This window comes from Gynuella sp., from assembly GCF_050297175.1.
Classification (GTDB): Bacteria; Pseudomonadota; Gammaproteobacteria; order Pseudomonadales; family Natronospirillaceae; genus Gynuella.
In genome coordinates this window covers 1-53,564 of the sequence record NZ_JBNKSF010000058.1, presented here as the reverse complement: position 1 = coordinate 53,564, position 53,564 = coordinate 1, and the positions used below count along the sequence as shown (strand labels likewise).

The 53,564-nt window shown below is 45.5% G+C and carries 58 protein-coding genes and 2 tRNA genes; 24 read left to right on the top strand and 36 right to left on the bottom strand.

The window, feature by feature from the left end:
* Positions 1 to 701: transposase (locus tag ACQY6I_RS22205; protein WP_428243732.1), on the top strand; the 701-nt coding region annotated here is incomplete at its 5' end.
* A gap of 211 nt (positions 702 to 912) precedes the next feature.
* Complete coding sequence (locus ACQY6I_RS22200) at positions 913 to 1,632, top strand: YebC/PmpR family DNA-binding transcriptional regulator (protein WP_428243731.1); 720 nt, start codon at positions 913 to 915, stop codon at positions 1,630 to 1,632.
* A gap of 339 nt (positions 1,633 to 1,971) precedes the next feature.
* On the opposite strand, the gene ACQY6I_RS22195 is transcribed toward ACQY6I_RS22200, so the two are convergent.
* Positions 1,972 to 3,357, bottom strand: coding sequence for a formimidoylglutamate deiminase (locus tag ACQY6I_RS22195; RefSeq protein WP_428243730.1), 1,386 nt, complete (start codon positions 3,355 to 3,357; stop codon positions 1,972 to 1,974).
* 106 nt (positions 3,358 to 3,463) lie between these two features.
* Between ACQY6I_RS22195 and hutC the strand changes: the two genes are divergently transcribed.
* The 6 genes from hutC to ACQY6I_RS22165 all read left to right on the top strand — a co-directional run bounded on the left by hutC (position 3,464) and on the right by ACQY6I_RS22165 (position 9,954).
* On the top strand, positions 3,464 to 4,219 hold the full coding sequence (gene hutC, locus ACQY6I_RS22190) for a histidine utilization repressor (RefSeq protein WP_428243729.1): 756 nt from the start codon (positions 3,464 to 3,466) through the stop codon (positions 4,217 to 4,219).
* Positions 4,220 to 4,336: 117 nt separating this feature from the next.
* Positions 4,337 to 6,001 carry a urocanate hydratase gene (gene hutU / locus ACQY6I_RS22185; RefSeq protein ID WP_428243728.1) on the top strand — a complete coding sequence of 555 codons (1,665 nt, stop codon included), beginning with the start codon at positions 4,337 to 4,339 and terminating at the stop codon, positions 5,999 to 6,001.
* Positions 6,002 to 6,030: 29 nt separating this feature from the next.
* Positions 6,031 to 7,581, top strand: a complete 1,551-nt coding sequence (gene hutH / locus ACQY6I_RS22180) for a histidine ammonia-lyase (protein WP_428243727.1) — start codon at positions 6,031 to 6,033, stop codon at positions 7,579 to 7,581.
* Positions 7,582 to 7,664: 83 nt separating this feature from the next.
* Complete coding sequence (gene hutI, locus ACQY6I_RS22175; RefSeq protein ID WP_428243726.1) at positions 7,665 to 8,873, top strand: imidazolonepropionase; 1,209 nt, start codon at positions 7,665 to 7,667, stop codon at positions 8,871 to 8,873.
* A complete protein-coding gene (gene hutG, locus ACQY6I_RS22170) occupies positions 8,870 to 9,688 on the top strand; it encodes an N-formylglutamate deformylase (protein ID WP_428243725.1) in 819 nt (272 codons plus the stop codon). Before hutI ends, hutG begins: the two co-directional genes overlap by 4 nt.
* A 56-nt stretch (positions 9,689 to 9,744) precedes the next feature.
* Complete coding sequence (locus ACQY6I_RS22165) at positions 9,745 to 9,954, top strand: DUF2970 domain-containing protein (RefSeq protein ID WP_428243724.1); 210 nt, start codon at positions 9,745 to 9,747, stop codon at positions 9,952 to 9,954.
* A gap of 239 nt (positions 9,955 to 10,193) precedes the next feature.
* On the opposite strand, the gene ACQY6I_RS22160 is transcribed toward ACQY6I_RS22165, so the two are convergent.
* Complete coding sequence (locus ACQY6I_RS22160; RefSeq protein ID WP_428243723.1) at positions 10,194 to 11,321, bottom strand: alpha/beta fold hydrolase; 1,128 nt, start codon at positions 11,319 to 11,321, stop codon at positions 10,194 to 10,196.
* Between the two features lie 255 nt (positions 11,322 to 11,576).
* On the opposite strand from ACQY6I_RS22160, the gene ACQY6I_RS22155 reads away from it, so the two are divergent.
* Positions 11,577 to 13,244 carry a nitrite/sulfite reductase gene (locus ACQY6I_RS22155; protein ID WP_428243722.1) on the top strand — a complete coding sequence of 556 codons (1,668 nt, stop codon included), beginning with the start codon at positions 11,577 to 11,579 and terminating at the stop codon, positions 13,242 to 13,244.
* The gene (locus tag ACQY6I_RS22150) at positions 13,225 to 13,731 is read left to right on the top strand and encodes a DUF934 domain-containing protein (RefSeq protein ID WP_428243721.1); all 507 of its coding nucleotides are present in this window, start codon (positions 13,225 to 13,227) and stop codon (positions 13,729 to 13,731) included. The genes ACQY6I_RS22155 and ACQY6I_RS22150 overlap by 20 nt, the downstream gene beginning before the upstream one ends.
* Before the next feature lie 10 nt (positions 13,732 to 13,741).
* On the opposite strand, the gene ACQY6I_RS22145 is transcribed toward ACQY6I_RS22150, so the two are convergent.
* Genes ACQY6I_RS22145 through ACQY6I_RS22135 form a run of 3 tightly spaced genes read right to left on the bottom strand, consistent with a single transcriptional unit; the run spans position 13,742 to position 15,717 of the window.
* The gene (locus ACQY6I_RS22145) at positions 13,742 to 14,629 is read right to left on the bottom strand and encodes a DUF4097 family beta strand repeat-containing protein (RefSeq protein WP_428243720.1); all 888 of its coding nucleotides are present in this window, start codon (positions 14,627 to 14,629) and stop codon (positions 13,742 to 13,744) included.
* Positions 14,630 to 14,638: 9 nt separating this feature from the next.
* Positions 14,639 to 15,166: a hypothetical protein gene (locus ACQY6I_RS22140; protein WP_428243719.1), complete on the bottom strand. Its 528-nt coding sequence runs from the start codon at positions 15,164 to 15,166 to the stop codon at positions 14,639 to 14,641.
* Positions 15,163 to 15,717: an RNA polymerase sigma factor gene (locus ACQY6I_RS22135; protein WP_428243718.1), complete on the bottom strand. Its 555-nt coding sequence runs from the start codon at positions 15,715 to 15,717 to the stop codon at positions 15,163 to 15,165. The genes ACQY6I_RS22140 and ACQY6I_RS22135 overlap by 4 nt, the downstream gene beginning before the upstream one ends.
* Positions 15,718 to 15,861: 144 nt before the next feature.
* Here ACQY6I_RS22135 and ACQY6I_RS22130 point away from each other — a divergent pair, with 144 nt between their 5' ends.
* Positions 15,862 to 16,218 carry a hypothetical protein gene (locus tag ACQY6I_RS22130; protein ID WP_428243717.1) on the top strand — a complete coding sequence of 119 codons (357 nt, stop codon included), beginning with the start codon at positions 15,862 to 15,864 and terminating at the stop codon, positions 16,216 to 16,218.
* An 87-nt stretch (positions 16,219 to 16,305) separates the two neighbouring features.
* Here ACQY6I_RS22130 and ACQY6I_RS22125 read toward each other — a convergent pair.
* The 10 genes from ACQY6I_RS22125 to ACQY6I_RS22080 form a co-directional block, all read right to left on the bottom strand.
* A tRNA-Pro gene (locus ACQY6I_RS22125) sits at positions 16,306 to 16,382 on the bottom strand.
* Between the two features lie 53 nt (positions 16,383 to 16,435).
* Positions 16,436 to 16,795 carry a MerR family transcriptional regulator gene (locus tag ACQY6I_RS22120; RefSeq protein WP_428243716.1) on the bottom strand — a complete coding sequence of 120 codons (360 nt, stop codon included), beginning with the start codon at positions 16,793 to 16,795 and terminating at the stop codon, positions 16,436 to 16,438.
* A complete protein-coding gene (gene ihfA, locus ACQY6I_RS22115) occupies positions 16,773 to 17,075 on the bottom strand; it encodes an integration host factor subunit alpha (protein WP_044617556.1) in 303 nt (100 codons plus the stop codon). Before ihfA ends, ACQY6I_RS22120 begins: the two co-directional genes overlap by 23 nt.
* A 1-nt stretch (position 17,076) precedes the next feature.
* Positions 17,077 to 19,452, bottom strand: coding sequence for a phenylalanine--tRNA ligase subunit beta (pheT, locus tag ACQY6I_RS22110; protein ID WP_428243715.1), 2,376 nt, complete (start codon positions 19,450 to 19,452; stop codon positions 17,077 to 17,079).
* A 40-nt stretch (positions 19,453 to 19,492) separates the two neighbouring features.
* On the bottom strand, positions 19,493 to 20,509 hold the full coding sequence (gene pheS, locus ACQY6I_RS22105) for a phenylalanine--tRNA ligase subunit alpha (RefSeq protein ID WP_428243714.1): 1,017 nt from the start codon (positions 20,507 to 20,509) through the stop codon (positions 19,493 to 19,495).
* A gap of 228 nt (positions 20,510 to 20,737) precedes the next feature.
* On the bottom strand, positions 20,738 to 21,097 hold the full coding sequence (gene rplT, locus ACQY6I_RS22100) for a 50S ribosomal protein L20 (protein WP_044617553.1): 360 nt from the start codon (positions 21,095 to 21,097) through the stop codon (positions 20,738 to 20,740).
* Between the two features lie 18 nt (positions 21,098 to 21,115).
* Positions 21,116 to 21,310 (bottom strand): 50S ribosomal protein L35, encoded by a 195-nt coding sequence (gene rpmI / locus ACQY6I_RS22095; RefSeq protein ID WP_428243713.1) that lies wholly within the window; start codon positions 21,308 to 21,310, stop codon positions 21,116 to 21,118.
* Between the two features lie 196 nt (positions 21,311 to 21,506).
* The gene (infC, locus tag ACQY6I_RS22090) at positions 21,507 to 22,052 is read right to left on the bottom strand and encodes a translation initiation factor IF-3 (protein WP_428243734.1); all 546 of its coding nucleotides are present in this window, start codon (positions 22,050 to 22,052) and stop codon (positions 21,507 to 21,509) included.
* Positions 22,053 to 22,055: 3 nt separating this feature from the next.
* The gene (gene thrS / locus ACQY6I_RS22085) at positions 22,056 to 23,996 is read right to left on the bottom strand and encodes a threonine--tRNA ligase (protein ID WP_428243712.1); all 1,941 of its coding nucleotides are present in this window, start codon (positions 23,994 to 23,996) and stop codon (positions 22,056 to 22,058) included.
* A 131-nt stretch (positions 23,997 to 24,127) separates the two neighbouring features.
* Positions 24,128 to 24,203 (bottom strand) — tRNA-Arg (locus ACQY6I_RS22080).
* Between the two features lie 126 nt (positions 24,204 to 24,329).
* On the opposite strand from ACQY6I_RS22080, the gene ACQY6I_RS22075 reads away from it, so the two are divergent.
* Positions 24,330 to 24,881: a UPF0149 family protein gene (locus tag ACQY6I_RS22075; protein ID WP_428243711.1), complete on the top strand. Its 552-nt coding sequence runs from the start codon at positions 24,330 to 24,332 to the stop codon at positions 24,879 to 24,881.
* Here the strand turns inward: ACQY6I_RS22075 and ACQY6I_RS22070 are convergent.
* Together ACQY6I_RS22070 and ACQY6I_RS22065 are read right to left on the bottom strand one after the other, a co-directional pair.
* On the bottom strand, positions 24,873 to 25,184 hold the full coding sequence (locus ACQY6I_RS22070; RefSeq protein ID WP_428243710.1) for a BolA family protein: 312 nt from the start codon (positions 25,182 to 25,184) through the stop codon (positions 24,873 to 24,875). The two genes, ACQY6I_RS22075 and ACQY6I_RS22070, sit on opposite strands and share 9 nt — an antisense overlap.
* Before the next feature lie 95 nt (positions 25,185 to 25,279).
* Entirely contained in the window at positions 25,280 to 25,768 is a 489-nt protein-coding gene (locus ACQY6I_RS22065; RefSeq protein WP_428243709.1) for a hypothetical protein, read from the bottom strand.
* Positions 25,769 to 26,661: 893 nt separating this feature from the next.
* Here ACQY6I_RS22065 and ACQY6I_RS22060 point away from each other — a divergent pair.
* A complete protein-coding gene (locus tag ACQY6I_RS22060; protein ID WP_428243708.1) occupies positions 26,662 to 28,023 on the top strand; it encodes a hypothetical protein in 1,362 nt (453 codons plus the stop codon).
* 14 nt (positions 28,024 to 28,037) lie between these two features.
* A complete protein-coding gene (locus tag ACQY6I_RS22055) occupies positions 28,038 to 29,636 on the top strand; it encodes a hypothetical protein (protein WP_428243707.1) in 1,599 nt (532 codons plus the stop codon).
* 511 nt (positions 29,637 to 30,147) lie between these two features.
* Here the strand turns inward: ACQY6I_RS22055 and ACQY6I_RS22050 are convergent.
* Together ACQY6I_RS22050 and ACQY6I_RS22045 are read right to left on the bottom strand one after the other, a co-directional pair.
* Positions 30,148 to 31,398 (bottom strand): DUF3570 domain-containing protein, encoded by a 1,251-nt coding sequence (locus ACQY6I_RS22050; RefSeq protein WP_428243705.1) that lies wholly within the window; start codon positions 31,396 to 31,398, stop codon positions 30,148 to 30,150.
* Positions 31,385 to 31,630 carry a DUF4266 domain-containing protein gene (locus ACQY6I_RS22045; protein ID WP_428243704.1) on the bottom strand — a complete coding sequence of 82 codons (246 nt, stop codon included), beginning with the start codon at positions 31,628 to 31,630 and terminating at the stop codon, positions 31,385 to 31,387. The genes ACQY6I_RS22050 and ACQY6I_RS22045 overlap by 14 nt, the downstream gene beginning before the upstream one ends.
* Positions 31,631 to 32,151: 521 nt before the next feature.
* Between ACQY6I_RS22045 and ACQY6I_RS22040 the strand changes: the two genes are divergently transcribed.
* Positions 32,152 to 33,360 (top strand): DesA family fatty acid desaturase, encoded by a 1,209-nt coding sequence (locus ACQY6I_RS22040; protein ID WP_428243702.1) that lies wholly within the window; start codon positions 32,152 to 32,154, stop codon positions 33,358 to 33,360.
* On the opposite strand, the gene ACQY6I_RS22035 is transcribed toward ACQY6I_RS22040, so the two are convergent.
* Positions 33,350 to 33,901, bottom strand: coding sequence for a sugar O-acetyltransferase (locus ACQY6I_RS22035; RefSeq protein ID WP_428243700.1), 552 nt, complete (start codon positions 33,899 to 33,901; stop codon positions 33,350 to 33,352). The two genes, ACQY6I_RS22040 and ACQY6I_RS22035, sit on opposite strands and share 11 nt — an antisense overlap.
* Positions 33,891 to 35,009 carry a YihY/virulence factor BrkB family protein gene (locus ACQY6I_RS22030; protein ID WP_428243699.1) on the bottom strand — a complete coding sequence of 373 codons (1,119 nt, stop codon included), beginning with the start codon at positions 35,007 to 35,009 and terminating at the stop codon, positions 33,891 to 33,893. Before ACQY6I_RS22030 ends, ACQY6I_RS22035 begins: the two co-directional genes overlap by 11 nt.
* Positions 35,010 to 35,068: 59 nt before the next feature.
* Between ACQY6I_RS22030 and arsC the strand changes: the two genes are divergently transcribed.
* Genes arsC through ACQY6I_RS22015 form a run of 3 tightly spaced genes read left to right on the top strand, consistent with a single transcriptional unit; the run spans position 35,069 to position 36,413 of the window.
* Entirely contained in the window at positions 35,069 to 35,422 is a 354-nt protein-coding gene (gene arsC, locus ACQY6I_RS22025) for an arsenate reductase (glutaredoxin) (RefSeq protein WP_428243698.1), read from the top strand.
* The gene (wrbA, locus tag ACQY6I_RS22020; protein ID WP_428243697.1) at positions 35,419 to 36,024 is read left to right on the top strand and encodes an NAD(P)H:quinone oxidoreductase; all 606 of its coding nucleotides are present in this window, start codon (positions 35,419 to 35,421) and stop codon (positions 36,022 to 36,024) included. Before arsC ends, wrbA begins: the two co-directional genes overlap by 4 nt.
* Complete coding sequence (locus ACQY6I_RS22015) at positions 36,021 to 36,413, top strand: hypothetical protein (protein WP_428243695.1); 393 nt, start codon at positions 36,021 to 36,023, stop codon at positions 36,411 to 36,413. The genes wrbA and ACQY6I_RS22015 overlap by 4 nt, the downstream gene beginning before the upstream one ends.
* Here the strand turns inward: ACQY6I_RS22015 and ACQY6I_RS22010 are convergent.
* Positions 36,400 to 37,383: a GlxA family transcriptional regulator gene (locus ACQY6I_RS22010; RefSeq protein ID WP_428243694.1), complete on the bottom strand. Its 984-nt coding sequence runs from the start codon at positions 37,381 to 37,383 to the stop codon at positions 36,400 to 36,402. The two genes, ACQY6I_RS22015 and ACQY6I_RS22010, sit on opposite strands and share 14 nt — an antisense overlap.
* A 223-nt stretch (positions 37,384 to 37,606) precedes the next feature.
* Between ACQY6I_RS22010 and ACQY6I_RS22005 the strand changes: the two genes are divergently transcribed.
* The 3 genes from ACQY6I_RS22005 to ACQY6I_RS21995 are packed head-to-tail and all read left to right on the top strand — an operon-like array spanning position 37,607 to position 41,323.
* Positions 37,607 to 39,466: a beta-ketoacyl synthase gene (locus tag ACQY6I_RS22005; protein WP_428243693.1), complete on the top strand. Its 1,860-nt coding sequence runs from the start codon at positions 37,607 to 37,609 to the stop codon at positions 39,464 to 39,466.
* Positions 39,467 to 39,483: 17 nt separating this feature from the next.
* Entirely contained in the window at positions 39,484 to 40,206 is a 723-nt protein-coding gene (gene trmH / locus ACQY6I_RS22000) for a tRNA (guanosine(18)-2'-O)-methyltransferase TrmH (RefSeq protein WP_428243691.1), read from the top strand.
* Positions 40,178 to 41,323 (top strand): cation diffusion facilitator family transporter, encoded by a 1,146-nt coding sequence (locus ACQY6I_RS21995; protein WP_428243690.1) that lies wholly within the window; start codon positions 40,178 to 40,180, stop codon positions 41,321 to 41,323. The genes trmH and ACQY6I_RS21995 overlap by 29 nt, the downstream gene beginning before the upstream one ends.
* Here ACQY6I_RS21995 and ACQY6I_RS21990 read toward each other — a convergent pair.
* On the bottom strand, positions 41,311 to 41,691 hold the full coding sequence (locus ACQY6I_RS21990; protein ID WP_428243689.1) for a DUF2914 domain-containing protein: 381 nt from the start codon (positions 41,689 to 41,691) through the stop codon (positions 41,311 to 41,313). The two genes, ACQY6I_RS21995 and ACQY6I_RS21990, sit on opposite strands and share 13 nt — an antisense overlap.
* 100 nt (positions 41,692 to 41,791) lie before the next feature.
* Between ACQY6I_RS21990 and ACQY6I_RS21985 the strand changes: the two genes are divergently transcribed.
* Both ACQY6I_RS21985 and ACQY6I_RS21980 read left to right on the top strand, forming a co-directional pair.
* Positions 41,792 to 42,454: a MaoC family dehydratase gene (locus ACQY6I_RS21985; protein WP_428243688.1), complete on the top strand. Its 663-nt coding sequence runs from the start codon at positions 41,792 to 41,794 to the stop codon at positions 42,452 to 42,454.
* Positions 42,454 to 42,762 carry an MGMT family protein gene (locus tag ACQY6I_RS21980; protein WP_428243687.1) on the top strand — a complete coding sequence of 103 codons (309 nt, stop codon included), beginning with the start codon at positions 42,454 to 42,456 and terminating at the stop codon, positions 42,760 to 42,762. Before ACQY6I_RS21985 ends, ACQY6I_RS21980 begins: the two co-directional genes overlap by 1 nt.
* A 22-nt stretch (positions 42,763 to 42,784) precedes the next feature.
* Here ACQY6I_RS21980 and aroC read toward each other — a convergent pair whose 3' ends face one another.
* The 9 genes from aroC to ACQY6I_RS21935 all read right to left on the bottom strand — a co-directional run bounded on the left by aroC (position 42,785) and on the right by ACQY6I_RS21935 (position 50,102).
* Entirely contained in the window at positions 42,785 to 43,873 is a 1,089-nt protein-coding gene (gene aroC / locus ACQY6I_RS21975) for a chorismate synthase (RefSeq protein ID WP_428243686.1), read from the bottom strand.
* Positions 43,874 to 43,936: 63 nt separating this feature from the next.
* On the bottom strand, positions 43,937 to 44,836 hold the full coding sequence (gene prmB / locus ACQY6I_RS21970; protein ID WP_428243685.1) for a 50S ribosomal protein L3 N(5)-glutamine methyltransferase: 900 nt from the start codon (positions 44,834 to 44,836) through the stop codon (positions 43,937 to 43,939).
* Entirely contained in the window at positions 44,836 to 45,711 is an 876-nt protein-coding gene (locus ACQY6I_RS21965; RefSeq protein ID WP_428243684.1) for a DUF4892 domain-containing protein, read from the bottom strand. The genes prmB and ACQY6I_RS21965 overlap by 1 nt, the downstream gene beginning before the upstream one ends.
* A 2-nt stretch (positions 45,712 to 45,713) precedes the next feature.
* The gene (locus tag ACQY6I_RS21960) at positions 45,714 to 46,571 is read right to left on the bottom strand and encodes an alpha/beta fold hydrolase (RefSeq protein WP_428243683.1); all 858 of its coding nucleotides are present in this window, start codon (positions 46,569 to 46,571) and stop codon (positions 45,714 to 45,716) included.
* Between the two features lie 45 nt (positions 46,572 to 46,616).
* A complete protein-coding gene (gene sixA / locus ACQY6I_RS21955) occupies positions 46,617 to 47,051 on the bottom strand; it encodes a phosphohistidine phosphatase SixA (protein ID WP_428243682.1) in 435 nt (144 codons plus the stop codon).
* A complete protein-coding gene (locus tag ACQY6I_RS21950) occupies positions 47,048 to 47,359 on the bottom strand; it encodes a DUF4389 domain-containing protein (protein WP_428243733.1) in 312 nt (103 codons plus the stop codon). The genes sixA and ACQY6I_RS21950 overlap by 4 nt, the downstream gene beginning before the upstream one ends.
* Before the next feature lie 41 nt (positions 47,360 to 47,400).
* Positions 47,401 to 48,420, bottom strand: a complete 1,020-nt coding sequence (locus tag ACQY6I_RS21945) for an NAD(P)H-dependent glycerol-3-phosphate dehydrogenase (RefSeq protein ID WP_428243681.1) — start codon at positions 48,418 to 48,420, stop codon at positions 47,401 to 47,403.
* A gap of 33 nt (positions 48,421 to 48,453) precedes the next feature.
* On the bottom strand, positions 48,454 to 48,942 hold the full coding sequence (locus ACQY6I_RS21940; protein ID WP_428243680.1) for an STAS domain-containing protein: 489 nt from the start codon (positions 48,940 to 48,942) through the stop codon (positions 48,454 to 48,456).
* Positions 48,942 to 50,102, bottom strand: a complete 1,161-nt coding sequence (locus tag ACQY6I_RS21935) for a SpoIIE family protein phosphatase (RefSeq protein WP_428243679.1) — start codon at positions 50,100 to 50,102, stop codon at positions 48,942 to 48,944. Before ACQY6I_RS21935 ends, ACQY6I_RS21940 begins: the two co-directional genes overlap by 1 nt.
* Before the next feature lie 266 nt (positions 50,103 to 50,368).
* Between ACQY6I_RS21935 and ACQY6I_RS21930 the strand changes: the two genes are divergently transcribed.
* Complete coding sequence (locus ACQY6I_RS21930) at positions 50,369 to 50,674, top strand: PilZ domain-containing protein (RefSeq protein ID WP_428243678.1); 306 nt, start codon at positions 50,369 to 50,371, stop codon at positions 50,672 to 50,674.
* A gap of 69 nt (positions 50,675 to 50,743) precedes the next feature.
* On the opposite strand, the gene ACQY6I_RS21925 is transcribed toward ACQY6I_RS21930, so the two are convergent.
* The 4 genes from ACQY6I_RS21925 to ACQY6I_RS21910 form a co-directional block, all read right to left on the bottom strand.
* Positions 50,744 to 51,493, bottom strand: a complete 750-nt coding sequence (locus ACQY6I_RS21925; RefSeq protein ID WP_428243677.1) for an MlaA family lipoprotein — start codon at positions 51,491 to 51,493, stop codon at positions 50,744 to 50,746.
* A 180-nt stretch (positions 51,494 to 51,673) separates the two neighbouring features.
* Positions 51,674 to 52,078 (bottom strand): hypothetical protein, encoded by a 405-nt coding sequence (locus ACQY6I_RS21920; RefSeq protein WP_428243675.1) that lies wholly within the window; start codon positions 52,076 to 52,078, stop codon positions 51,674 to 51,676.
* Positions 52,079 to 52,282: 204 nt separating this feature from the next.
* Positions 52,283 to 52,774, bottom strand: coding sequence for a chemotaxis protein CheW (locus ACQY6I_RS21915; protein WP_428243674.1), 492 nt, complete (start codon positions 52,772 to 52,774; stop codon positions 52,283 to 52,285).
* A 73-nt stretch (positions 52,775 to 52,847) separates the two neighbouring features.
* On the bottom strand, positions 52,848 to 53,564 hold a 717-nt coding region (locus ACQY6I_RS21910), incomplete at its 5' end, for a chemotaxis protein CheW (protein WP_428243673.1).

Here is a 53,564-nt window from a genome sequence, read left to right as displayed (position 1 = left end):
AAGAAGTCATTACCCGCTGGCACCGTCTCTACAAAGGTGTTCCCCTGAGTCAGCGTTACCTTAACGGTGATCGTTTCTCTCCGGCTGAAGAGAAAATGTTAATGACATTGGTCGAACAATGGCGTGAAACCTTAACATCCATCAGTCGTTTCATGGCGGTGTTGAATGAAGGTATTGCCCGGCGAGCCAATCAGGAAGATCAATGTACTGGCCGTTTTTGGGAAGGCCGGTTTAAATCCCAGGCGTTATTGGACGAAAAAGCCCTAATAGCCTGTATGGCCTATGTTGATCTGAACCCCATTCGTGCCAACATCGCATCCACGCCTGAAACCTCAGATCACACCTCGATTCAAAAACGTATCCAATCCATACAGACACACAATCAACAACCGAGTGAGCTTATGCCGTTGGGCGGCCACATGAAGCAGAATATGCCGGAAAGTTTACCTTTTCCGCTGGAGGACTATTTGGAGCTGGTGGATTGGACAGGGCGAGCTATACGGGAAGACAAACCCGGTTATATCGCAGCAGAGCAACCATCGATACTCGAACGTATCAATCTCTCAGACACACAATGGCATCGTCTCACCCGAAAATTTGAAAAACAGTTCAAATGTTTTGCCGGTCAGAAGTCATCGTTTGAAAAAATCAAAGACTGTTTCAGGTTGAATCGAATGCCGCCTAACTTGTTGGCAGGTTAATAATTAAACTCCATTATCAGCGCCAATTACTTATCAGTTGGCTGGTTCATATTGCCGAATCTAAATGCATAAGGGCTTTTCTGTCTCGAGTTTTATACAAACAATAGCTTTGCCTATTAGGTGGCTGTTTGCTTTCATGCCCTTTTCTCTTTTCATTATTCAACGCTTGTCAGTAAAATCGCGCCTTCTTTTTTTATGGAGCATCCACTGTATGGGTCGCGCGTATCAAAATCGCAAAGAGTCAATGGCAAAAACATCAGATATGAAGGCAAAGCTATACAGCCGCTATGGTCGGGAACTATATGTCTGTGCCAAGGCAGGGGGTATCGACCCCGCCGGAAACCTCGCACTTCGAAGCCTGATTGACCGAGCTAAGAAAGAACAAGTACCAGCACATGTCATCGAGAAGGCAATCGACAAGGCCAAAGGTGGTGGTGGTGAAGATTATTCATCTGCACGGTATGAGGGTTATGGCCCGGGCGGTTCAATGGCAATCATCGAATGTCTGACTGACAATCCCAACCGCACTTTTGGAGATGTTCGCCAAGCATTTACTAAAACCAAATGTAAGATCGGAACTCAGGGAAGCGTCAGCCACATGTTTGACCACTTGGCCATCTTTGTATTCAGTTATGAAGATGAAGAAGCAGCACTGGAAGCCCTGATGGAAGCTGATGTAGACGTTACCGATATCGAAAATGAAGAAGGCAAGCTCTCAGTATTTGCTCCCAACACAGAGTACTTCAAAGCCAAACAGGCCTTGCAGGATCTTATTCCTGATGTGGACTTTGAAGTGGATGAAATCCAGTTTGTGCCACAAACTTATACAACCATCAGCGGTGATGATGTGGCTTTGTTCGAAAGGTTTCTGGCCATTCTCAATGAACTGGATGATGTCCAGCAAGTTTATCACAATGTTGAAAATGCCTAAGTCACCATTTCTACAAATTACGGCAGCAAGGATATTCCTGTGCTGTCAATTTTCTGCTTAAGTCACTGACTTAATCTATCGCCATAAATCGAGAAACCATAATAACTTACAAAGTAGAATATCCACCGGTCAATAGCACCTTAAATGGACACCCACCTAAGCATGGACACCCACCTAACCAGCCATTTAAACCCATAATGCTTAAGATGGGTGTCCAACAGGTTCAGAGTACGTCTATTTCATACCCATCGAACCAGACAAAGAGACATTGATCTTCAAGTCAACGAACACAGACTCCCCCCTCACAAAAGTTGAAGAGTGCATCCGTACACGAAAAATCTAAAAAAAACGCCCCACCAATTCTCCAAACTGCAGTTTAATTTCCTCTTCCAGTTGATGCCGCCCATCTTGAATCCGACACTTACCGGCTACATACACATCACGAATAGGTGAATCATTCATGGCAAACAACCATCGATTCAAAAGATCCTCCGACCGGCTGCAACGCACAAAGGGCTGTCTCTCATCCCAAACCATGAAATCGGCCCGACTGCCAACACTCAATCCAAGCTGGACACCACAAGCCCGATTGCCGCCGGCCAATGCTCTCTGCAACAGGTGATCTCCCACCCGCGGTTCCGCCAATGACCATAGACGATTGCGTTTCTGCTGTTGCAAACGCTGACCATATTCAAACCACCGCAATTCCTCTTGCAGTGACGTACTGACATGACTGTCTGAACCGACTCCCCACAACCCACCAGCCTGCTCAAACTCAGTCGCCGGAAAAATGCCATCTCCCAGATTAGCCTCGGTAGTAGGGCAAACTCCCACTACCGCACCACTGCATGCCAGATCACTCACCTCCTGAGACGTCAGATGGGTTGCATGAATCAGACTCCAGCATGAATTGATCGGGAAACGTTCCAACAATAACTCTACTGGTCGCTTTCCACACCAGTTCAAACAATCATCAACTTCTTTTTGCTGTTCAGCGATATGAATATGTATCGGTTGGTTACTATGAAGCTGAGTCAGAACCTGATCGATTGCATCTAAAGAAACGGCCCGCAGGGAATGAAAACAAATACCCAACCGATGCAACAAATGCCCCTGCAACTGCAACTGATACTGCTGATACTGAACCAGATACTCCGATGTCGACTGTATAAATCGCTGCTGTTCACGGCTTGGTGGTTGCTCAGCAAAGCCACCGTATTGATACAACGCTGGCAGTAGCGTAAGGCCGATACCTATCTGATCCGCGGCCTTTATCAGGCACTCTCCCATCCGCGTACCTGACTCTCTTGATGGCCCTAATGAAGGGTGATGAAGGTAATGAAATTCGGCAACTTGCGAATAACCTCCTTTAAGTAGCTCGATATAAAGCCAACTGGCAATGACTTCCAAATCGCCATCAGAGACATTCGCTACCAGCCGATACATCGCTTCACGCCAGCTCCAGAAACTGTCCTGTGGCTGGATAGCCACCTCAGCCATGCCAGCCATCAGGCGCTGAAAAGCATGAGAGTGCAAGTTGGCCACGGTCGGCAACACCGGCCCAGACAAGACTGTCACCGGTTGGTCAAAGTGGGTGTCCACTATATGTGAAAGATGGGTGTCTGGTTGTAGGCGAGTAAATACACCGTCTTCCACTTCCATCAAAACGTGGTTGGCCCAGCCATCGGGCAGCAGAGCTCTAGGGGCAAAAAAATGATGAGACATAATCAACTCGTGTTTTTACAAAACAAAATTGTATATACAAGTTATGATTGTTTTAGACAAGTAACAAGCGCTACAATCTTTTTTTTCATGCCATCAGGAAGTGTCGGTGTCATCCTCCATCAATCCCTTGCTATACGATCTTTTTGCCGGTCTGCCAGACACCCCCCAACCGATCTACGCCAAAGTCAAACAGGCCATTCATCATAAAATCAGCAGCGGCCAATGGCAGCCACATCAACGTATTCCTTCTGAAGCGGAAATGGTGCAAGCGCTCGGCGTCAGTCGGATGACGGTTAATCGAGCACTCCGCGAGCTGACAGCCGAAGGCGTTTTGACCCGACAACAAGGCCTGGGCACCTTTGTAGCACAAAAAAAAGCACACTCCGCATTGTTTGAAGTACATAACATTGCAGAAGAAGTGGCATCTCGTGGTGGCACATATCACGCCGAACCTGTGCTACTGGAGAGAGGCCGTGCTAGTGTAGAAGAAGCCATGAGCCTGGGCGTCAGGACCGGACACGCCATTTTTCGTTCCCGGCTACTGCATTTTGAGAACGAACTGCCAATTCAGATTGAGGAACGAGTGGTTAATGCCGCACTAGCCCCCGAATATGATCAGCAGGATTTCACCCATATCACGCCTTACGCCTATCTTATGAAGGTAGCACCAATGAGCGAAGGAGAACATCTGGTGGAAGCCGTTCTGGGTACTGAACAGGAGTGTAGACAACTGCATATCGATCTGTCCGAACCTTGTTTGCAAATCCGCCGTCGCACATGGTGCGGAGAACAAATTGTCACCACTGCCCGGTTGCTGCACCCCGGCTCACGATTCCAGTTATTCGGTCATTTCGGACGTTAGCATTTCGGTACTAAATCTCGTTCCTAAAGAAAAAAGTCACTTGCGAACAACTATAAATCCATCTATGTTATTCAAACTTGTATATACATGACCATTCAAATACATGAGGACGTTAGCATGAATTCACGCCACCGCGATATTGAAATACGCGCCCCAAGAGGCACCCGCCTAAATACCAAGAGCTGGTTGACCGAGGCTCCTCTACGCATGCTGATGAATAACCTCGACCCGGAAGTGGCAGAAAATCCACAAGAATTGGTGGTTTACGGTGGAATCGGTCGAGCTGCACGCAATTGGGAATGTTTTGACCGGATAGTTGAAACCCTCAAAACCCTGGAAGCAGACGAAACCCTGCTGATACAGTCCGGCAAGCCAGTCGGCGTGTTCAAGACACATACCAACGCACCACGGGTTTTAATTGCCAATTCCAATCTGGTCCCACATTGGGCCAGCTGGGAACATTTCAACGAACTCGACGCCAAAGGGCTGGCAATGTATGGACAAATGACTGCTGGCTCATGGATTTACATCGGCAGCCAGGGCATTGTCCAAGGAACCTACGAAACTTTTGTCGAAGCCGGTCGTCAGCACTATCAGGGTAACCTGAATGGTCGTTGGATTCTGACTGCGGGTCTCGGTGGAATGGGAGGCGCCCAGCCGTTAGCTGCGACGCTCGCAGGTGCCAGCTCGCTGAACATCGAATGTCAACAAAGCCGGATCGATTTTCGCCTGCGCACCGGCTATCTGGACGAACAAGCCAACGACCTCGATGATGCGCTGAGCCGTATCCAACGCTACACCTCCGAAGGCCAAACCATTTCCATCGGCTTATGTGCAAATGCCGCCGAGATATTGCCAGAACTAGTGCGGCGCGGAATTCAGCCTGACATGGTGACGGATCAAACCTCAGCTCACGACCCGCTTAACGGCTACCTGCCCCTTGGTATGGATTGGGAGTCTTATCGCCTGGCAGCGCAACAAAACCCGACAGCTACCGTCAAAGCTGCCAAACAAGCCATGGCCCATCACGTAAAAGCCATGCTTGCTTTCAAACAGATGGGTGTCCCAACTTTCGACTACGGCAACAATATCCGCCAAATGGCATTTGAAGAGGGGGTCGAAAACGCATTCGACTTCCCCGGCTTTGTTCCAGCCTATATTCGTCCACTGTTCTGCCGGGGCATCGGTCCATTTCGTTGGGCAGCACTGTCCGGAGATCCAGAAGATATCTATAAAACTGATGCCAAAGTCAAAGCACTCATTGAAGACAATAGCCATCTGCATCACTGGCTTGATATGGCCCGCGAACGCATCCGCTTTCAGGGGCTACCAGCACGTATCTGCTGGGTGGGACTCGGCCAGCGAGCTAAACTGGGACTGGCATTCAATGAGATGGTCCGAAATGGCGAGCTATCTGCTCCAATTGTTATCGGTCGTGACCATCTCGATTCTGGCTCGGTTGCAAGTCCCAATCGGGAAACCGAGGCCATGCGTGATGGTTCAGACGCAGTATCAGACTGGCCGCTATTAAATGCATTATTAAATACCGCTTCCGGCGCCACGTGGGTGTCCCTTCATCACGGAGGTGGCGTAGGCATGGGGTTCTCCCAGCATGCTGGCGTGGTCATTGTCTGTGATGGCAGCCACGAAGCGGACGAGCGCATCGCCAGAGTACTGACCAATGACCCTGCCACTGGCGTCATGCGCCATGCTGATGCAGGCTATGACAGCGCCATTGCCTGTGCTCATTTACATGACCTCAAGCTGCCGATGATCCCTTAATTACCAGATGATTGTGAGAGAAACCGAACATGTACGAATTCACCTTAATGCCCGGACAACTCAGCCTTCCTCAGCTGCGCCAAATCAGTCGCCGCCGAATTAAACTCAGTCTGGCTGACAGCGCCAACACTGCCATTCAGGCCAGTACCGACCTGGTCGCAGAAGTCATATCTCAGGGCCGCACAGTCTACGGCATCAACACTGGGTTCGGTTTACTGGCGAACACCCGTATCGCAACAAAAGACCTGGAGCAACTTCAACGCAGCATTGTCCTGTCTCATGCAGCGGGAACTGGTAACCTCATGAATGACGATACCGTCAAACTGATTATGATCCTGAAAGCCAATAGTCTGGCGCGAGGGTTTTCCGGTATTCGATTGGAAGTCATTGAAGCTTTGTTGCAGCTGGTCAATCATGAAATCTATCCCTGTATTCCTCAAAAAGGCTCCGTGGGAGCTTCCGGTGACTTAGCACCTCTGGCACATATGAGCGCCGTGTTACTGGGCGAAAGTCACGCGCGGTATCGCGGCGAAATCATTTCAGGCAAAGAAGCCCTGAGAGTGGCAGGCCTGGAACCAATCATGCTGGCACCTAAAGAAGGGCTGGCACTGCTCAATGGTACTCAGGCGTCCACGGCTTTTGCGCTGGAAGGACTGTTTGAGGCAGAAGACCTGTTTGCCACTGCTGTAACCTGTGGCGCGATGTCTGTTGAGGCTGCGTTGGGCAGTCGCAAGCCATTCGATGAACGTATCCACCTCGCCCGAGGCCATGAAAGTCAAATTGATGTTGCCGCCAGTTACCGCCATCTGCTGAGTGATAACAGTGAAATCGGACTATCACATGCAGGCTGTGAAAAAGTTCAGGATCCCTATTCTTTACGCTGTCAGCCACAGGTCATGGGTGCCTGCCTGGAACAACTGCGTAATGCAGCCCGCACTTTATGCGTAGAGGCCAACGCAGTGTCTGACAACCCATTGGTATTTGTGGGTGAAGACGACATCATTTCCGGCGGCAATTTTCACGCTGAACCGGTAGCCATGGCAGCCGATAACATCGCCCTGGCATTGGCAGAAACAGGTGCTCTTTCGGAACGACGAATGGCGTTATTAATCGACAGCAACCTAAGCAAACTACCACCATTTCTGGTAGAAAATGGTGGCGTCAACTCCGGCTTCATGATTGCTCAAGTTACGGCTGCTGCGCTGGCAAGTGAAAACAAAACTTATGCTCACCCGGCTTCAATTGATAGTCTGCCGACATCCGCCAACCAGGAAGACCATGTTTCCATGGCAACATTCGCAGCCCGGCGCCTGAAAGATATGGCCGAAAATACCCGAGGCATCCTCGCTGTAGAATACCTTGCAGCCGCCCAGGGACTTGACTTCCGCGCCCCACTAAAAACCACTGAGCTGCTGGAACAAGCCAAAGCCATACTGCGGACAGAAGTCCCGTTCTATGATCGCGACCGTTACTTCGCTGCAGACATAGAACAAGCCACGGCACTGATTAAAGCAGCACGGCATAACAAACTGATGCCATCGCAACTACTGCCGAGTGTCCAGGACGATGCATACAACTAACGGGACACCCATATCACAATTAATGGGACACCCACTCTTTTTTGGGTTTTAAAAGACATACATTTCCAAAACAGGGGAACGCAATGCACTTCGACAGCCTGTGGCACAACTTCCATTTGGTCACGATGGAAAGTGGCCAATATCACCCTATTTATGATGCAGCCATTGCCGTCTGTGATGGCAGAATTGCCTGGATCGGTCCAGCGGCTGAATCGCCAAAAAGCCAGAGCGCAGAAATTTATGACCTGGGCGGCGGTTGGGTCAGTCCTGGTCTGATTGATTGCCATACCCACCTTGTGTTCGCAGGAAGCCGGGCCTCTGAATTTGAGCAACGTTTAAATGGTGTCAGTTACGAACAAATCGCTTATCAAGGAGGGGGCATAGTTGCTACGGTGAAAGCCACTCGTGGTGCCGCCATAGAAGAGCTGGTGTCCTCTGGAAATCGAAGACTGCAACATTTACTACAGGACGGAGTAACAACCGTTGAAATCAAGTCCGGTTATGGCCTGGATTTGAGTACGGAAAAAACCATGCTGAAAGCCGCCCGGCTTCTAGGGCAAACTCTGCCGGTACGGGTAGTCACTACATGCTTGGCAGCCCATGCACTGCCACCAGAATTTTCGCAGCAAGCCGATGAGTATATCGATTATTTGTGTACTGAAGTGTTGCCTGCCCTTGCAGCAGAACAGCTTGTTGATGCGGTGGACGGTTTTTGTGAAGGTATTGGTTTTTCTACAGCCCAGATCCAGCGCTACTTTGATGCAGCCAAATTGCTGGGTTTGCCAGTCAAACTGCATGCTGAGCAGCTATCATCACTTGGCGGCAGCCGACTGGCGGCAACCTATCGGGCATTGTCAGCGGATCACTTGGAATACGTTTGCGAAGATGACGTACGAGCCATGGCCAATGCAGGCACAGTAGCAGTTTTACTGCCAGGTGCATTCTATACTCTGAGAGAGCAACAGCAGCCAGCTATCGAGCTCTTCCGACACTACAGGGTCCCGATGGCTATAGCGACTGATTTGAATCCAGGCACATCCCCTGTCTTGTCTTTAAGGTTGATGATGAATATGGCCTGCACGTTATTTGATCTGACTCCAGAAGAAGCTTTGGCGGGTGTTACCATTCACGCTGCAAAAGCGTTAGGACTTTCCTCCTCAACAGGCACACTGGAAGTTGGCAAATCTGCCGACTTCGTCTGTTGGGATGTAGACAGCCCGGGAGAGCTGAGTTATTGGGTCGGAGGTCAGCTAATGAAACAGCACATTTATCAAGGGTCTCTCTCACGATGACACTACCTTACCCACCATTCCGATTTCATCCTGGTCGCACAGGCCTGTTGGTCAGCATCCCTCATTCAGGCCTGCAACTAACACCGGAAGTACAGATGGCTTTAACATCACAGGCGCAAAAGCTGCCGGACACTGACTGGTATCTGCCACAACTTTACGACTTCCTCAACGACCTTGGCGTGGGTGTCATTGAAGCCAACTATTCGCGCTATGTAATCGACTTAAACCGGCCCCTGGATGACCAGGCCCTATATAGCAGCAAAACCACTGGACTGTTTCCCTCCATTCTATTTGACGAGTCACCGGTTTTTGAAACAGGGCATGAGCCAGGAGAGACACTGAAGCAAGAATATAAAGATCTAATATGGAAACCCTATCACGCCAAAATTACTCAAGAACTATCGCACCTGAAAGCGCAATTTGGCCAGGCCATACTGTTTGATGCACACAGTATTGCCGCCAAAGTTCCGATGCTATTTGATGGCCGACTGCATGATTTTAACTGGGGTAGCAACGATGGTCGTTCATGTACAACGACACTCGCTGAAACGGTTACAGGCATAGTTAACACAAAGTATAGCCAAGTGCTCAACGGCCGTTTCAAGGGCGGCTATATTACCCGCGAATTTGGTCAACCTGCCGAAGGAATTCAGGCCATACAACTTGAACTCTCCCAGGACACCTATCTTGATCAGTCAGCACTGCATCAGGGAGAATACCGACTCTGTAGTATCCAGGCTCCTATTGTTCAACAACAGCTCTATCAAATAATTGAGAACCTGTTGAAACTATTACCAATAAAAAGTACTACTTGAGAGGCTATAGGTTTCTGCTTTAGGGTATCAGGTTTCAGACAGCAAATAGGCCAAGCATGAATGATAAAAATAACAAAGTCGGCTTTTGGGGAATGGCAGGTAGTATTTTAGCAGCAGCCTTCGGTGTACAGTCAGACAAAAACCGACAACGTGATTTCAACAAAGGCAATATCTGGGCATTTGTAATTGGAGGGGCGGTTTTTACGGTGATCTTTGTATTTCTAATCATCCTGGCCGTAAAGCTGTCTCTCAGCCAGGTGAATTAATCTTTTAACCGACGGTTGCCACCCAGAAAATTGCACCTGCGGCCAACGTTAACACTACCACAACGGTTACAATAGCATCTGCTTGAGAATCGGTTAATTTGCTTTTTGCCGCCATAATTGGTTCTCCTGTTATTTATTGTTGTTTTTTTAACTTAACCATTGTGGACTACCTTGCTATAGAGCTCAAGAAACCTATGGCAGACACCAAAAGGACCTGATTATCAGGTCCTTTTTTAAGCTTATTCTGCCAGGAACTTCAATGTTTCATTCAGAGCATTATCCCTGATTTCATCCGCTTCCATGAAGATTTCATGTTTCGATTGACTAAACAAAACTGACTCACAGGCCTTGGCTTTATCACAAAACTTTTCTTCATATTTTGGCAATACAACCTGATCGTTATTGCTGTACAACATTAGAATTGGCGTAGAGACTTTTCTGTATTTGAAAACAAATCCATAGCTCTTGGATATCACAGAGTACAGCCAGTTGACAGTTACCCCACCCAGTTTGAATTCAGGAGTACTTTCAAAGACGTCGTTTTTCATATCAAACCGCGCCTTGCTGGATGTCAATGTGTTACCTGCAAACTCAGACAGAGCATAGCCACTTTCTCCAGGAGCATATTCTTCGGCTTTACCCACCAACTTCAGCACAGCCATGAGAGAAACTGCAATTGGTGCTGGATATTTCCCGGTATTGGGCATCATCATGGGTGATGATAAAACGGCTTTATTAAATATGTCTGGTCGTTTTTCCATCAGCATCGCACCAATAGAAGCTCCCATGGACTGAGCCAACAGATACGTTTTCTCCATTGATAACTCACCAACGATTGAGTCAACAAACTGCTCTAGATCATCAACATAATAATCGTAGTCTTCGACATATCCCTTCTCGGGATCGTTCAGTATCCTCTCCGATCCCCCCTGCCCCCTGTGATCAATTAGAGCAATACTATAACCGTACTGATAGAGGTCATACGCCAACTCTGAGTATTTGTAAAATGGCTCTTTTCGACCAGGTACAATCACCACAATCCGATGATTACTATTAATAGTGGTATTCTGCATCAACCCATAATAAATATATAAGTCATTATGTTTTGAGTAGAAGTAATTGGTCTGTGTGTGTTTCAGAAAAAATGGATTTACTTTATTTGCCCAGTCTTCTTGATAATTATCATCTGATATAGCTAACCCTCTAATACTCAATAGAGAGGACATCACAGCAATCAGTGCTATCGATAAAAGTTTCAAGATCAGTTCTCCTTTGATTATAAAAATGATGAAATACCCAGTTTCCTTTCCTGTTTCGGGATACATAAAGAACCCGCCACCGCTGGTTTGAACAGCCTGCAACGACATACTGCCTGCTCACATATCACGATTGATGACAAAAATACTAACGAGCAAAATTGCATTGCAACAGGAATTGGGTCTGCAAACACTAGCACCAGTTACCAACGATTTCATTAATGGTTCATGATCATTCAGTCACCCGACAGCCTCCGATAAATAATGCCGCAAGGTTATTAATATATGAATAATTAATACTTGGTGGAATAAAGCCGCTACGGTATCCTGCGGCGCTCATCCTGGAGGAGTTTGGGTTAGCAAAATATGTATGTTTATGACCAGCATGACCACGCCATAATCAAGCAGCGGGTCCAGCAATTTCGCCATCAGACCGACCGGTTTTTAAACGGTGGACTGACAGAAGGAGAGTTCTTACCTCTGCGTTTGCAGAATGGTCTGTATGTTCAGCGTCATGCCCCTATGCTGCGTATTGCCATTCCCTACGGTATGTTGAATACCCGACAATTGCGAAAACTCGCAGATATCGCAGACAACTACGATAAAGGCTATGGCCACATCAGTACCCGCCAGAATATGCAATTAAACTGGCCTCAACTCGAACAAGTGCCCGATATTCTGGCAGAACTCGCTGACGTTGAAATGCATGCAGTACAAACCAGTGGCAACTGTATCCGCAATACCACCACTGATCAGTTTGCCGGCGTTGCTCGTGACGAACTCGATGACTCGCGGCCTTGGTGCGAGATTATTCGCCAATGGTCCACTTTTCACCCTGAGTATGCGTTTCTGCCACGGAAATTCAAAATCGCCGTTAACGCCAATACACATACTGACCGCGCGGCGATCAAGTTTCATGATATTGGTTTGCAGATCGTGAAAAATGACGCAGGTGAAATTGGTTTTGAAGTCTGGGTTGGTGGCGGACTGGGTCGCACCCCTGTCATTGCTGAATTAATCAATCCGTTTTTGCCCTGGCAGCACCTGCTATCCTATTTGGAATCAATTTTAAGGGTGTATAACCTGAATGGTCGTCGGGACAACAAATATAAGGCACGCATAAAAATCCTGGTCAAAGCCATGGGCATTGATGCGTTCCGGGAAAAAGTTGAGCAGGTTTGGAGCAGACTCAAGGACAGCGAAATTACACTAACCCAGACTGAAGTAGATCGAATAAAAGCTCACTTTACCGCACCTGCTTATAAGACATTTGCCGAACCGTCACTGCAACTGGCTAACCAGCTAGACCTGAACCCTGCCTTTAATGCCTGGTACGAGCACAACGTTACAGCTCACAGGAAAACCGGTTATGCCGCTGTTACCCTATCCTTGAAAAAGCTGGGCATTGCCCCTGGGGATATCAGTTCCGATCAAATGCGAAAACTTTCAGATCTGGCAGACAAATATTCGTTTTCAGAGCTACGTACCAGTCATCAGCAAAATATCATTCTGGCGGATGTGGAAGAACAACAACTGTTCGATCTTTGGCAAGAACTACTTCCGCTCGGCCTGGCGACTGCCAATATAGACACTTTAACTGACATGATCTGCTGCCCAGGTGGCGATTTCTGTGCTCTGGCCAACGCGAAATCCATTCCCATTGCCGAAGCTATTCAGGAGCGCTTTGAGGATATGGATTACATATACGATCTGGGCAACCTCGATTTGAATATTTCAGGCTGCATGAATGCCTGCGGACACCACCATATTGGCAACATTGGCATCCTTGGCGTCGACAAAAAAGGCGAGGAGTTTTATCAAGTGTCATTAGGAGGTAATTCTACCTCCGAGAGAGCTTCAATCGGTAAAATTCTCGGCCCATCATTTAAAGCCGACGAAATGCCTAGTGTGATTGAAAAAATTATCAACGTATATCTTGAGAACAGACAACCAGAAGAAAGTTTCTTCACAACTGTTCACAGAATCGGGCTGGATCCTTTCAAGGAGCGTGTATATGAACCCAAAGTTGCTTAACAAAGATTTACAGCTGGTTACTAATGGGTGGCAGATTTTCAGCGAAATCGAACCGGCTTTTGGCACTGAGTCCAAACAGATCATTATTCCAATCACATTATGGGATGAGTGCTCTGACCAGCTTTTGTCACAAAACAAAGAAGTAGGATTACTCATTCACAACGACACTGATGTCGCTAACTTAAGTAATCCAAAACCCGGGTACGCATTTATTGGCATAGAATTTCCCAAATTTATGGATGGCAGGGGTTTTTCAATCGCCAGATACCTAAGAGAAGATCTGGGCCTTGATTGCGATATCCGGGCAACTGGGGAAATTCTCGAAGATCAATTGCTATATCTGAAGCGCTGTGGATTTACCAGCTTTGAATTGAGTGAACGAGTCACCGCAGAAACCGTCACGACCTGTCTGAACAGCCTAACAGAGGCTTATCAGGCAGATGCTATTGAATCACGCCCACTATTCAGACGAATACAAATCGCCTGATAATCGAAGTCTACCGTTCATTGACAGAAATATCTCCTTGAACGGTAGACAACAGAATTCTCCCCACACCATTGCCAATATTATGGGAAAACTGCTTCGCAGTAAGGGACAGATCCGTCAACCCAGATTGAGGCAGATTGACTCTCACATTCGTGTTCGTTATGGCAGAAACTTTCAGCTGAGTATCCACCATGCCGGATAATTGCAGATGGATATTACCGCTGACCGTTTTGACAGATACATCCGGATAACCGACAAACTCCCCAGTCAAAGAAAGGTCACCCGAAACGGAAGAAATTGTCGCCGCCCCACCCTCTTGGAATGATAGATCTATATTTCCTGACACCGTTTTTAGCTGTATTGACTGAGAAGAGATATCCCCCATCAAATCACCACTAATGGATTCATATGACACATCGCCCTGTACTTGATGAAGCTTGGTGTCCGCATCAACCGTTTCGATAGACAATGACGCCGACGACAAATCAGAAACTGACAGATCACCACTGACAGTTTTGACAGTCACATCGCCATGTATCGAAGCAATATTAATGTCGCTGCTGACACCCTGAACCCGCAAACGACTACTATAAGGAATCATGATTACCAGATGAGTGGGCTGACCAAGTTTTTTGCCTTTTTCCACAGGCACTTCGATCAATGCTTCGGAAGCATCCACATCAAATGTGAAACTGTCCAGTGCCGCCCCTGACTCTGCTTTGACAGAAATTCTGGAACCATCCCAACCCGTTACTGCTACAGATCCCCTGTCGTTACGCACAGTTACCAACCCGGAAGAAACAAAATCTTTTTGATAACCGGCTACCTGATCAGCATAAGAAAATGAAGTAATACAGCCAGACCAAAGCAAAAGAAGAGAAATAAACGTCCTGACCATTAAAAATACCTAAAGACTCAGCATATCTGCTGTTTCGAGCAATCTATGCTTCTGTTCCAATGTTTCCTGCAATATTTCGTTTAAATCGTGATTATCAGGATCCTGTGCAAGAGCTGCGTAAATCTCATTAAGAGCCTGCTGAATAACCTCCATATTAGCTTCGACGACAGCACGAGCTTCCGGACTTACGTGCCGAAAACGATCAGTCAAATTAATCGGTGATATCAATTGTGATGTAACCGCCAGACCTCCACGATCTGCAGAGGCAATCTGACGGATGAGCGTGGTAGCATTAAATTGTCCCCATACAGTCACCCCCAAGGCCAAAAAAGCAAACGCAAAGGAAGCCGCTACCCCATAAAACAACCACCGAGTATTCTGTCTCCCCTCTTGCTGCATATCTGACGGAACAGGAGTCTGCAACTGTGACTGAATCCGATCCCACAGATAATCCGGAGGCTCTATAGACTCAGTTAGATTGGCAAGTTCCTTTTTTAACTTTTTTTCCGCTTCAAGATCGAAAATATCATCACTCATGCGGATAACCATTGTTTGAGTAATTTCTTGGCACGATGCAGCTGTGCTTTACTGGTACCAGTTGCAATCCCGAGACTTTCAGCAATGTATTCGTGACTGTGGCCTTCAATCTCATAAAGCACCAATACTGTCCTGGCACCATCTGGTAATCGTTGGATAGCTGACTCTATGTCCCTGACGTTGTCGAGGTCCACGTGATGAGCAGGAAAACTTTCATCCAGCTCAGCAGTATTACTTTCAAACGCATGCTTTTTCAGTCGCAAACGATCAAGTGCCAGATTGGTCGTCAATCGATATAACCAAGTACTAAACTTACTTTCTCCTCGAAATTGTTCGATTTTCCTCCATGCGAGTACAAACACCTCCTGGGTCAGTTCTTCAGCAAGCGCTCTAACGCCCATCAACCGCAGAGCCAAGGCAAATACTCTGCCCGACTCTCTCTTGTAAAGCAGCTCAAAAGCTTTCATATCACCCTGGCAAACACGGCCTAGAAGCTCCTGCTCTACTGTGTCAACTGCTTCCTTCAAAATATTTATCGCTTGCACTGTCATATTTCTTTGATTCTATCGAACATGACACTCTGACGAAACGAAATATAAATAGGTTTAAATGATTGCATTCAACAATTATTACTGTATATTTATACAAATACTGTATATACAAACAGCTTCGACTAAAAATCAGTGGAGTGTTTTATGAAAACCTCAGCAAAACGCCATACCGATATATTTCAGCAAGCCAGTCTTTTCCCAATGGAAGCAAATGAACAACATTGGCTGGAAAAATACAGAAAAGAAATCAAGGCAGCCCTCGATTATTCTTCACTATTATTGGTGTTTAACCCTAAAAGCGGCATTAGCACGATACAGCTATTAGGACTGGGAATTTTGCCCAAACAAGTCAGAGTCGTATATTGCGCACCTGAAAAAGTCTCCTCCTATGCTTGGCAAGCATTGGCAAATGACAATATAGGTTTTATTGTTTCCGAACAGGAAGGGATTTTTGAAAACAGACAGAGGGCTCAGTTGCAAAATTTTAAACTGGTCGCATGAACATAACAGGTAAGCACAAGCTTAAGCTACTGGCACCATTCTTAAAGACATAAAAAAGGACTCAATATGAGTCCTTTTTTATAAAATTGGTCGGGCATAGAGGATTTGAACCTCTGACCCTCGCCACCCCATGACGATGCGCTACCAGACTGCGCTAATGCCCGAAAGGCCGCTATCATACGATAACTATTTGAAAATACAAGCTTTTTACTATTTTTTAAATCGATTTCAAAACATCAAGTACTTGCTCAAGCTCATCGATCATTTCTTTAAGCATGAGCTTATGGCTATCATTAAAGCCCGATTCATTTTCACTAGACAGTTTTTGTCTCGCCCCACCAATGGTGTACCCATCCTCATATAACAGATGACGAATCTGACGCACCAAAACAACGTCTTCACGCTGATAATATCGACGATTGCCACGTCTTTTGACAGGGCTCAGCTGCGGAAACTCCTGCTCCCAATAACGCAGAACGTGAGGCTTGACTGCACACAGCTCACTGACTTCTCCGATCGTAAAATAACGCTTACCAGGAATTACTGGTAATTCGTCATTCTGGCTCGCTTCCAGCATAGGCTTCTACTTTAACCTTTAATTTTTGACCAGGTCGAAATGTCACCACTCTTCTTGCAGAAATAGGTATCTCTTCACCGGTTTTAGGGTTTCTTCCTGGCCTTTGGCGCTTGTCTCTCAGATCAAAATTACCAAAACCAGAAAGCTTAACCTGTTTATTTTCTATTAAAGAGTCCCTGATTTCCTCGAAGAACATCTCAACCATTTCCTTGGCTTCACGCTTATTCAAGCCAAGCTCTTCATAGAGCTTTTCCGCCATATCTGCTTTAGTAAGAGCCATATCAGCCCCTCAATTTTGCTTCAAACCGTTTTGATAGGATGTCTATAACAGCATTCATCCAGCCGTTAATCTCTTCGTCGTTAAGGGTGCGTGAAGGATGCTGCCAGGTCAAGCCTAACGCTACACTTTTTCTTTGTAGATCAATACCCTTACCTTTATAAACATCAAAGACGAACTTGTCTTTCAAATAGACTCCTGCTGCTTCATCAACAGCTTTTAGCAGCTCACCAACAGGTAAATCATCCCTTACGATCACCGCAATATCACGACTGGTTTCAGGATACCTGGATAATTCAGAAAATTCTGGGATGCGTGTACTATTAAAGAAGGACATGTCCAGCTCAAAGACAAATACACCCTTTTTCAATCCTAAAGTCTTACGAATACTTGGATGCACAAGCCCGAGATATCCAATGACCTGATCGTCATGACAACGAATAATGGCTGTTTGCCCTGGATGGAGAAATTCTATTCGACCCGGTTGAAATACAAATTGCTTTCCTGGAGCCAAAGCCAATACTGTCTCAACAATGGACTTAAGATCATAAAAATCCACTTCTTCACTGGCCAACCAGTTCTTTGGATATCGATCACCGTAAATCAAACCCGCCAGCTTTTGATTTTGCAGTAAACCATCATTGGTGTTAACGAAACTTAATCCTGTTTCAAACAGTCTGATACGTTCCTGTTGCCTGTTGATATTGTAGGAGAGCGTTTTGACAAGATTGGGAATCAACGAAGTCCGCATAACGGCCAGATCTTCAGATATAGGATTTGCCAAGGCTACCGGCTCAAGTTCTGGCTCAAACAAGGACTGAGTCTTTCTATCCAGAAAGCTGTATGTCACTATTTCTTGCATCCCCATTGAAACGAGGGAGTTTTTTATGACTCTGTGACTGACATCCGCTTCTTTTAAAGCAGGCATTTCAAGACCGGATACAGGATAGGTTACCGGAATATTATTATATCCGTGAACCCGGGCAATTTCTTCAATCAGATCTTCTGCAATCGTAATATCAAACCGAAAACTGGGAGCTTTCAAAGTTAACACCCGATCTTTTTTTTCAATCACCTCAATACCCAAGCCGATCAAAATCTGCTCAACCTGATCATCAGGCAACTGAATTCCCAGTACCTGTTCCACTTTCACCAAAGGTAAAATGATAAGGTCTTTATCCGGAAGAGATTCGATATTTTCAATCACAGAAACAGGACCGGCCTGCCCGCCACATATACTTACGAGCAATTCCGTGGCCCGCTCCATAGCCTGGAAACCGAGTTTGTAGTCAACGCCTCGTTCAAATCTATGAGATGCATCAGTGTGCAGGCCATATGAACGGGCCTTGCCCGCAATTCTTATAGGATCAAAAAAAGCGGCTTCCAGAAAAACATTTTGGGTAGCGGTAGTTACACCAGACTGCGCTCCTCCCATAACCCCAGCAATCGCCAGAGGACCGGAAGCATCTGCTATCAACAAGGTTCCTTCAGACAACTGAACTTTTGTCCCATCCAATAAAACAATCTCTTCACCTACCTTGGACTGCCTGACGATAATCCTGTCTTTAAGGACATCAAGATCAAAACCATGCATTGGCTGACCCAGTTCAAGCATAACGTAGTTAGTAACATCCACCACAGGATCAATAGTACGCACACCTGAACGTCGTAGACGCTCCTGCATCCATAATGGAGTTTCTGCAGCTACATTAACCCCCCTGACTACTCGCCCCAAGTAACGAGGACATCCATTCCAGTCCTCTACTACAATGGGGAACTCATCATCAATCTTGGGTTTCACCTGCTCAATTGCGGGCGAAGTCACCTTAACATTATTGAGCGCACCAACTTCTCTGGCCAAACCGGCAATACTCAAGCAATCTGCACGATTAGGAGTCAAGTCAACTTCGATGGAAATATCATCTAACCCTAATGCCTGCTTAACAGACTTTCCAAGCTCCAAAGACTCACTCAGCTCCATGATTCCATCATGGTTATCTGACAACTCCAGTTCTTTTTCAGAACATAACATGCCAAGAGACTCAACCTGACGCAGCTTGGCTTTCTTTATCTTAAAATCGCCCGGCAAGACCGCCCCGACCTTGGCAAAAGCGACTTTAATACCCGCTCTGGCGTTAGGAGCCCCACATACCACTTGAAACTGATCAACCCCATCTGTTACCTGACAAACTCTCAGTTTATCTGCATTAGGATGTTGTTCAGCGGACATAATTTGACCAACAACCACCCCTTCAAAACGACCTGCAACTGGCTCAAACCCATCTACTTCCAATCCAGCCATGGTAATTTGATCCATCAGTTCCTGTGAACTCAACTCAGGGTTCACCCACTCACGCAGCCACTTTTCACTAAATTTCATACTGTTTCCTATTTATCGCAGACTGTTGCCGGTAGACTGATTAGCTGAATTGACGCAGAAAATTCAGGTCATTCTCGAAGAAGATACGTAAATCATTGACACCATAACGGAGCATGGCCAAACGCTCGACCCCCATGCCAAACGCAAACCCCTGGTACCTGCTGGAATCAACACCACTGGCTTCAAGCACGTTAGGATGAACCATCCCACACCCCATTACCTCTAGCCAGCCGGTATGACTGCACACCCGACACCCCTTGCCATTACACATCACACATTCCATATCCACTTCGGCAGATGGTTCAGTAAATGGAAAAAATGACGGTCTGAACCGCACACCAAGATCTTTTTCAAAAAAGACCTGTAGAAAACGCTGAATCGTTCCTTTCAAATCAGAAAAAGATACTTTTTCATCAACCAACAGACCTTCCACCTGATGAAACATAGGAGTGTGGGTTATATCGGAATCACAACGATACACCCTACCAGGACAAATAATTCGAATAGGCAGTTTACCTTTTTCCATCTCCCGAACCTGGACAGGTGAGGTGTGAGTTCTCAACAGAGTATTAGCGTCAAAATAAAACGTGTCATGCATAGCACGTGCGGGATGATGGCCAGGAATGTTTAACGCTTCAAAGTTATGATAGTCATCTTCGATTTCAGGGCCTTCAGCAACTTTGTAACCAATACTGCCGAAGAAGTCCTCCATCCGCTGAATAGTGCGTGTTACCGGATGCAGACCACCAAGATTTTGCCCTCTTCCAGGTAGCGTAACATCCAATGCTTCCTGACTTAGCTGAGCATTTAAAACCTGACTCTCAAGCTCATCGCGCCGGGTATTAATGAGATTGCTGACTTTTTCTTTTGCTTCATTGATTCTGGCACCCGCTGCTGGTCGTTCTTCTGGAGGAAGCTTACCGAGGGTTTTAAGCAAAGAAGTGACCTCTCCCTTCTTGCCAAGATATTGGACTCTCAATTGTTCAAGTACGGAAACTTCATTGGACTCGCTAATCTCGAATTCTGCTCGTGAGACCAATTTTTCTAAATTTTCCATTGATAACGACTCCGGCGAGTGCAAGGCAAATAATTAACGGGGATATAGCAGATTATGCATGATATTTAAGGGCTTGTACTATAGAGTCTGTCAGAATTTTAGCAACCAAAAACCACTGAATTTCAGCAACTTAGACTCATCTGACTCACAATACCAGGAAGAAATGGACAGTTTTTTCGGCCATAAAAAAAGGCGACCAATGTCGCCTTTTTATTCTCGATGCTAGATTTAGGCTGCCAGGGCAGTTTTGGCCTTTTCTGCCAACGCTGCAAATGCTGCTTTCTCATAAACAGCAAGATCTGCCAGTACTTTACGATCGATTTCAATGCTTGATTTTTTCAAGCCATCAATCATACGGCTATATGACAGACCATTTACCCGCGCTTCAGCATTGATACGGGCAATCCAGAGTGCCCTGAACTGACGTTTGCGCTGGCGGCGGTCACGATACGCATATTGTCCTGCTTTAATAACCGCCTGCTTGGCTACACGAAATACCCGACTACGGGCACCATAGTAACCTTTTGCAGCCTTTAAAATTTTATTGTGACGACGACGTGCAATAACGCCACGTTTAACTCTTGCCATAGCTCTACACCTCTACTATCAAATATAAGGAAGCATACGTTCGATCAAAGGCTGATCTGCCGCTGCAACCTGTTGCATACCACGCAGCTGACGCTTACGTTTGGTGCTTTTTTTGGTCAGAATGTGGCTACGGAAAGACTGTTTGTGCTTAAAGCCATTCGCCGTTCTCTTGAAACGCTTTGCAGCGCCAGAATTGGATTTCATTTTTGGCATGTAATACTCCAAATAATAAAATTATCAGATCATAAGACCCATTGATTACCCATCCGGCATGAAATCCTCGGCCGGGTAGAGTGTTGTATCCTGATAAATCAGGAAGGCGGGCATTCTATCCAAATAAATAAAAAATAAAAGCCCCTGATGCAAAAAAGCCCCGGTGCAACCGAGGCTTTCCATATTTGGAGTGCAATTATTTCTTTTTACCGGGAGCAATAACCATGGTTAACTGACGACCTTCCATTTTAGGCCTCTGTTCAACCACTCCATACTCTCCAAGATCTTTTTCCACTCGACCCAGCAACTCCAAACCCAACTCCTGATGAGCCATCTCCCTACCTCGAAACCGCAAAGTGACTTTAGCCTTATCACCATGCTCCAGGAAACGAATCAGGTTCTTTAACTTAACCTGATAATCACCTATATCCGTATTGGGCCTGAATTTAACTTCTTTTATCTGCACCTGAACCTGCTTTTTCTTAGCAGCATTTTTGGCTTTTTTCTCTTCATAGAGCTTTTTGCCAAAATCCATGATCTTACAGACAACCGGATCTGCATTGGAAATCTGAACCAGATCCAAACCTGCTTCCTGAGCAGCCTGCAGGGCCTGAGCTATTGGAACAACTCCAACCTGCTCTCCAACGGCGTCAATTAATCGAACTTCGCGGGCTTCGATATTTTCATTGACAGCCGAACGACCATCACCTTTTTTGTTGCTTGCTGAGCCTCGTTGTTTCAGAGTTTATGCCTCCACATTTTCATTAACATCAACCCTACCTTTGTTTTGCAGGTCATTGTTAAGAATTTGAATAAAAGCATCCAAAGACATAACTCCCAAATCTTGACCAGACCTGGTTCTCACTGCAACGGTATGATTGTCCACTTCCTTATCACCACACACGAGTAGATAAGGTATTTTCTGAAGCGTATGTTCACGGATTTTAAAGCCGATCTTTTCGTTTCTCAAGTCAGCTTCAACCCGGAATCCAGCCTCAGAGAGGTGTTTTTTAATTTCCTGGCAGTATTCTGCCTGACTATCGGTAATATTCATTACCATAACCTGTTGTGGGGATAGCCACAAAGGCATTGCACCGGCATGCTGCTCTATCAGAATACCGACAAAACGTTCGAAAGAGCCGAGTATTGCCCGATGCAACATAACAGGAGTCTTCCGTTCTCCATGCTCGTCAACATATTGAGCCCCCAAACGACCAGGCATCGAAAAGTCAACCTGGATGGTACCACATTGCCATAAGCGTCCCAGACTGTCTTTTAGAGTAAACTCAATCTTAGGTCCATAGAACGCCCCTTCCCCTGGCAATATATCCCATGGCTTGCCCGTAGCATCAAGCGCAGATGCAAGAGCCTGTTCAGCCTTATCCCACACATCATCATCCCCCACCCGCTGTTCCGGCCGGGTGGACAACTTCAATATGATGTCAGTATACCCGAAGTCATAATACACTGACTCCAGCATATCTATGAATTCTGCGACCTCAGACTGAATCTGATCCTCTGTACAGAAGATATGAGCATCATCCTGAGTAAAGCCACGAACCCGCATAATACCATGCAAAGCACCAGAAGCCTCATTACGATGACAACTGCCAAACTCGGCAAGCCTAAGCGGAAGATCACGGTAACTTTTCAGCCCTTGGTTAAAAACCTGGATATGGCAAGGGCAGTTCATCGGCTTAATTGCGTTATCCCTTGACTCAGAATGAGTCGTAAACATGTCATCTTTAAACTTATCCCAGTGACCGGATTTCTCCCACAGAGACCGATCCACAATTTGCGGGGTTTTAATTTCCTGATAACCACGCTCGCGCTGCACCCCTCTCATATACTGCTCCAGAACCTGGTACATGGTCCAGCCTTTTGGATGCCAGAACACCATTCCAGGCGCATCTTCCTGCAAATGAAAAAGATCCAGCTGCTTGCCAAGCTTACGGTGATCACGCTTGGCAGCCTCTTCCAGAAACAAAAGATATTGCTTCAGTTGCTTTTTATCGGCCCAGGCGGTTCCATAAATACGCTGCAACATTTTGTTTTCAGACTTACCACGCCAATAAGCACCCGATATCCGCATCAATTTAAAATGATGACAGAAGCTCATATTAGGAACATGGGGCCCACGACACATATCAACATATTCTTCATGATGATATAACCCGGGACGATCAGATTTCGCAATATCTTCGCTCAGAATGGTTTGCTTATATTCCTCTCCCCGTTCACCAAATACCGCATATGCCTCATCCCAACTCACCTTTTTCTTGACAACAGAGTAGTTGGTTTTCGCAAGCTCCATCATCCGTTTTTCAAGTTTGGCCAGATCTTCCTCGGTAATAGCATGGTCCAAATCAACATCATAATAAAAGCCATTTTCAATAACCGGCCCTATCGCCATTTTAGTTTGTGGCCATAATTGCTTAATAGCATGCCCCAGCAAATGAGCACAGGAATGACGGATAATTTCAAGCCCCAGATCATCTCTGGCAGTTACGATTTTTAAGGTCGCATCTTGCTCAATCAGATCACAGGCATCTGCATTGGAACCATTGATCACTCCTGCAATGGTTGCTTTGGCAAGCCCTGGACCAATATCTTCGGCTACCTGCATAACAGTAACAGGGGTTTCATATTGACGCTGGGATCCGTCAGGAAGGGTAATGACCGGCATTGGATATTTCCTCTACAGTGGTGACCTCTACCAAAGGCCACATGACTTTATTTTCAATCACTTGGAAGCGGTCAACGGCATCTACTACCTCAACCATAGGTAGCCTGAGACCATTGGCACAAACGTATATCTGGCCTCCCCACCAGGACTCGAACCTGGATCGGTCGCTTAGGAGGCGACTGCTCTATCCTGTTGAGCTATGGGGAGAGGGCGCGGATTCTAGCCTGATTCCATAAAAAGATTCAAATTTTGGAACAATATTTTAAGCCACTACATACTATGAAGTGACTCCGATACAATTCACGCCCTTAAATAGTTGCAGGTTAACAAACATTGAATCACATTACCCAAACAGAACTGGACTGGCTCTATGATTACCTGGATGCCGACGGGCATTCGGATGAGGTCCTGGAGTTTTATGGATATCACGGTCTGCTGACAGCTACAGCTCTACTGCCTATCCCTCCTGACTGGACTACAATACACAGCTGGATCTTTGACACCGAAGATCAGCCTAACAATACTGACCAAACTGCCCGCTTCAAGACACTCACATTACTGTTGATCGACAATATTCAGGACGAAATTACTGCTGATGAGCAGGTTGCCTTACCTTTTGACATCCTGCCCGGGGAAATCACTGAAGAAATGGAAGCTTGGTGTTCCGGCTTTATGCAGGTTATTTTCGAGTCGGACAGTCAACTGGAAAAATTTGATCAAGAAGCACTCTCCGTACTGTTATTTCCATTTGAACTTGGTTCACGACTTTTTGAAGATGAAACTGAGTTCAAGCAAATCTCGAAAAACACCAAACTGAAGATACAGGTTCTCAACCAGATACCAGAAGCTTTGGTTGACCTGTATCTGCTGACGCATTCAGCCTGATTTCGACCCGCCCATACATTGAGGAGAGTCTGGGGTGGCCGCCACTTCCCACTCTTCCTTGGTGTAGAGATGCATTGCCAATGCATGAACAGGACCTGCCAGCATGTCAGCCAGCACTTGATAAACCAACTGATGTCGCTTTACTTTTGACAAACCGTGGAATAAGTCGGATACCAGCACCAGTTTGAAATGGCTTTCGGAACCATCCGGCACACTATGCATATGACTTTCATTAATCAGTTCAAGAGTGTCAGGAAAAAACTCCGCTTCCAACATAGTGCGCATCTGCTGTTGAATTGACATATCGATACCTATTAGATTTTTATTAGATCAGCTGCCAGATAGTATCAGTTGTTAACAAACAACTCTCTGCCAGCGCAACACCCCAAGTTGATTTACTATGAAACCGCTTCCAGTGTTCTTATATAAGTTTCCTGCAAAACTCTTGCATCAATCGGTGCACGATGCAGCTCTACTCCCCACTCCTGCAAGACTGCCTGGCGCGTACGATCCCAAATATTCATTTGTGGTTCGGATAAAATTCTCGTCAGAGTTTCCAAACGAAACGTCATCTTCATTCCTGCACAATAGAACAATAGCGACAACCAGCTGCTATCAAACCCCCATCCATCGCTATATACCATCATTCCCTCCAGTAACTCATTCATTTCACGACAGATTTCTTTAACCTCTCTCCCTTCTCGATCCAACAACTCGCGAGTAATCCCATGAACCCTCTCAGCTTGTTTATCCCAATGAAGCCAAGTTTCCAAAGGCCTGACCAAATAATTCTTTACTGTCCTGTCAGTCAGGGCTATTCCCAACTCAATGGGATAACTTCCCTTTCCAAAACCAGATGCCTCAATATCCAATATAATCGGAATCATCAACTTCCCTTACCAAAACACATGTCATTAAATACCCCATACCGTCACTGTCTGACAATTCACGGCAACATACTTGAACCAAAAAAGTCAACAAGCATAATTTTGTAAGCTTTAAGGAAATATAGCTTTCAAACTATGAAAAAGAGAAAGAATTCTAGCAGAAAAATTTTCCTTGTCCGGGGACGGGACATAATAAGGATAAAACCGGTCATTTACAGGACTACCCCCCATTTCTTCACAAAACATCAGCCTTTCAGCAATTCCACCAAAGAAAAATTGCCCCTAAAAAGCATCAACAACGCAATGATTTTCAACCAAAACCATCTTTAAAAAAGCCCAAAAAAAAGACTGATAAAAAATATGATTTGAATCATCTGAAATTAAATTAACACCGTACATAAAAATATTTTTTTTCATATTTGTGCACTACTGCTCACAGTATCATCTCACCCCTAACTGCCTGTCATCGAAAATTAGTTTAACCTTGAACTAACCAGCGTCAAAAAACTGAGATTTTACCAATGTCTAATTTCATATTATCTCCGAAAAAAACATATTTTTTTTTAGTAAGCATACTTGCTATATATGGTTGCGACACAACGCTTCCTGAAGACAAAGCAAACCATTCAAATAAAGGACCGTCTTTTGAATTGAGTCAATCCGAGTTGAACTCTCTCTCAAAGGAAAACCAATATGCAGTCATCAACAAACTGCTTGCCCCAATGGGAAGAGGAATAGCTCTGGATGAATTTGCAGATACGACTCAAGGGCTGAATAACCTGAAAATAAGGGACACAAACTCGCTGAACACCATCAGGTCAAACTTGAAACGCCAACTTTCTTATACACAAACTAACCTGCTCGATACAAAAATTAACGGAGCGGACGCGATTATGGATCCGGATACCGGAGAGGAAATCGCTCCCAGAATTAATGCCATGTTCAGGTTTGACGGTAGAAGCGAACACCAAAAATACATGGCTAAAATATTGACTTATCCATTAAGCAAGAATCAATTTGACTACTGGATGGCATATTTCCTTGCCAACACCATTATGTTTAGCCCGGCCAGAGAAATGGAAAGCACCGATGACCAGGATATTTCCCGAACATTGGCATACCTTCATTCAAATATTGCCGCAGACACACCTGTTCGACAAATCATTCGTGGCTGGTTGGGCGGCTTAAGTCGCTGGAGGGTTTCACGATCAGCAGAAAACCATGCACTTGAAATGTTTGAGCTATATCTCGGGAAATTTAATGACAGTACCGAAGATCAACTCAACACTTATAACGGTGGCCAAGCGTGTAAACAGTGGTACCTGACCGATGGTGATGAAGATTATCAGCTTCATTTCAATGTAGATCAACCATCCCTCGCCGCACCGGTTTTGGTTTTGAAAAACTACATTCAAAGCTGTGAAGATTTATATGACCTTGTATCCGGACATGCACTGCTCCTACCTCGAGTAACAGAAGTCATCGTCAACTATTTTCTGGATGGTATGAGCGAAGACACTCGTCTTAAATTAATCGGTGAAATTGTTGCAACCAATCCAACAACATTCCGGGATATATTCACACACATCTTGTTTTCCGAATCTTACTTGCTCGATACCAAACGAGTAAAATCTTTCGAAGAATCCGCTTTTTCCATTATGGACAGAATGAACTGGAATCCCAGATCTGCAGATGCTGGAAGCACAGGAAGAGACTTCTTCAGATCTGTCACCGCTACCGGAGTCGGTAGTTCAATGTCTATGGAGAACATGGGCTGGGCATCCATGGAATATAAAATCGGCAGAACGCCTTATGTACCACTGGACGTACTGAGTTTTGCCAACTATCACCAGGCCTTGCGACAAGGCTTTTTAATGCATAACCGTGCATACGACGGTGCGAGATTCCCTACTGATGACGACGATGACACCAGCAACAACTTATTCGAATATACCGATGGCACCTTTTATAAGGCAGGCACAGAAGACCTGAAACCGTCTCTTGAAAATCTCACTGCAAATGAATTCATTGACTACGTGTTTCTGACAGCCATGGGTAGACGGGCGACACCCAAGGAGAAAAACGCGTTAATCACGGAAGGCGAGAGACGCGACCATGTCATCAATGACAACGGAACTTACAAACTGTATACCGATCGTAACGACCATGAAAACCGAGCCGATGATTTTGCTTTGGTCATGCTTGATTATATTTCCCGGTTACCGGAATTCTATTATTTTAAAAGTTATCGTTAAGAGGGGATGAACCAATGAAACGTAGAAGCTTTTTAAAAACTGCTGCTCTGAGCTCTTCAAGTGTGGCATTACCAGTCAGTTTCAGCTTGCCCTTCTTGGCTAACAAGGCTTATGCATATAGCCCAACTTATGCCAATGCTAACATAAGTGCTCCTGCCGTAATGCCTCAGGTAATTAATATATTTCTCTATGGAGGAGCCTCTGAACTCGCTGGCAATCTTACCAATATGGCAGAAAATGGGATGGGAGATGCTGGAACCAACAACAGCATCAATGCAAATTCCAAAAACAGTTATTCTGACGGCAATGCGTTTGGTGGAAATATTCTGCTTAAGAGAGCTGATAATCCCAACGGCGAGATTACTGCCAACGGCTGTTGGCATTCGGCCGGCGGAGCATTTATGGAAAGCATGTTAAGTGGTGCTGATATGAATCTCTACCGCACTATTTACAAACAGAAATCACCGACACAATCTCACCGTGAAAGTATTTTTATGTCTCACAAAGGTGCGCTGGACATAGAAAATTCTCCTGGAGTTGGCACTCGCTTGGCATTGATGATTAACAGCAACTTCAGTTCCTATACAAGCACTACCTTCGCCGATGGCAGCTCTATGCCAAAAGACGCAAATGGATTTATTCTGCCTTTTGTTTCATTTGAGGGTAACTCCACGTCCTATGCTCTCGACCCGGAAAACACCATGCCACTGAATCTACGCGGCATAACCATGGACAACCAATTCAACAACCCCTATACCCGAGGCGATCTCACCAGCTCTGAAAATGCAATCAACGAGATGACTAAGAATGTGATAGCGAGTCAGCAATCACAATATAATGGAGTATGGAGTGCATTTAATAAGAGAGCCGAACTGGCAGGCAGAATGAGCAGCCTGAATGCACTTTTGAGTGACAATAATCTGCCTGTAGTACCAGGTGGTGTAAATACAAGCAATGACGTCACCCTACACTCAGACTTCGGTCATAACCTGCTAAATACCGATAGTCGCCTGCAATACCCCAATACAGGATTTGCGCGGCGCTTGAAAGCAGCAGTTACGCTCATGTTACACAACCCTCAAACGCTATATGCAACAGTGGGTACTGACGGACTTGGCGGCTGGGATGACCACAATAACGGAGTAGACAGAAACGGTTACAGACGAAGAATGCTACAAGTCATGCAGGCCATTGACGTTGCCATGAAACATATCAAATGGGCTGGCCAAAACGGTATCACTACTCTTAATGGTAATACCCGGACAAATACCAACAACATCATTATTAATGTTATGGGCGACTTTGGTCGACGGGTCAACCTTAACGATTCCGGTGGCTGGGATCACGGCAACAATCAGAACCTTTATACCTTTGGGGGTTCCGGAATAACTGGCAGGCGAGCTCTTGGCAATGTGATTGGTGAGACAATCCGTGCAGGACGAACTGGCACGAACAATCAATATACAGTTCCGGACAGTGGCTCAAAAACCTGGGAACCCATGTCTGTGGCAGCTTCCACTTACCGCTATTTTGGCGCCACCAACCCACAGATCATGACTGCCGACCCCACTTACAACCCACAAGGGGATAAAACCCTCGAAGACGAAAGCTGATACAGCCTCGCCCTTTCGCCCGGCAGCATCTGTTGTCGGGCCTCTCAATAATTCAAAAAAACAGCAAATTTCCTTATATAACCTTAGTTAGTATTGAGGTATTGGAAGCACGCACACCTTGTTTCAGACTGAATTCGACATGAACGCTGCCTTCGAATCTATAGAAATATAATCTGGGACTGACATGCACTCTTATTTCTTTCCCATCAGCCATATTCGACAACTACTAATCAAGCCTCTTTTTTGGGTATTACAAGAAACTCACATTCATCCTCAGCTATGTTCCAGCCAGAGTCAGGCTGCTGATCATGCTATTACTCAACCCCCACTTTAAAACCATTGACCTCATTACTGCAAAAGCCAATCTTTGTTGATGCACTTCTGCTATGAATTGGCCTACTATTCATTTCATATTAATCATAAAAAACCCTCGCCCACAAAAAAGCCCGACATCCATAAAGAATATCGGGCCTTTAAAAAGCCTGAGATATAATTTTAGAATCTCACGACATCATTCAAAGTCCTGTCCAAATGAAATCGACACAAAAAATGCTTTGTTTTCATCGAAGACAGCGTTATAGAAACTCTGGTCCATATAGCCTACCCGTAAATTAAGCGTTCCATACCTTTGAGTCTGATAGGACATTTTAGCGCCTAATGTATAGGCAAACATTTCTGCCAGTCGCAAATCTGCCGACACATAGTCAGGTTCGACGTAATATTTACTGTCTACGGTTTCATCATACTCTATCGTACGCTGATAAAAATCAGCTGCATTTTGATAGTACAACCGGACAAATGGCTGCATCACAAAAGCATCGGACTTCACGTTAAATGCATATGACGATTCCACAGTATGGGAACGAATGCCCCAGTCATCGAGATAGTAACGATAACTAGCCATCAAATGATTACCGGACTGAGGCAACTCATGATTAATTTTGGAATAGAGAATATGACGGGTTCTTTCGTCAGGTCGCTTTTCATAGATATTTTTATAAAAGTTATCGTCACTATCCGCGACAGAAATTACTTTATAAGGGTCAGTATGATAACCAACAGACTTACTAAAACTGTAATTCATCTGCGCAATGGTATATTTATTCAGCACTTGGCTGAACCCAATCAGGCCATCAAATGTATTTTTGCGCCCGGGTCCATACATTTCCGCATCATTTACATCTACCAATGGTTCAGGCGTTTCTTCACCAGTACGAGATATTTCATCGGATGCAAATCCCAGCGCCACGGAAAATGTAGTGTTACGCGAAGCAGTATCGTACTCTCCGCCCAAACTACCACCAATGGCAGTGTAATCACTCTCTACTGATGTATAAACACCGGCATTGGTTCTGATTTGACGTTTAAATTCGTGCGTCCAAGTGCTATCCAGAGCCAACCTAGTATCATCGAACGGCGCTAAAGCACCGTTGCTGGTGCCTGCGCTGACACTACCACCGGATACTCCGGTGATCGTCACAGAATCCTCTCCAGGAATTGCACCTGTAGGCGTAGAACCGGTCATCGTATCGTAAACAATACCAACCTGAATATTATCAGAGTTACTTAAATTACCTCCCAAGTCTGCAATATAAGAATCTACACTGACACGATCTGCTTCCTGGTAACGCAGATAACCAAGTTCAACCTGCCAATCATTATAAAACTCTTCAGCTTTCGCCGTGGCTGCGGTCCCTGCGAGTAATCCCGCGGTCGCAGCCGTCAGAGACTTTCGAAAATTTTTACGATCAGTTACAGCCACAACCGCCACCTCCTACACTGGTTCCCCCAGTAGAGGCTTCCTTACTGAAATAAATATGACCATCGACGTATGAGTCTAACGGATCGCCACTAAGAGCCATGGAGTCCTTTGCCAGGATACCTTTTTCCCATGGTTTAACATTTTCATAGGTAAACGCGCTGTGAAATGTGGAACAGCCAGTCAGACCGGCACCTATCAGAGTTACCACCAGCACCTTTTTCAATTGGCACATAAATTCTTACTTCCGGTTTTAAGAGTGATCAGAGCTAATTAGTTTTCTAGACAATTACATTTTTATAGCTCACACACTAACAAAAAACACCTTAAAAGGGAGTCATTCCCGACCTGTTTGTGAATGCTCTCACAGCAAAAATAAGCTCTTTTTAAATATGCAACTGATGAGTTACCCAAACTGTCAGTTTATGTCCATATAAGTCATCAAACAGCGTTAAAAACGACTATATTAAAGAGCGGAGTCAGCAATCATTGCCTCATCTCGACAATCATTCTGACCACCGCTACCCTAATTATTGATCAACAACCGGGAAATCTCTGAAAAATGATGTATTTGTGTACTGAGTGTCTGCACCTCTTGAAGATACAGGCTGTATCAGTTATCAATAATTCCATAACGATTAAGAGAATACTCTGTCAGCAGATCTGCAGACGGAGCACCTCTATCCATATGGAACTATTTCCGTTTTTCAAAGGTTCCCGTTCCCCAAGATTTTCAGACAACCAAAAGAGTTTATTATGATTTATACCGGCCTCTTCGACTGGTCTCTGTCTCAGATTGTTTTATACGCGTTGGTTTTTACTCATATCACCATAGTCAGCGTTACTATTTATCTACATCGGCATTCTGCCCACAGGGCCCTGGACCTTCATCCTATCCTGGCCCACTTTTTCAGGTTCTGGCTATGGTTCACAACCAGCATGGTGACCAAAGAGTGGACGGCGATTCACCGCAAACATCATGCAAAATGTGAAACTGCAGAAGACCCACACAGCCCTCAGGTTTTGGGATTACAGAAGGTACTGAAAGAAGGTGCAGAACTGTATCAGTCCGCGGCTAACAACACTGAAATGCTGGAAAGATATGGCCGCGGTACGCCTGATGACTGGTTGGAGCGCAATCTTTATGGCAATAAGAAATGGGCAGCCAATATTTGGGGTGTCACACTGCTGGCGATTATCAATCTAATCCTCATGGGTCCCCTGGGAATTTCAGTCTGGGCTATCCAGATGATCTGGATTCCATTCTGGGCGGCAGGAGTGGTAAATGGTATTGGACATTTTGTCGGTTACCGAAACTTTGAATGCGCCGATGCCTCCAGAAACATTTCCCCAATCGGGCTCATCATTGGCGGCGAGGAATTGCACAACAATCATCATACCTACCCCAACTCCGCCAAACTTTCGTCAAAATGGTATGAATTCGATATAGGTTGGTTTTACATTCAGATCTTTGCCCGTCTTGGGTTGGTGACCAACATTCGTAGAGGGCCCATTGCCCATCAAATCAAGAACAAAACGCAGTTTGACCTGGATACTGCACTGGCACTGGCCAATGATCGTTTTCGCATCATGGCCTTGTTCAAAAAACAGGTGATCCATCCAATCATCCGCAGCGAATCGGCCAATAATACAGGTCTCAACAGAAAGTACTTCAAGCAAGCCAAGGTACTGCTGACAAGACACAATGCACTAATCCCTAGTCATCAGCAGGAACAGTTACGGCAACTGCTGCAAGACAGCTCTATGATGAAGACCATCTACCAACTGCACAACGAGTTGATTGATGCATGGGGCAAGCGATCTGCGAGCGCCGAAGAGTTACTGCATAGCCTGAAAAACTGGATAGAACAGGCCGAGTCATCCGGTATACAGGTCCTTGAAGAATTTGCCTTACAACTGCGCAGATACTCCACCAAGCCCCAACCAGTCCCGGTTACAATATAACGGTTTTCTTCATAACCGCAGGAACTCCAGCAACCAGAGTTCCTGCAGATACATCCTGGGTTACTACCGCCCCTGCTGCAACAACTGCATTATCCTCAATACATACTCCAGGAAGAATCACCGCATTTGCACCAATCCAAACGTTATTACCGATGTTGATAGGTAAAGAGCTCTGTTCGCCTGATAAACGGGATAATGGCTGCAAAGGATGAGAACTGGTGATGAGCTGCACACCTGGCCCCAACAACACGTCATTGCCAATATGTATGGGTGCCGAATCCAACAGAATACAATTAAAATTGGCATAGAAACGATCACCGATATGGATGTGGCATCCATAATCAAGCTGAATACCGGGCTCCAGGTAACATTGAGATCCAAAGGCCGCCATTAGTTGCAACACATGCTGCAAATGCCCCTGACTGTATTGTGATTGATAGCGACCACATACCTCACGTGCTTTTTTCCGCAACTTGATCAGCTCTCCATCCCGCGAATCATACGGCTGCCCGGATAGCATTTTTTCTCGCTCAGTTAACATCAAGAGACTCCAGTAACTGTTCAATGGAAGTCTGCGACAATGGGAGTAACACCCGGTATCCAGGATCGCTTTCCTGTAGATACCGATGACAAATCAGTGGCAAACAAATACTGAAGGGTTGCTGCAAACCATCTGCTCGCAACACCATATTCTGTTGCTCTGAATTCGTAGCAAGCCGGTTGGAAACCAGGAACTCGGAAATGGTTTCCCAGTTTTTCGGGTTGATATCCAGAGCGATAGCATCATTCAAAGACATCTCTCGATGACGACGAAGAAAGCACAACAAATCAATCAGTTGGTCAAAACTCAGTACATTTAACGGAGTTAACTGCCCTATCTGCCAATGCCTTAAAATCAAAGCTCCAAGCAACAAAAAAATGGCCAGCCAGTAAATCCACAACATAATCAATGGCAGTGTCGAGAGTATCCCTGTCATTAGCTCCAGATTGGGCATCAAACGAACAAGCTGCATTAGCGACTGACTTAGTAACGACATCGCCAACATCGTAATGACTGCGACAACAAGGGATTTACGATTGTCAACTTTAACCGCCGGAACACGGGAGTAAATCAACCACAACGACAATACTCCAATCAGCGGACCCGCCCAAAACTTCAGATTATGACTGACCTGAATCCCACCCAGCTGGTTTAACCATTGCACCGACTGACTGTACGTTTCCAAGAACACGATAACCGCCAGCCCCATAGGCACCATCAATAGTGACAACCATACCCGGAAAACCCTGACAGCGCTGAACGGAACCTCCCATATCTGATTAATCGCATTCACCAGACCACTCATAAAAAACAGCGTGGACGCTGCAAAGATACCGATACCCAGTACAGATACCTGGCGCAAACCTGAAAGCCATTCGACGATTTTGAATCTCCACGTCGCCAATCCTTCAGGTATAATGCGTTCAATAATCAGCGCCACCACTTGGTCGGTATATTGAGATAATACCGGCAACAGCAGCAACACCTGAAGAGACAATGCAAATAAAGGCACCAGGGCAAACAAGCTGGAAAAAGCCAGCTGCGCAGCTGTGCGCTGTAGCCCAAGACGATTAAAATCATTAAAAATATGTATGACAAACTTCAACATGCCGGATACAACACCATATCGGGTAGAACAGTAAACAATGCTAAGCTAATGGACGCACTATGACCAAGGCAATCATTTATCATAATCCACGCTGCTCAAAATCCAGAGAAACACTGAAGCTGCTTGAACAGCACAACATCAAACATGACATACATCTGTATCTCAACAATCCTCTAAACAAACAATCACTGAAACAGCTGCTGGCAGAGCTTAAGCTGCCGGTCAGGGATATTATCCGCTCCGGTGAAAATGAATATAAAGACCTGGGCTTGGATAGTGAAAACCTCACCGACGACCAATTGCTGGACGCAATCGTTGCCACGCCCAAACTGATGCAAAGACCTATTGTTTCATATCAGGGAAAAGCCCGTATCGGTCGCCCACCCGAACAGGTACTGGATCTGTTTAAATGAACAACATCCTGATTCTGTATTATTCCCGCAACGGTAGTACCGAACAAATGGCAAGGCAGATCGCCTTTGGTGTTGACAGTGTTGAGGGCTGTGAAGCCATGTTACGTACGGTCCCTTCCGTCACATCAGAAAATATCCATACCCCTAAAACCATCCCTGACCAGGGGGCGCCCTATTGCACCAAGCACGAGCTGAAAAGCTGCACGGGGTTAATCCTGGGCAGCCCAACCCGATTTGGCAACATGGCATCTGCCATGAAATATTTCTGGGACAACACCAGTGAAGAGTGGCTGAATGGAGAGCTGGCAGGTAAACCTGCCGCTTTTTTTACTGCGACATCCACACTGCACGGTGGGCAGGAAAGTACACTACTGAGCATGATGATTCCCCTGCTGCATCATGGCATGCTGATCAGCGGAATCCCATTTACTGAAGCAGCACTGCATGATGCTCAATCATCTGCCTCACCTTATGGTGCCAGCGGACATTTTCATCAAACGAAACACGAACTGTCAAAACAGGAAATCAGTCTGTGCCGGGCGCTTGGTAAACGAGTGGCTACCCTCAGTCTGGCATTGTTTCAATCATCAGGACCCGCATGAATACCCAACACGAATATCGTTTAATTCATATCGCCACTACCATCATTTTACTTTTGTATTGGACTCAACACTGGTGGGGTAAAACACTTCCAGAAAATGCCGACACAGCTCAATGGTTGATTGCCGGACTATTCATAATGATCGTTAAAACCGTTCCGTTATTGATTTTTGTGGTCTGGCTCTTTCGCCCTTCCATCAAAGCAATCAGTTATCTGGACTTCGCTTTAATTTTTTATTTTCTGGTATCACTGATGTCTCTACTCGGCACCCGGAGCCCATTTGCACTGGCGCAACTGGTATTGATCAGCTATGCACTATGGCATTGTGTCAAGGTTGGCAGAGTCGCCAAAAAGGCCTTTAAAGCAAAGCAAAAATCTACTCAGCCATAAATAATTTACTGCGTACGATCTTACGATATTCAGCTGGTGAAACACCGGATATTTTTTTAAACAACCGGGTAAAATATCCGGAATCACGGTAACCACTCAGCTCAGAAACCTCAGTCACATTCAAATTACTATCGCGTAGAATATCCATGGCCATGCGGATACGCATGGCCTGCAAATATTCAATAGGAGTCATCCCGGTTGCCTTTAGAAAGCGACGATTAAATGTTCTGACCGGCATATCAATTGCCTGAGCCCATTCACTTAATACGACCTCCTGATTCCAACGACTGTTAATCCAGTCCTGTGCCCGAATAATATCCTCATCATGATGTAGCTGCCCTTCTCCGGAAAAAAACTGGGCATCAAAGGTTCGGTTGATTTCATGGGAAAAGTGCTGCTCAACGATGCTGGAAACCTTGGTACCATAATGTTGCTTGATTAAAAAAATAACCAAATCAGTTAACGCGTTAATACTGCCGGCACAGTATATTCCCTCCTGATAGGTAATAAATTTATGAACGTTCAACTCTACCTCAGGATACAGTTTTCGAAATCGATCAAAGAAGAACCAATGAGTAGTGGCCGGCTTACCATTCAATAAACCGCATTCAGCCAGCAGGCAAACACCCGTTCCTGTAGCAATAACCGTAGCCCCTGCATGATGCATTTCTTTAATCCACTCTGCGAGTACTTGCTGGGTGCGAATAGTGGGCAATGGGTTGCCCCACAATGGCGGAATAAAAATAAAGTCCGGATGATTACACTGCTCCACGGTCAGATCAGCCATAACTTTGAGCCCACCCACTCCCTCCACCCATCCTGACTGCTGGGATACAGTTTGCACGATTGATGGAAGAACGGACGACCTTTGAACCCTTAAAAGCTGCTCAGCAGCTTGAAACATTTCCATAGGTCCACTGATTCCAGTGACCAAGGCTTTTGGATATAGCGCAAAAACAATTTTACTCATGGCGAGATTAGCAACCATATTGGCCAGATCACCACATGATATCGCCAATATGGTCAATTACACTAGTCTCATTCAATCATTTAAAGTTCGATGGATAACCATAATCTGTAAGGCTGTATAACGCAGACTTCAAAAACCGCCTCCCGTATGGCTTGGTTATCACCGGATTGGCACAGACAGGCATTCAACCTGTTTGTGGATAAAGCTACTGAGGAAACGAAAAATGGCAAAATTACCGGTAATTGTGTCTTTTGGTGGAATGAATGCGGCGGGCCGCAGCTCATCACATCACGCATATAAAAGAATGGTTCACGAGGCACTTGGTGAAACGGCCATGATCAATACCTGGACTGATCTCGCCAATCGCATGAACATCGACATCAGTCAGGGCCTTAATGTCGATACGATCGAAAAACTCAAACAGGGCACTCTCATCCGTCGCATTAACGAAGGCAGTCACTACAACCCTGACAAAGTTTTTTATCAGCGTCGGACGGCGCTGAAAAATGGCAACGGCTTTCAGTTCACGGCGAAGAAAAGTGAATTACCAGAGAACCCACCTGAAAACTGGAATATTAAGGACATCGACAACGGACAGGTGTCCGTAGAGGTCAGCAGCGATCTGGATATACTGGTACCAGGCAGCTATAAAAGCACAGTATCAAGCGCCGGACTGCTGCCCAGCGGTTTCAATCCTGGCAGCCTCTATCACTCAAAACACCACCCACGCGGTCTGCAAATGACTGTCTATGGGGCGTCTGACGCAGTAAACAGCCTGGGAATCAGTTGGGAGACCGCTCTTCAGCACGTTCGTCCTGACCAGATTTCAGTATATGCTGGTTCAGCTATTTCCCAAATGGACGACAGCGGGCTTGCCGGGCTGTATCAGAACCCGATGAAAGGTAATCGTATCAGTACCAAAATGATGGCGCTGACATTGCCGGAAATGCCAGCGGATTTCATCAACAGTTATATCATTAACAGCGTTGGTACCACCGGCAGTAATATAGGTGCCTGTGCCACATCCCTTTATAATCTGCGTCAGGGTATTAACGACATCCAATCAGGAAGATCCAGAATTGTGATCGTCGGGGCCTCAGAAGCTCCTATCGTGCCAGAAATTATTGAAGGCTTTGCAGTCATGGGAGCCCTGGCCAATGATGAGCAACTGCGCAAACTGGATAACGCGATGGTTGTGGACAACCGTCGTGCCTGCCGCCCCTTCTCAACCAATGCGGGATTCACTATGGCAGAATCCTGTCAGTTCATGATCCTAATGGACGATGAACTGGCTCTGGAACTTGGCGCTAATATCCATGGTGCAGTAGCTGACGTGTTTGTGAATGCTGACGCCAATAAAAAGTCCATTTCCGCTCCTGGTGTAGGAAACTACATCACTGTTGCCAAATCCGCCGCACTGGCCCGTCATTTACTGGGAGAACAAGGGGTACAACGATCTTTTGTTCAGGCGCATGGCACTGGTACACCCCAGAATCGGGTAACCGAAAGCCATATACTCAATGAGGTTGCTCAAGCATTTGGCATTACTAACTGGCCTGTTGCCGCAATTAAAAGCTATGTTGGTCACTCCCTGGGTCCTGCCGGCCTGGATCAGGTTGTAGCTTCATTAGGAGTCTGGAATGACGGTTACATCCCCGGCATTAAAACCATCGATCAAATTGCTGATGACGTTCATACCAGCCATCTGGACATAATGATGGAACACAAAGCAGTCGGCCTTAAAGGCGAAGACATGCTTGCCAGTATTATTAATTCCAAAGGTTTTGGTGGTAACAATGCGTCTGCATTGATTCTCTCCCCACAACAAACTCAAAACATGCTACAGGCCAAGCATGGTCACAAGAAAATGACCAACTACCATAAACTGAATGAGGCAGTTGTCGAAGCAGTGGCCGCTTATGATCAAGTTGCTATCAGTGGCAGTGAATCAGTGATTTATCAGTTTGGTCAGTCTGTTATGGATGACAAAGATGTCACCCTGTCAGACAAATCTGTACAATTAAGTCAGTTTAAAAACACCATCGAATTCGAGTTCGATAACGATTATTCAGAGTATTTGTAATTTAACAGCGCCTTAAGATGACTCTTAAGGCGCTCATTTCAGCTATGACACCAGCAAGATTCCATAAAATAAAGTCTGTTTTACAGCATCGACAAACCTCACTGACCATCGTCACTGACAGTGTACATAAAACCCAAAATCTATCTGCTTTACTACGCACAGCCGATGCAGTAGGGCTTGATACAGTCCATGTCGCACTTGCCGACAGAGATCAGTACCAGCTACATAGAAGAACATCCGGTGGAGCTGGTGAATGGGTGGACGTTGTCCTTCATGAACAAACAACACAAGCGATATCAACCCTAAAAAATTCAGGATTTACAATTTGTGCCGCTCACTTCTCAGACCAGGCAACAAATTACTATGAGTACGATTTCTGTCAGCCAACAGCTATTGTTCTTGGCGCAGAAAAGCCTGGCATCAGCACAGAGGTTGCACACCTCGCCGATCACCACCTGATCATTCCAATGTTTGGTATGGTTGAGTCATATAATGTTTCAGTGGCAGCCGCCATTATTCTGAGCGAGGCTATGCGCCAAAGAGTTGAGAATGAGTTTTACAATCAGAATCAAATGACACAGCCAGCGTTTGATCGGAAACTTTTCCGTTGGTGCTACCCAAAATTGGCAGACTTGTGTGATTCGAATAATATATCCTACCCTTCGCTGGACGAAAACGGCGGGATTATTTATTCGGAGCAATGGACACAAAATGTCAAAGCAATCAACCAACGAGAATGACTCTCACAATCGCCAGACAGTCATGCGGAACATTACCGCATATGGAATGATCATCAATATCGTTCTGGCGACGGGCAAACTCATTGTGGGGACAATCTATCATTCAAGTGGCTTGATTGCAGATGCATTGCATTCATTTAGTGACCTGATATCAGATGTTTTAATACTGACTATCAATAGATTCTCCCATAATGCCCCCGATGAAAACCACCCATACGGGCACGCCAGATTCGAAACGCTTGGCACAGTAATGCTTGGATCCATTTTACTGATAGTTGGCATTTCCATGGGATACGAATATGGTTCAGATCTGATTAACACCACCTCAGATGTACAGCCAAGCTGGTTTTCTCTCGCTGTCGTATTTATCTCCTTACTCTGCAAAGAATGGCAATATCGTTTTACCCTGGTCGCTGCAAAAAAAATACATTCTCCTTTATTGGAAGCAAATGCCTGGCACCATCGATCAGACGCATTTTCCTCGCTGGTTGTATTCATTGGTGTGCTATCAACTCTCGCGGGTTACCCAGTTATTGAAACTGTAGCAGCTCTGCTTGTAGCAGTTTTAATATCCAAAATGGGTTTCTCTTTAGCCTGGGATGCGATTCAGCAATTGGTGGACCATGGTATTTCAACTGAACTTAAAACCGAGATCTCCAAGACACTTTCATCAGTCCCGGGTGTGCGAAACACACATATGCTGAGAGGGCGCTTAATGAGTAATCATATTTTTATTGACGCCCATATACAGGTGGCATCAGACATCTCTGTTTCTGAAGGACACCAGATTGGAGACTGGGCTATGAAAAAGCTAAGAGCCAGCCAACAAGATGTTCAGGACATTACACTACACGTTGACTATGAAGCCGACAACGTATCTGAAAGCCCTACCCTTGCCCCGCTCAGGCCTGAGATAGAATCCACACTAAAAAACTACCCGGTGCTGGGTCACTATGACGACTTGATCATTCATTTTTATCAACAGAAAGTTTACACCGTGCTAATTTTTAACGAACTTGATGAGCGTATTTATGAAGAAGCTGAACGAGCCATTGATGAGATATCATGGCTCGAATCAATCAGAATATTAAAACAGATCAGAACCTACTGCCCGTAGCTGAACTGATAACTGCTGATCAGGTTGTCATTTTGATCCAGCACTTCGACAGACCAATTTCCAGTCCACTCAGGCAACATATTTTTGCTAGAATAAACCCGCCATCTTGGTCCTTTAACATCGAAGGTAACTGTTGCCATAACTTCGTCTTTATATTTCCATACATGACGAACCTGCTCTCCCTGAAACTGCATAAGTTCAGTAAAGAAATACAGCTTGTCAGTTTCCAATGGCACCACATTCAATTCATCAACCGGCTCGCGATCCACGATCCCTGAAGTCACTGAGGCACGACTAACAAAACCATTTTCTGCAAATGCGGTAAAACTAAGCATTACTAAACATATAGTAATTGCAAATCTCGACATTTTTTTCTCCTTGTATAGTGAAAATTCATCAGCTGTTGCATAAGATAGCGCAGCTTTATTATTGTAAACTATCGAGGCGGGAGCGACTAAGGACGTTAAGATGGATGTGATCGATTTTCTAAAAAAGAAAAAAGAAATTCTTGCTCAAAAGAGCTTTGATGTAGGCGACATAATCTCACCAACCATCAAGGATTACTGGGCAGAGATCAGCCAAACGATCAATGCTCACTGGCATCAGCTGCTTGGGCAGGTAAATGGAGAAGTATCTACAAATAAAGGATATATTCCCACTACCGCTCCATATCAACATATCCTTGATGATATTAATGCTCAGATCGGCCAGGAGTACTTTGTTGGTAAGTGGTATACCATTGAACAAGACCAAATTGACCAGTTTGCAGGTGTCACTAAAGACCAGCAATGGATACACACCGATCCCGAAAAAGCAAAACAAGAATCGCCTTTCAAACAGACGATTGCACATGGCTTCCTGACTCTGTCCATGATTCCGTACTTGACGGAAACAGTGAATGAAGACAAACCTCCGTTTCCCGATGCCAAAATGTGTGTCAATTATGGTTTGAATCAGGTTCGTTTTCATTTTCCGGTCAAACCCGGAAACCGCATTAGAGCTCGCTCCCGCTATATTGGCGTTTCTGAAATTCGTAAAGGGCTGGAAGTGGTGATGGAACACACGATTGACATTGAAAACTGTCGCAGACCTGCTTGTATTGCTCAAACCGTCATGCGTTTATATTTTTAATGGCAGAGATATCTGACGAACGATATCTGGCAATTTACTCCATTATCGGCAGTATTCCCAAAGGTCAGGTTATCAGTTATGGCGCCATTGCCAAAATGGTTCCTAACTGCTCTGCCCGTATGGTTGCAAGAGCCTTGCGAATAACCCCTGAAGGGTCAAAGTTGCCCTGGTACCGCGTGATCAATTCGCAAATGAAAGTTTCCGACCATCCTGGTGCACCAAGACAACGTCAATTACTGGAACAAGAGGGAGTAACTTTCAACTCAAACGGGAAAATAGCCAGAGAACATCACTGGCTACAGACATAAAGACGATAACACTTAAAAAAACTTAACCCTTCAACACCGGTGTATCCACCTGAACATCTGCATTCTGTCCACGATGGCGAAGAAAATGGTCCATCAATACGATTGCCATCATGGCCTCGGCAATCGGAGTAGCCCGAATTCCCACACATGGATCATGACGACCGGTGGTCACGACTTCAATAGGATTACCATTTTTATCGATACTACGGCCCGGCAGTCGCAAACTGCTGGTTGGCTTCAAAGCGATACGCGCAACAATATCTTGCCCAGTAGAAATCCCCCCCAAAATCCCTCCAGCGTGATTACTCAGAAAACCTTCCGGGGTCATTTCATCCCGATGCTCTGTTCCCTTCTGACCAACCACGGAGAATCCATCACCAATTTCAATACCTTTCACCGCATTGATACTCATTAACGCGTGGGCCAACTCCGCATCTAAACGATCAAACACAGGCTCTCCCAAACCGGGAATAAGCCCTGTCGCCACAACAGTTATTTCTGCACCAACAGAATTACCTTCTTTACTTAAAGCCTGCATGTAGGCTTCCATTTCAGGCACCTTTGCAGCATCTGGACAGAAAAAAGGGTTATTGTTGATCTCTGCCAAATCCACCGTGTCTATTTTGATTGTGCCCAACTGGGACAAATAACCCTGAATCAAAATACCTTTTGTGGCCAGGTACTTTCTCGCAATCGATCCAGCGGCTACTCTCATCGCAGTTTCACGAGCAGATGATCGCCCACCTCCCCGATAATCACGAACACCATACTTGTGAGTATAAGTATAGTCAGCATGACTGGGACGAAAAGTATCCTTGATATTGGAGTAGTCTTTCGAACGCTGATCGGTATTTTCAATCAACAAACCAATGGATGTACCAGTCGTCACACCCTCAAAGACTCCAGAGAGAATCTTCACCTGATCGGCTTCCCTACGCTGAGTTGTATAGCGCGACTGTCCAGGTTTGCGGCGATCAAGATCACCCTGCAAATCTTCTTCGGTCAACGGTAAGCCAGAAGGACAACCATCTACGATTGCACCAAGGGCCGGACCGTGACTCTCACCGAATGTGGTGACCGTAAATAATTTTCCGAAAGTGTTTCCTGACATGTAATTTCTTAAAACGGATAAGTAAAAAGTAACAAAATCATAACATGGATCATTAAACTTCGGTTAATTCTCAAACCAATGTCGATGCTCCAATAACTCTGCCTTGGTCAACAGGAACACACCAAAACCGCCATTATGGAACTCAATCCAGGTGAATGGAATGTCCGGATATTGATCTTGCAAAGCACCCGCACTGTTACCAACCTCGCAAATCAATACGCCATGCTCTGTGAGATGATCGGCACTGCACCGTAGAATCTCTTTACAAGCATCCAGGCCATCATGCCCAGACACCAACGCCAGACTGGGTTCATTTCTGTATTCCTCTGGCATATCGGCAAAATCCTCGGCATCAACATAGGGAGGATTTGTAACAATCAAATCAAATTGATGCACCTCGGTTAACGCTGCATACAAGTCCGAATGCAATACAGAAACCCGATCTTCAAAACCGTAATCGGTGATATTCTGCTTTGCGATTACTAGCGCTTCTGAACTGATGTCGGTTAACAACACCCGAGCCTGATCAAATTCATGCGCACAAGCAATACCAATACATCCGCTTCCAGTACATAAATCAAGAATTGATTCAGGCTCCTGACTTAACCAGGGAGCGAAACGATGTTGAATTAATTCCGCAATTGGAGACCTGGGAATCAGCGTGTGCTCGTTGATCTTAAAGCGCAAGTCACAGAACCACGCCTCACCAAGTAAATAAGGCACAGGCACATGGTCTTCAATTCGACGATGCAGTAATGTCTGAACACACTGTTTTTCCTCTTCGGTGAGGCGTGCATCAAGGATATTGGAACCACAATCCCATGGTAGATGAATAGCACCTAAAACCAGAAATGTGGCCTCATCCCAATATGAGTCAGAACCATGACCAAGGAATAACTGACGACGATCAAACTCGGATGCCGCCCAACGAACATAGTCGCGAATAGTCAATAAATTATGCATTACCTGAACCATAACTCCACAAGAGAGTTTATTGTTAACAACGAACCATTGGCATCACTGTCATAATCTCCAATACCAAGAGTATCTATACGCGACTCCTCCACTCCAGCGGTCACCAGCTCTGTTTTTTCCTGCCCTGCCAGCTTGCGACTATCTTCGAGGTTTTGAGAGAACGATCCACCTGTACTGCGCCCTACGATAAGGAGGCGTAACTCCGGGTGCTCAGCCAAACGAACCACAGCTAACTCGACGGCCTTACGACGATCCTGCAAGTCTTCGGGATTAAATGCCAGATGTCCGTGTTCGATATTTCCCACCACTTCCGATACCGGCACAACATCTCCCTTTAATGCAAGCATATCAACCAATTGATATACCCTGCGATTACCACGTTGCACCGTGTAAACTGACAGGATGTAAGGTTGCTTGTCCAACACAAAAGATACGGTGGTGTAATCCTGCTCAGTATCACGACCATAGAGCTGCGAAACACCAAATAATTGATTAGCCCACACATTGGAAACACCGCAGTCCAACCCTCGACAATCAAATATTACATCTGCGTTATACGGTAAGACCTGACTAAAGATAAACTGATGAGCTTCATTAAGATCAACATCCGCCCCTATTTCCCAGACCTGCCGATGCAACATACCATTCACCCGCTCTTCCTTATCCGCGAAATATCTACCTGACACCTTTTTAGCCGCTCCCTGAAACCAGCGGTAACCATTCATTTCCTGCTGGCGATCAATCACCATGTGATCGGATTGCAGGGGCTTTATCTCTAGCGCATAACCATACCCGCAGTAACCGGTCATAATAATAGGTATTAACACCCACCGGGAAAGGTATCTGTTCAACCAGGGAAACATAGTCAAACCTCTGAAAGAAACTGATTAATGAGTTCGGGCAACCCCACCGTAATTGGGTTCATATGAAAATGATGGCCACCTGGTAACCATGAGACTTGCGCGTGGGGCACGCACTTCAAACGCTGCTCAAGTTCATCCCGATTTAATACAGGCCATCCTTGCTCTGCGAGCACTATCAATAATGGCTGATGAATAGCGCTTAGACAAACCCGAACATCTTCTTCAGTCATTCTGATGGGAGTTGGAAGTTTCAAACACGGGTCATAGCGCCAATAATACTCAGTTCCATTCATGACCATATTTCGCTGTACCAACGCGTAAGCAGCTTCGTATGACAATAACTCGTCAACACCGGCACGAACTTTCGCTGCAACTTCCAGAGACTCATAACCGGATCGTCTGGGGTTATCAAAAAAACGATGTACTGCCGTTCGAATGCTTTCCGGGCGATGAGCAGAAGGTGAGCTAAGACTCCCTGCGGCATCCAGCCAGACCAACCTGTCGATCCTCTGGTCGCTCAAAGCCCATAAAGATGCAACTACAGCCCCCAGGGAATGACCCAATAAATGAAAACGGTCGAGCTTCAACATATCAACTGCAGCATGGCAAAACAGTACGTGATCCATTATGGAATAAAAGCCAGGATCGCGCCGATGGGCACTGCCTCCATGACCATAATGGTCCAATACATAGACCTTCGAACAGTTCAGCCTGGGAATGATATGATCAAAGCTCGCTGCATTATCAAGCCAGCCATGCAAAAAAACACAAGGGGTTTTTATTTCGGCAGATGGACAAGTCCATTCCAGCCCAGCCACCTTCCCAAAAGGCGTTTCCAGAATCAGTTCAGTTTTATTCAATACCGCAGCCTATAGAGTTCAAAAGATAAGTCATCATCATTCACCCTAACGGATCCAATGCAGTGTCATGCAATCGGGTGCCACGATATCCCCTTCCAAACATGCAAGCCCACCGGTATCAAGATTGATAAACTGCTCCTTATCAGATAACCAGTTAACCAATCGACTCAGCAACGGATTGTGACCAACCAGCAAAACAACATCAGCATCACAACCTTCCAGCCAGGAAAGCACATCACTGGGGTTATAATCTGGAATCAGCGTATCACTATTGATTCTGGAACAGGGTTGAAATGCATCTGCCACAATGGCCGCGCTTTGCTGTGCTCTGACCAGAGGACTGACCACTATTAGCTCAGGTTGCTGAATATGCGCAATCACTGAAGCAATCTGTTGACGGCCTTTTTCTGTTAACTGACGGGAAAAGTCATCATTTTGATAGGGCTCAGCCTGACCATGACGCAGCAGAAATAACTTCATTCAGTCTCCTCTTCCGATTTTTCGGATGTAGTTTGATCAGAAGAAACAGTTTCTTCCATTTCTTTGCGCACAGGCCAATCTTTAAAAGGAAAAGGCTTGCTGTCCGTCTCAAATGTCAGGAACTGGCCTGCCTGCAATATGTATTGATTTAACGACCAACCAAAATCAACCAGCGTCTTGTTTTTTTCCTTGCTGAACAAAACAACCAGAAACTGAATGGCCACCACAAAATACAATAACCACGCTGCCAACCTGTGAACCAGAAAGTAAAGAACCATATATAAACAGCGGATCCAAATGTTTTCCATCCGCTCTCTTTGTCCAGGTTCCGGAACAATTGTACTCATCACTAACCTCCCAACTGGAATTTCACATCTTCGGCCGGCTCACCGACCATAAGTAAAGTTCCGATATCAGCAGCATCTCGCCCGTCATAGAGCACTTCATACAACCCAGATACGATAGGCATCGTAATTCCGAGTTCATCCGCTTTCTCCTTTACCATTCGAAGAGTATTTACCCCCTCTGCCGTCTCTCCAGTCATTTTTATGGCCTGTTTCAGATTGTGACCCAGCCCAATCTCATAACCTACCCTGAAGTTACGGCTCAATGGTGAAGTACAAGTGACGATGAGATCTCCTACTCCGGCCAGACCAATAAAAGTCATCGGATTTGCTCCCATATGCTGACCAAACTGACTCATTTCAGCAAGGCTACGGGTAACAATCATTGCCCGGGAGTTCTCTCCCATCCCCAATGCAGCAGCCATCCCACTTGCAATGGCATATATGTTTTTCAGTGCTCCTGCCAGCTCAACACCAAACGTATCGGGATTGCCATACACCCTGAATTTGGGTGTACTCAACAGCTTTTGGACGGTTTTACGTATAGTAGGGTTGTAAGTTGCAACAACGGTCGCGGTTAACTGCCCTTCTGCAATTTCTTTGGCCAGATTAGGACCACTCAGCACCGCGATCTCGTTTTTAGGGGCAATCTCCTTGAGCACCTGACTCATTAATTTAAAACTGCCATGCTCTATACCCTTGGTCAAAGATATTAAGGGAGCCTTCTGGGGAATAAAACGAATCGCCGTTTCCATGACGACTCTGAAAGCCTTGGAGGGTACGGCAACGAACACGATCTCTGCATCCTGACAGGCATACTCAAGATCATCGGTGGGAATCAGGTTTGGGAGCAACTCATAGCGAGGCAGGTAGCGAGAGTTTATACGGGTCTCGAGAATTTCCGACACCTGCTTCTCACTACGCATCCAAAGCTTCACTTCCCGATCATGTTGAGCAGCAATATTCGCCACGGCAGTGCCAAAACTACCACCGCCCATTACACATATTTTTTTGATTGTCGACACAGAGAGTCCCGTTTAACTTTTCTTTAACTAAGGTTAGTGATGACTGTGTTCCAGCGCATAAACCAGATCTTTAAACTGACTGCGATTGTGATCATTGAGGTCCATAAGAATTTTGTGCGCTTCGATGACTCTTTGCTCAGCCGACTTTTCTGTACATTCGACCGGGGAGACTTCTGCCATATGATAATCTTCTTGTTGATAACTGGCAGCGATGACAAAAACCTGGTCTTTAAAGCCCATGGACAGGAGGATGCGGGTTACATCATCATTAGTGGAAATCAGGGTGGGAATATGGCCAATACGTTGTTTGGTCTTGATAGATATTTTGGCAAGAAGTCCAAGAGAAGTACTGTCGATACATTCTGTTTCCGTCAGGTCAACTACTACTGACCTGAATGAGGCATCGGTATACATACGCGAGAGGCAGTCCTCAATCGTATTACATAAGGTCATCCTGACATCACCGACCAACTTCAATACCCAGGTGCCACGATGCTCGGCAACCAAAATTCTACCTACCATCAGATCAGCTCGATGTTGTTAACAGATAAAAGTGTAATATCATCAGGAATATCTTCAACATTCCCCATACCAAAATGCGCACATATTTCACTCAGTGAATTGTTACTCTCTGTAATTATTTCAAGCAGACGGGTTTCTTTTTGTACAAGAGACGCCTCATCCATAATTTCCAGCAATCCATCCGAACACAAAAACATGCCAGACACATCTGCCAAACTCTTTTCCCGATTTCGATAAACAGCTTCAGACAACAACCCTACCGGTAAACCGTCTGTTGGTAGTGCCTCAGCATCGTTCGCCCGTTTCAAAATGGGTGTCGGGAAATGCGCGGCGCAGGAGTAAATCAGCTTTGCCTTAGCGCTGTCAATAACTCCAACAAACATTGTTGCGTGTCGATCCAACCCCATTTCAATGAGATACTGGTTCAACCCCGCAAGAATGCGGCTGGGATCACTTAATTGATCATGAACATCGGTATCCCAGCTTCCTCTAAGACTTTGTAAATAATTCTTAATCAACACTGTAATAATGGCAGACGAGACACCGTGACCGGAAACATCGGCAATAAAGAATAAAAACTGATGATCATTCAGCTCAAAGTAGTCTACAAAATCACCACTCAAATAGTGGGATGGAAAGATCTGATGCTCAAGTCGGTAATTGTGGATTACTGCTCTATTATCTGGCAGCATCCTTTGCTGGATCTTGCGACCCGCTTTTAAATCAGCCTCCAGTTGCTGATTAGTTTGCTCGAGGCGAATACGATAGCTTTCGTTTTGCTTCATTAAGTTGGCGGCACTGAGGTTTTTCTCAATAGAATGTTCTAACACAGCCAAATCAGATAGGGGCTTAACGAGATAATCACTGGCGCCCAGTCTCAATGCCTCGACAACATCGCTCATTACTCCGGCACCAGAGACAACAATAAACGGAGTGTTTGGACTTTCTTCTAAAACCGTTTTTAGCACGACCAGCCCATCGATTTTTGGCATTTTCAGATCACATAACACCAAGTCTGGCTTAGCTGACCTGAACAATTGCAAACCATCTTCCCCATTACTGGCTTCTATTACTTCATACTGACTGTCTTCCAGGTAACCAACCACAGTGTCACGCACAGGTGACTCATCATCAATTATGAGTAGTTTTCCTTTTCTCATGCAAAATTAACCCATATTCGTCAGCATTTTAATGGCACCGGTTATTCACTCGGATGTAAAATATGCGGTGATAAAGCTACTCGCTTCATAAGTGGCAGGCAACTGTTAAATGTGGCTTTTGGGAACGGCATAAAAAGTGCCAAGCTGAAGGAGGTCGACTATATTTAAGAGATACCAGAGAATCCGCTGTCTCTCTGCGAACTATAATGACAATAATAACACCAGATGAGGCACCCATGTCCGCCTGGTAAGAACCGGAGACTCATATGACCAATCAAGCTTTTGATTATGTTGAAAAACGTGACTACATCCGCATGCCCATCAACGCGACAGCTAAAGTTCATCGCCGAAACATTCCTGATGTTGTTTGTCTATGCAGAAACTTGTCCGCCGCTGGCATGCTGTTAGAGATAGATCGCGAGCTCCCTATTCATTCCAGACTTACAGTAACACTCCCCTCCCAAACAGAAGGTTTCAGCTCTCTGGTTGCCAGCGTTATTGTAACTCGGTGCGTAGATTATCATGGTGACCGCTATTTGATCGGTGCCAGAATTGACGAAATCATGAATTGATCTTCTATTTTTTTCGGCCCTGGTGGTTTTTGCCTCCAGGGCTTTTAACGATTTTCTGTATCACCCCAACTAAAAAGACTCATCCAGAAACTCTTCTTCGCTTTCATCAGAGTCATCATTGATAAAATCATCCTCTACAACTCCATCCTGGACGTTATATTCTCTGATCTGCAGGTAAAAGTCCCGAATGGCTGAATACTTGTCCCCCGTCAACATAGACTCGGAGTCTAACAAAGCAGCTCTTTTGTCAACTCCCTGCACAACCATCAACGACACCTTGGCATTGGCATCATCAGGTATCCAGGTAGTCGGTTTGGTTAAGGTGTCAACGACCAGCCCTCCGGCATCTCTGACCGTTGAAGGACCCAATATCGGCAGCACCAGATAAGGCCCACTCGGTATGTTCCACTTGCCCAAAGTCTGGCCAAAGTCTTCCTTGGTTTTCTCTAACCCCATCGGGCTTGCTACATCCCAAAGACCTGCTACCCCGATAGTACTGTTGATCAAAAACCTTCCGGTACTTTTAAAGCCCTGACCAAACTTGCCCTGCAATAAATGGTTCGGAACGGTTGTTACTTCACCCAGATTGGCAAAAAAATTGGAAACCCCCCTTTCAACAAACTTGGGAGCAACCCAACGATAGGTTTTGGCAACAGGCTTAACAACAAAATAGTCCACGGTATCGTTAAATTTAAAGATAACCCGGTTAAATCCTTCATATGGATCGGCGGGATTACGATTCTGGCTGGCAAAACCGGCCATGCTACACATAAAAGTCACTACTAATAACAGTGACGAGGCATAGTAATTCTTGTTCATTGGTCAATCCGATTGGTAAACAGCGTCATCCTCTACGGCTTCAGCAACAGATACATACAAGTAATGCTGGCAACAAATCAATTGTCGATTCATTGACAGTGAATGCTACTCAAGCACTCAGTCAGGAGCAATCATCTACCAAAAAATTGACACAATAAAGACTTTAATTTCAGCAATGACTTATATAGCCCTTGCCTTCTGACCAGACTGGATTCTCGACAGCAACTGCGCCTCAGCCCGACCGAGCCCTGTTTTCTTCATAATACTAACAACGACATTTTCATCGTCTAGTGGCTTGGGTGAGGGAGGGGTGGCCTTAACATTGTTGGTATATGCTGAAATACGTGTGCTCTGCTGAGTTAGTTGCTTTTCAACTCTAATCAGCCGTTTCCCCATACCGATCGCCCCCTGATTTACAGCATTGACGTAGCTTTGTAGATCTTCAATCTGCGTCTGGTAGTTTTTTTTAAGCTTTCTAAAGCTCACCCAAAATGTCCCCAGTAGTAGAAGCTGCAAAATTACAGCCACTGCAACCAACCATTGGGAAGTTGTAAGAGAGAAAAACACTAAGGAGAAGTCAGCCATAGGATCTACCAGTCGGATTATTGTCACTTAAAGGACCCGTAGCAGTATATGTACCAACTTGATGATGATAACAGCAGTAAAACATAAAGCGACGTTCCAAACCGACCGCCCCTTCTTCCCCTGTTCAATTTTCTTCAGATATAAAAAACGCTTCTTACGAAGCGTTCTTACTCAACTCAGCCTGTATCAGTAAACACAAAGAACTTACAACTCCGCAATTTCCTGCCATTCTTCTTCAGACATCATTTTTTCAAGCTCAACCAGAATAAGTAGTTCATCATTCTTATGACATACTCCCTGGATAAACTTCGCACTTTCTTCATTACCAACATTCGGCGCAGTTTCAATTTCGGATTGACGCAAATAAACCACCTCTGCAACTGCATCCACCAAAATCCCCACAACCTGTTCATCCGCCTCAATGATAACAATACGAGTATTATCAGTTACTTCTGTTGAGGACAAACCAAAACGCTCGCGGGTATCGATCACTGTCACTACATTGCCGCGAAGATTGATAATACCCAACACATAACTCGGGGCTCCCGGAACCGGTGCAATCTCGGTATAGCGCAAAACCTCCTGAACCTGCATGACATTAATGCCATAAGTTTCATTGTCCAACCGAAAGGTCACCCATTGCAAGATGGGATCCTCAGCACCTTTGGTGCCTTTAGTCGTTGTCTGTATAGTCATTTTTCTCCCGACTCCTACAACGGGTCATAAACATAATTTAAGCATAGATCGCATTATTCAGGTTGCCAGTAAATTAACCGGCTTTTTCCAATAATCCATTGATAAATGCATCTGGATCAATCAATGCGCACATGTGTTTTTTAATTGTTCCAGCCAACCAGGCACGGGAAGTTCGGTTACTTCGCCAGTTTACCGTTGAGGGATCAATCATTTCGCTACCAACCACCTCGTGAACCCCCATTGCCCAATCGGAGCCATAGAAGCTTATCGCATATCTTAGATTCTCTTTACTCTCATGACGATATCTTTCCGGCATCACCAGCAACGCCGTATCGGTAATTCTAATATTACGCTGGTCATGACTACGCATTAAGCCAAGCAACCAATCAGGTCCTTCAAATAAAGAAGTCACCGTTTCATTCAGAGGATAAATCGTTCCCAGCATCACCATAGGGACCGCCAAAGACAAACCATCCACCCGAAAAATCAAACAGTCAAACCGCTCCTCAGCCCATGCTGGCCGGCCATTACTTTGCCATTGCAGAGCAGCCTTCAGCGTCTCATCACCAATGGCGTGAGCCTCAGGGTCTGGCTCACCACCCTCTTCTATCGGATCCATATCAGCAGGCTGGGCCTGCCGATAAGTTAATTCTGGTTCTGGTTCTGGTTCTGGTTCTGGTTCTGGTTCTGGTTCTGGTTCTGGTTCTGGTTCTGGTTCTGGTTCTGGTTCTGGTTCTGGTTCTGGTTCTGGTTCTGGTTCTGGTTCTGGTTCTGGTTCTGGTTCTGGTTC

Bases quoted from the DNA above. Each gene is read 5' to 3' on its own strand.
- ACQY6I_RS22200 (WP_428243731.1), top strand. From the start codon at position 913: ATGGGTCGCGCGTATCAAAATCGCAAAGAGTCAATGGCAAAAACATCA.
- ACQY6I_RS22195 (WP_428243730.1), bottom strand. From the start codon at position 3,357: ATGTCTCATCATTTTTTTGCCCCTAGAGCTCTGCTGCCCGATGGCTGG.
- hutU (WP_428243728.1), top strand. From the start codon at position 4,337: ATGAATTCACGCCACCGCGATATTGAAATACGCGCCCCAAGAGGCACC.
- hutH (WP_428243727.1), top strand. From the start codon at position 6,031: ATGTACGAATTCACCTTAATGCCCGGACAACTCAGCCTTCCTCAGCTG.
- hutI (WP_428243726.1), top strand. From the start codon at position 7,665: ATGCACTTCGACAGCCTGTGGCACAACTTCCATTTGGTCACGATGGAA.
- hutG (WP_428243725.1), top strand. From the start codon at position 8,870: ATGACACTACCTTACCCACCATTCCGATTTCATCCTGGTCGCACAGGC.
- ACQY6I_RS22165 (WP_428243724.1), top strand. From the start codon at position 9,745: ATGAATGATAAAAATAACAAAGTCGGCTTTTGGGGAATGGCAGGTAGT.
- ACQY6I_RS22160 (WP_428243723.1), bottom strand. From the start codon at position 11,321: ATGTCGTTGCAGGCTGTTCAAACCAGCGGTGGCGGGTTCTTTATGTAT.
- ACQY6I_RS22155 (WP_428243722.1), top strand. From the start codon at position 11,577: ATGTATGTTTATGACCAGCATGACCACGCCATAATCAAGCAGCGGGTC.
- ACQY6I_RS22150 (WP_428243721.1), top strand. From the start codon at position 13,225: ATGAACCCAAAGTTGCTTAACAAAGATTTACAGCTGGTTACTAATGGG.
- ACQY6I_RS22145 (WP_428243720.1), bottom strand. From the start codon at position 14,629: ATGGTCAGGACGTTTATTTCTCTTCTTTTGCTTTGGTCTGGCTGTATT.
- ACQY6I_RS22140 (WP_428243719.1), bottom strand. From the start codon at position 15,166: ATGAGTGATGATATTTTCGATCTTGAAGCGGAAAAAAAGTTAAAAAAG.
- ACQY6I_RS22135 (WP_428243718.1), bottom strand. From the start codon at position 15,717: ATGACAGTGCAAGCGATAAATATTTTGAAGGAAGCAGTTGACACAGTA.
- ACQY6I_RS22130 (WP_428243717.1), top strand. From the start codon at position 15,862: ATGAAAACCTCAGCAAAACGCCATACCGATATATTTCAGCAAGCCAGT.
- ACQY6I_RS22120 (WP_428243716.1), bottom strand. From the start codon at position 16,795: ATGCTGGAAGCGAGCCAGAATGACGAATTACCAGTAATTCCTGGTAAG.
- ihfA (WP_044617556.1), bottom strand. From the start codon at position 17,075: ATGGCTCTTACTAAAGCAGATATGGCGGAAAAGCTCTATGAAGAGCTT.
- pheT (WP_428243715.1), bottom strand. From the start codon at position 19,452: ATGAAATTTAGTGAAAAGTGGCTGCGTGAGTGGGTGAACCCTGAGTTG.
- pheS (WP_428243714.1), bottom strand. From the start codon at position 20,509: ATGGAAAATTTAGAAAAATTGGTCTCACGAGCAGAATTCGAGATTAGC.
- rplT (WP_044617553.1), bottom strand. From the start codon at position 21,097: ATGGCAAGAGTTAAACGTGGCGTTATTGCACGTCGTCGTCACAATAAA.
- rpmI (WP_428243713.1), bottom strand. From the start codon at position 21,310: ATGCCAAAAATGAAATCCAATTCTGGCGCTGCAAAGCGTTTCAAGAGA.
- thrS (WP_428243712.1), bottom strand. From the start codon at position 23,996: ATGCCGGTCATTACCCTTCCTGACGGATCCCAGCGTCAATATGAAACC.
- ACQY6I_RS22070 (WP_428243710.1), bottom strand. From the start codon at position 25,184: ATGTCAATTCAACAGCAGATGCGCACTATGTTGGAAGCGGAGTTTTTT.
- ACQY6I_RS22065 (WP_428243709.1), bottom strand. From the start codon at position 25,768: ATGATTCCGATTATATTGGATATTGAGGCATCTGGTTTTGGAAAGGGA.
- ACQY6I_RS22060 (WP_428243708.1), top strand. From the start codon at position 26,662: ATGGATCCGGATACCGGAGAGGAAATCGCTCCCAGAATTAATGCCATG.
- ACQY6I_RS22055 (WP_428243707.1), top strand. From the start codon at position 28,038: ATGAAACGTAGAAGCTTTTTAAAAACTGCTGCTCTGAGCTCTTCAAGT.
- ACQY6I_RS22045 (WP_428243704.1), bottom strand. From the start codon at position 31,630: ATGTGCCAATTGAAAAAGGTGCTGGTGGTAACTCTGATAGGTGCCGGT.
- ACQY6I_RS22040 (WP_428243702.1), top strand. From the start codon at position 32,152: ATGATTTATACCGGCCTCTTCGACTGGTCTCTGTCTCAGATTGTTTTA.
- ACQY6I_RS22035 (WP_428243700.1), bottom strand. From the start codon at position 33,901: ATGTTAACTGAGCGAGAAAAAATGCTATCCGGGCAGCCGTATGATTCG.
- ACQY6I_RS22030 (WP_428243699.1), bottom strand. From the start codon at position 35,009: ATGTTGAAGTTTGTCATACATATTTTTAATGATTTTAATCGTCTTGGG.
- arsC (WP_428243698.1), top strand. From the start codon at position 35,069: ATGACCAAGGCAATCATTTATCATAATCCACGCTGCTCAAAATCCAGA.
- wrbA (WP_428243697.1), top strand. From the start codon at position 35,419: ATGAACAACATCCTGATTCTGTATTATTCCCGCAACGGTAGTACCGAA.
- ACQY6I_RS22015 (WP_428243695.1), top strand. From the start codon at position 36,021: ATGAATACCCAACACGAATATCGTTTAATTCATATCGCCACTACCATC.
- ACQY6I_RS22010 (WP_428243694.1), bottom strand. From the start codon at position 37,383: ATGAGTAAAATTGTTTTTGCGCTATATCCAAAAGCCTTGGTCACTGGA.
- ACQY6I_RS22005 (WP_428243693.1), top strand. From the start codon at position 37,607: ATGGCAAAATTACCGGTAATTGTGTCTTTTGGTGGAATGAATGCGGCG.
- trmH (WP_428243691.1), top strand. From the start codon at position 39,484: ATGACTCTTAAGGCGCTCATTTCAGCTATGACACCAGCAAGATTCCAT.
- ACQY6I_RS21995 (WP_428243690.1), top strand. From the start codon at position 40,178: ATGTCAAAGCAATCAACCAACGAGAATGACTCTCACAATCGCCAGACA.
- ACQY6I_RS21990 (WP_428243689.1), bottom strand. From the start codon at position 41,691: ATGTCGAGATTTGCAATTACTATATGTTTAGTAATGCTTAGTTTTACC.
- ACQY6I_RS21985 (WP_428243688.1), top strand. From the start codon at position 41,792: ATGGATGTGATCGATTTTCTAAAAAAGAAAAAAGAAATTCTTGCTCAA.
- ACQY6I_RS21980 (WP_428243687.1), top strand. From the start codon at position 42,454: ATGGCAGAGATATCTGACGAACGATATCTGGCAATTTACTCCATTATC.
- aroC (WP_428243686.1), bottom strand. From the start codon at position 43,873: ATGTCAGGAAACACTTTCGGAAAATTATTTACGGTCACCACATTCGGT.
- prmB (WP_428243685.1), bottom strand. From the start codon at position 44,836: ATGCATAATTTATTGACTATTCGCGACTATGTTCGTTGGGCGGCATCC.
- ACQY6I_RS21965 (WP_428243684.1), bottom strand. From the start codon at position 45,711: ATGTTTCCCTGGTTGAACAGATACCTTTCCCGGTGGGTGTTAATACCT.
- sixA (WP_428243682.1), bottom strand. From the start codon at position 47,051: ATGAAGTTATTTCTGCTGCGTCATGGTCAGGCTGAGCCCTATCAAAAT.
- ACQY6I_RS21950 (WP_428243733.1), bottom strand. From the start codon at position 47,359: ATGGAAAACATTTGGATCCGCTGTTTATATATGGTTCTTTACTTTCTG.
- ACQY6I_RS21940 (WP_428243680.1), bottom strand. From the start codon at position 48,942: ATGGTAGGTAGAATTTTGGTTGCCGAGCATCGTGGCACCTGGGTATTG.
- ACQY6I_RS21935 (WP_428243679.1), bottom strand. From the start codon at position 50,102: ATGAGAAAAGGAAAACTACTCATAATTGATGATGAGTCACCTGTGCGT.
- ACQY6I_RS21930 (WP_428243678.1), top strand. From the start codon at position 50,369: ATGACCAATCAAGCTTTTGATTATGTTGAAAAACGTGACTACATCCGC.
- ACQY6I_RS21925 (WP_428243677.1), bottom strand. From the start codon at position 51,493: ATGAACAAGAATTACTATGCCTCGTCACTGTTATTAGTAGTGACTTTT.
- ACQY6I_RS21920 (WP_428243675.1), bottom strand. From the start codon at position 52,078: ATGGCTGACTTCTCCTTAGTGTTTTTCTCTCTTACAACTTCCCAATGG.
- ACQY6I_RS21915 (WP_428243674.1), bottom strand. From the start codon at position 52,774: ATGACTATACAGACAACGACTAAAGGCACCAAAGGTGCTGAGGATCCC.